Here is a 57,671-nt window from a genome sequence, read left to right on the forward strand (position 1 = left end):
AAACTTCGCCCGTCCTGCAAAAAAGTTTTTGTACGCTTGACACACATCTTTTATGGCTTGTTTTGTGATGTTGTTGGAATAATTGTTGAGCCAACGATACTCCTTTGTCTGTTTGAGCTTCGTTAGCCTTTTTCTGATTTCTCCATCACTTAAAAATTTGCCACCGTTCTTATAGTTTTCTTGTTGTTGCGCCAATGCAAAATTGTACGCCCATCTGGCAACACCTGCACACTCAAATAATTTTGTTTTTTGTCTGTTATTCGGAAGCAGCATAACCTGATATGTTTTAATCACGTTCGGTCAGCTCCTTCATCATTTTCTTGGCTTTATTTGCTCTTTTGCTTTGTCATTTTATAAATTGTATATAGAGTTTTATGGATTTTTACAAAAATATTTTAACAGTTACTAACCTCCTTTTTATGCACGCGGATGGGAATGTAAATAAACATAGCGCAAATGATCTTTCGTTACATGTGTATACACTTGCGTTGATGAAAGATGCGCATGACCTAACAATTCTTGCACGGAACGTAAATCAGCCCCTTCATTCAACAAGTGTGTCGCAAACGTATGGCGAAACACATGAGGGCTTACTTTCAAAGAAAGGGCAGCTTGTTCGACGACCTCGTTTAAAATATGGCGTACACCCCTTGGTGTCAGCGCTCCGCCACGCGCATTTAAAAAAAGTATATCAGTCGGTGTCTTCGCTTTACTTGCTAGTTGCTGACGTCCGTCTTGTATATATCGTTCAAGCGCTTCTTTTGCATACGTACCAAACGGGACATATCGCTGTTTATTTCCTTTTCCATAAATTAAAATCGTACATACAGAAAAATCAATGTGCGACAGGCGAATGTTACAACATTCACTTACCCGAATACCGGTTGCGTATAATAGTTCGATGAGCGCTTGGTTTCGTTGGCCGATCGCTGTATTTAAATCATTGACAACAAACAGCTGTTCTAATTCATCTGGATACAAAAAATGCGGAATTCTCTGTTCTTTTTTCGGCAACGATGCAAGCGCAAATGGATTTTCTAAAACGATTTTTTCGCGTAACAAAAATTTGTAAAAACTGCGCAAGCTCGACATTTTTCGGGCAATCGAACGGCTTGATTGCTTTCGTTGATGGAGTTCTGTTAAAAACAAACGGACGTCGCTATAAGATACTTGTTGCAATCCTTCAATTTGTTCGCGCTCCATAAATTCGAAAAATTCACCAATATCATGCTTATAACACGCAATTGTATATTCTGAATAATTTTTTTCTATTTGTAAATATTCAATGAACAAATTTAACGTAAAATTCACATTTTCCATTCGATCACCCCATAAGAGCTACTAAATAGTAGCACAATTTAGTAGCTCTTGCAACGAATTTCACAACTTTTTTAAAAAATTCTGAATCGTTTCTAACGCCCGTTGTGCATACCGTTCATTTTTTATCTTTTTATCTTTAATCATCTCATCAAGCGGGGCAAAAAGACCGAAGTTTGCATTCATCGGTTGAAAATGTTTTGGGTTCGCTGATGTAATATAGTGCGCCATGCTACCGATCGCTGTTTCTTGCGGAAACACCACAAGTTCTTTTCCGAGTACGTAATGTGCCGCATTAATCCCCGCCACAAGTCCTGATGCCGCTGACTCAACATATCCTTCGACACCGGTCATTTGTCCTGCAAAAAATAAATCGTCTCTTTCTTTATATTGGTATGTCGGTTTTAGTAACTTCGGCGAATTAATAAACGTATTGCGATGCATGACGCCGTAACGCACAATTTCTGCTTGTTCAAGCCCTGGAATGAGCCGGATGACTTCTTTTTGTGCGCCCCATTTCAAATGGGTCTGGAAACCGACAATGTTATATAACGTTCCAGCGGCATCATCTTGACGAAGTTGGACAACAGCAAAAGGACGCTTGCCTGTACGCGGATCTTCTAAGCCGACAGGTTTCATCGGTCCAAACAGCAACGTCTTTTTCCCACGCCGTGCCATCACTTCAATCGGCATGCACCCTTCAAAATAAATTTCTTTTTCAAACTCTTTTAAAGGAACGGTTTCAGCAGAAATGAGCGCATCGTAAAACCGCTCAAATTCCTCTTCTGTCATCGGACAGTTAATATACGCCGCTTCGCCTTTGTCATAGCGAGATTTTATATACACTTTTTCCATATCGATACTTTCTTTTTCAACAATTGGTGCTGCGGCATCGTAAAAATATAAATATTCTTCGCCTGTTAACGCTTGAAGTTGCTCGGAAAGGGGCTGCGATGTTAACGGACCTGTCGCAATAATTGTCGGACCTGTTGGGATCGTTGTCACCTCTTCGCGCACAACAGTCACATTCGGATGATTCGCTACCATTTCTGTTACTTTTGCGGCAAATTCATGACGGTCAACAGCTAAAGCGCCACCAGCTGGTACAGAACAAGAGTCCGCTGCTTTCATAATAACAGAATCTAATCGGCGCATTTCTTCTTTCAACACACCGACCGCATTCGTTAACGTATTTGCTCGCAGGGAGTTGCTACATACAAGCTCAGCAAATTTATCCGTATGATGAGCTGGCGTTTGTTTGACCGGACGCATTTCATACAATTTTACACGAATGCCACGCTTCGCGAGTTGCCATGCAGCTTCACTTCCTGCCAATCCTGCTCCAATCACTGTTACTTCCATTGATATTCCCTCCTCGATAAAATGGGTGAGGGTATGCGCCTCACCTTACTGTTGTTCGTGATATTCACATTGTGTACATTGAATGAGTACGCTTTTCTTTCCCTTTTTCTCAACAAGCATGCCACCGCACTTTGGACACGGTCGACTGATCGGTTTATCCCACGAAACGAAATCGCATGTTGGAAAACGATCGCACCCATAAAACATGCGTTTCTTTTTACTTTTTCGTTCTACAATGTTTCCTTCGTGGCAGCGTGGACATTTCACACCGATGTCTTTGACGATCGCTTTTGTATGGCGACATTGTGGGAAGTTCGAACAAGCAATAAACTTTCCGAACCGCCCCATTTTATATACCATCGGGCTTCCGCATACTTCGCAATCGATATGAGCTGATTCATCGGCTATTTCAACTTTTTCCATTTCAACTTCAGCAATTTTTAATCGTTTTTCAAACTCGCGATAAAATTCATCAATAATGCGCACCCATTCAACTTTTCCTTCTTCGATATCGTCTAAATTTTTTTCCATTTTAGCTGTAAATTCGACATCTAAAATCTCTGGGAAAAATTGCATAATTAAATCGAGCACAATTTCACCGAGTTCGGTTGGAACGAATCGCTTATTTTCAAGCGTCACGTAATTGCGCTTTTGAATCGTATCGAGCGTCGGGGCATACGTCGATGGGCGACCGATGCCGAGCTCTTCTAATGTTTTCACAAGGCGAGCTTCCGTATAACGTGGTGGGGGCTGCGTAAAATGTTGTTTTCCTTCGATATCTTTACTAAATACGCGCTCTCCTTCCACAAAATCCGGCAATAGTCGCTGTTGTTCATCTTTCGGATCGTCCGTTCCTTCGACATACACTTTCATAAAGCCCGGAAACTTGACTGTCGAACCTGTCGCACGAAAGACGACTGAGCCGTTTGAAAGCTCAACCGCTACCGTATCGAGCACAGCTGGCGCCATTTGGCTCGCGATAAAGCGCTCCCAAATGAGTTTATATAGCTGATATTGATCGCGCGTGACATACGGTTTAATCGCGCTAGGATGACGCCAAACGGACGTTGGACGAATGGCTTCGTGCGCATCTTGCGCGTTCGCTTTTTGTTTTTCTTTTCTTTTTTCTGTTGCTACATATGATGTGCCGAACGTCTGTTCAATATACTGTATCGCTTCTTGTTGAGCGCTTTCTGATATGCGCGTCGAGTCTGTACGCATATATGTAATTAAACCGACCGTTCCTTCGCTTCCAAGGTCAATTCCCTCATATAGTTGTTGGGCAACCATCATCGTTTTTTTCGTGCGGAAATTTAACTTACGCGCAGCTTCTTGTTGTAACGACGATGTAATAAACGGGGCAACGGGATTGCGCTTGCGCTCTTTTTTCGTTACCGCTGTAACAACAAATTCATTGCCTTGAATATGGCTTAATACATGTTGGACATCTTGTTCTGTTTTTAAATCGAACGTTTCACTATCAAGGCGATAAAATTGCGCTTCAAATACATCATTGCCTTTAACAAACGTTCCTTGAATCGTCCAATATTCTTCAGGCTGGAACGATTGAATTTCTTTTTCTCGATCAATAATTAAGCGAAGGGCAACAGATTGCACGCGTCCTGCACTTAATCCTTTTTTTACTTTTTTCCAAAGCAGTGGGCTAATGTTGTAGCCGACAAGACGATCGAGCACGCGTCGCGCTTGTTGAGCGTGAACTAAATGCATATTAATGGCGCGCGGCTGTTCGAATGATTGTTTAATGGCATCTTTCGTAATTTCGTTAAATACGACACGACATGGCGAGTCCGTATTTAAGTCAAGTAAATGTGCTAAATGCCATGCAATCGCTTCTCCTTCACGATCCGGGTCGGCGGCAAGAAATACTTTTTTTGCCTTTTTTGCTGCCGCCTTCAGCTCTTTAATCACGGAGCCTTTTCCACGAATCGTAATATACTTCGGTTCATAATCATTTTGTATATCAACGCCCATTTGGCTTTTCGGCAAATCGCGCACGTGACCCATCGATGCTTTTACTTTATACTTTTTTCCTAAATATCTTTCAATCGTTTTCGCCTTTGCTGGCGACTCTACAATGACTAAGTAGTCTGACATCATTTTGTCCTCCCTCAAGAGGTAATTCGTAAAGTAAAATCTTCATTATTATTAATGATGATTCGTTCATTTGTCAAACATCATTTTTCGATTTTTTCTTTCGTTCATGTAAAAAGGTGTCGAAATTCTTCCGAAATATCCTCACTTGACAGTATTAATTTCGCTCCTTGCTGAATTAATCGATTCGTCCCAAGCGCCTCTTTTGTTGTGATGTCGCCAGGAATCGCAAACACTTCTCTCCCTTGTTGGAGCGCAAAATGAGCAGTAATAAGAGAACCGCTTCGCTCTTTCGCTTGTACGACAAGCGTACCGAGCGATAAACCGCTAATGATGCGATTGCGCATCGGAAAATGCCACGTTTGTGGGCGAACAAACGGTGGGCATTCTGAAATAATTAATTGCGTTGTCGCTAATTGTCGAAATAATGATTCATTTTCAGGTGGGTACATATAATGTAGTCCACCAGCAATGACACCAATCGTCTCACCACAGTATTTCAAACATAACCGATGGGCTTCCGCATCGATGCCTTTGGCTAACCCGCTCACAACGACCCAACCGTTTTGAATCAGTGGCGGGAGTACGATGTGCATCGCTGTAATTCCTTGCCGAGTTGGTGTTCTTGTTCCAACGACGCTAATCATTTTTTTTCGCTTAAGCAATGCCACATTGCCTTTCGCATATAGTACCCACGGTGGATCATATATATGTTTTAGCCACTCCGGGTAGCTATCGTCCTTTATTGTTACAATATGAATGTTTTGTTCCTCATATGTTTTTATCATACGTTTCAACTTGTGACAATGCAAATCATGGAAAAAAGCAGTGAAATGTTTTTGAGAAATCGGCAGTAATTGTTGGAGTTGATGAGAAGGAAGTTGAAAAATGGAGGCAAGCGATGGGTCAACATAGAGCAGTCGTGCGATACTTTTCCATCCAATACCACGACAATGATGTAGATGAATGAGCCGTTCGCGAACGGTATCGTACATCCGTACCCCTCCTTTTTTATAAAAATCGTCCTAAGGCTTGTTCCTTAGGACGATTGGACGATTAATGTGTTTTACATTTTTCGTATAAGCCGCGCTCTTTTAGTACAGAAATGAGCGTTTCGCCGATCACAGACGGCGTTTCAGCCACTTTAATGCCACATGCAGTCATCGTTTGAATTTTTTCTGCGGCTGTCCCTTTGCCGCCAGAAATGATCGCACCAGCGTGTCCCATACGCTTTCCTGGAGGCGCTGTTTGTCCACCGATAAAGCCGACAACCGGTTTTGTCATGTTCGCTTTCACCCATTCTGCTGCTTCTTCTTCTGCTGTTCCACCAATTTCACCGATCATAATGACCGCATACGTGTCTTCATCTTCGTTAAACGCTTTTAATACGTCAATGAAGTTTGTTCCGTTGACTGGGTCACCGCCGATACCAACTGCTGTCGATTGACCGATGCCCGCTTGTGTTAATTGATGTACCGCTTCATACGTTAACGTACCAGAACGCGAAACGATGCCGACATGACCTTTTTTATGAATGTAACCTGGCATAATGCCGATTTTGCATTCTTCTGGAGTGATGACACCAGGGCAGTTTGGACCAATTAAGCGCGTTTTCTTGCCTTCCATGTAGCGCTTCACTTTAACCATATCTAACACAGGAATGCCTTCTGTAATACAAACAACTAAGTCGATTTCTGCATCGACAGCTTCCATAATCGCATCTGCTGCAAATGCCGGTGGAACGTAAATAACTGAGGCGTTCGCTCCCGTTTTTTCAACCGCTTCTGAAACCGTATCAAACACAGGCACACCTTCTACTTCTGTACCGCCTTTTCCAGGTGTCACCCCGCCGACGATGTTTGTGCCGTACTCGATCATTTGTTTTGTATGGAACAATCCTTGTGAACCTGTAATTCCTTGTACGATTACTTTCGTCTCTTTATTAACAAAAACGCTCACGTTTCTCCCATCCCTTCTATTAGCTTACTAGCGAAACGATTTTTTGCGCGCCGTCTGCCATCGATTCAGCCGCTGTAATGTTTAGCCCAGACTGTTCTAAAATCTTTTTCCCTAATTCGACGTTCGTTCCTTCTAAACGAACGACAAGCGGAAGATTTAAGCCGACTTGTTTTGTCGCTTCAACGATGCCGTTTGCAATGACGTCACATTTCATAATGCCCCCGAAAATGTTAACGAAAATGCCTTTTACTTTCGGGTCAGATAAAATGATTTTAAACGCTTCTGTTACTTTTTCTGTCGTCGCACCGCCACCAACGTCTAAAAAGTTTGCTGGCTCCCCACCGTAATATTTAATAATATCCATTGTTGCCATCGCTAAGCCCGCACCGTTTACCATGCAGCCGATGTTTCCGTCAAGAGAAATATAGTTTAAATCGTATTTGGACGCTTCAATTTCTTTTGGATCTTCTTCATCTAAATCGCGGTATTCTAAAATGTCTTTATGACGATATAGCGCGTTAGAATCAAAGTTGAGCTTTGCATCAAGCGCCATCACTTTTCCGTCGCCTGTCACAACGAGCGGGTTAATTTCAGCAATGGAGCAGTCTTTTTCAACGAACACTTGATATAAACCTAACATAAATTTGACCGCTTGATTGACAAGCTCTTTTGGAATGTTGATGTTAAACGCCATGCGACGCGCTTGAAACGCTTGTAAACCGACAGCTGGATCGATGTACTCTTTAAAAATTTTCTCTGGCGTTTTTGCTGCGACTTCTTCAATTTCTGTTCCGCCTTCTTCTGATCCCATTAAAACAACGCGAGACGTTGCACGATCGACAACAAGTCCGATGTAATATTCTTTTTTAATGTCGCATCCTTCTTCGATTAAAAGGCGCTTCACTTCTTTTCCTTCTGGACCTGTTTGGTGTGTGACAAGCACTTTTCCTAATAGCTCACTCGCGTATGTACGAACTTCTTCTAAACTTTTTGCGACTTTTACTCCCCCTGCTTTTCCGCGACCGCCGGCATGAATTTGTGCTTTGACGACACAAACGCTACTGCCGAGCTCTTTCGCTGCCTCGACCGCTTCTTCAACCGTAAATGCTACACGGCCGTTCGGCACGCTCACTCCGTAGCTTCTGAGGATCTCTTTTCCTTGATACTCATGAATATTCATACCCCATCCTCCTATGTATAAAAATAAAAGTACTAGCGCTTTCATTGTATAATGATACTTTGTCAGTTGTCTACCATTTAGACAGAAAATTCTTTAACAAAAGAAAAAGAAGCGATCATTCTAATCGCTCCTTCATCTTTTTTTCGACTTGATAAATAAATGCAAATACTTCAGCAACGACTTTGTACAGTTCCTCAGGAATCGTTTCATTTAACTGCAGTTGTCCGAGCATCGCAGCAAGTGTTTCATCTTCGTAAATCGGAATGTCATATTGTTTCGCCCGTTCAATGATGCGGTCGGCAACCACCCCTTCTCCTTTTGCGACAACGATCGGGGCAATATGTTGTTCGTTGTACGATAAAGCAACGGCACGCTTTCGTTTCATATGCGATAATCCACTCCTTTATACGAAAATGGTTCAACAGGTAATCGTTTGCTTCGCTTGTTCATCGGTGGTTTAACGGAAACAGCAGAAAGCGTGTATCCATGTTCAGCAAGCTTCTCCTTTAGTGACGGCTCAAGGGCAGATGCATACAATTCTACACGGGGCGTGTCGTTGATGATCGAAATATGAACGATGCGTTGTTGGATGTGAACATCTACAATCGTGTCCTTTAACATCTCAAGCGTTAAATAAAATAAAATACGACAGTAGTCTGGATCAATTTTTCCATTTTCTCGTTGTTTTCCACGCCATTGAATGGTCACATCAGTTGCATGCGTCCCGATGAGTAACGGAAATTGAGTAAATATATGTTGGAGAGAATGGTCATTTGTTGATAAAAACTGATATGCTTTCATCCGATCAAGTAATGAGGTGATCTCCGCTTTTAACTCACCTGTCGCTTCTTCTGCTGCTGTTTGCAATAAAACGAGCCACTCATCTTGTTGTTTCATCGTCTCTTCAAGCAGTTGTTGAATATGTTCAGGCGAAAAAGAAGAAAGCGTCGGCATATGGCGCAAATAAGAAGAAAGTTTTGCTAACGTTCCTTTTGGATGAGCGCGATCAATGAGCACCGCAAGCATAAGCCGTTGTTCATATAGCGGCTTATCATGCTGTAAAGTGACGAACGCACGAAACACATCATCACGAAGCGGCAAATTGTGCATAAATAGCCATTTGACTGCTTGAGCTTCCTTTTCGCCACCTGTTTGTAACCATTGTCGAATAAGGGCCATGTCATGCTTTTTAAACGAAAATGATTCATCCATCATCCAGCGAACGAGCGCCTTCGTTTGTTCATTCATCGGTAAACGAAAGTGACGGATGATGCTCTCTTCATCTTTCAGCTTTTCTGTATGTTGCAATATTTTTAGCTCAAGCGGAAATGTCTTTTGTACATGAAACGTATATGTGCCGCCTTCTTTGACAGGCGACTGCAGTTCAGCTGTAAGTGTATGACTTCCAACCCGAACGAGCGCTGTTCGGTCTTCGTTTATTTTTTCGATTTTTCCATAGATGATGTCGCCAACTTGAAACGTCGGTACTTTTGGTACACGTATCGTTTGTGCATCATCAAATAATGTGCGTAGCCATTGAACGTTCATTTCATTCTCCTCGCTTTAATCGCTCGCGAATCGGGGCGAACGAACGACGATGCTCTTCAATGACCCCATATCGTTCAATCGCTTGCAAATGCGCTTTCGTGCCATATCCCATATGTTGCTCAAATCCATATTGCGGATATGTTTCACCTAGTTGCTTCATCATGCGATCGCGCGTCACTTTTGCTATAATGGAGCTTGCTGCAATGGATATACTATGTGCATCCCCTTTCACAATGGATGTTTGCGGAATCGATAGCGGGAGGCTCATTGCATCAATAAGCAAATGTTCTGGAACGATGGAAAGCGATTGAACGGCTGCCACCATCGCTTTTTTCGTTGCCTCGTAAATGTTTAACTCGTCAATTTCGCGTGCGCTGACAACACCAATGCCGATGGCAAGAGCCGTTTGTTGAATGATAGAAAACAATTGTTCACGTTTTGTTTCCGATAGTTTTTTTGAATCGTCTACATAAGGAATATATACATCTTTTGGCAAAATAACGGCTGCAGCAACGACCGGACCAGCTAGCGGCCCTCGTCCTACTTCATCTACGCCAGCGATGTAGCGCACTCCTTTTTCATATAGCGCCTGCTCATATTGCAACATATGCAGACAACGTTCTCGTTCGCGTTTTTCTTCTTCTTTTTGCTTATACCATTGTTGAATGAGACGTTGAACGCCTTTTCGTTCATCGTGCAATAGTTGTTGAAACCATTCATCTGTTTCATCGTGAATCGTTTGTAGCCTTTTTTTTATTTCTTGTATATTCACCGTCATCACTCCTTACACCTTATATCGACAAATAAACAAAAAAATAAAGGCTCGCTTATGCGAACCTTACGGGCGGTCAAAACTAAGTCGGCCTAATTTTTCTGTACGAATATCGCGCAACACAAGCTCAGCTACTTTATCGTAATCGACGACGCCACCGGCAGCTAAACAGCCACGCTTTTTTCCGATTTCGTCAAATAGTTGAACGATGTCCTCTGGAATATGCGAAAGCACATATCGTTCTTTTAAACGATCGGGATAATAAATAGCTAAAAAACGTAACGCATATACAGCGACGTCTTGCAAATTTAAAATCGTATCTTTAATCGCTCCCGTCGTCGCAAGCTTTAATCCGACTTCTTCATCTTCAAATTTCGGCCATAAAATCCCTGGTGTATCGAGTAGCTCAAGCTCCTTGCCGACTTTAATCCATTGTTGCGCTTTCGTCACTCCCGGGGTATCGCCTGTTTTGGCGATATGTTTTCCTGCGAGTCGGTTAATAAGCGTTGATTTTCCGACGTTTGGAATGCCGACAATTAACGCACGCATCGCCCGAGGACGTTTAATTCCCTTTGCCATCATTTTTTCAAATTTTGGGCGTAACCGTTCTTTTGCTGCTGCTACAATTTGTTTGACGCCTGTTCCGCTTTGTGAGTCGATCGGAAGCGCTTCAATTTGTTGCGCAGCGAAAAAGTCAATCCATTGTTTTGTGACGTCTGGATCAGCCATATCCGCTTTATTTAACAGCATGATGCGTGGCTTGTTCGCCACAATTTCATCAATTAACGGATTGCGCGATGAAAGCGGAATGCGCGCATCAACAAGTTCGAATACGATATCAATGAGCTTTAGTTTTTCTGTTACTTCCCGCTTCGCTTTCGCCATATGGCCGGGAAACCATTGAATCGTCATCGTTGCCACCTACTTTTATTATGTTATTCAACAATGCGAGCATCAGAAAGAGGCCAATAGACGACCGACGTTTTGCCTACGACTTTTTCCATCGGAATAAATCCGATATGGCGACTATCTTTACTATACCGACGATTATCTCCGAGCACGAATAAATGACCTTCTGGAACCGTCTTTCGTCCCCATAGTTCTTCGAGTGTAAACGACTCTGTTAACGGGCCATCAAACAGTTGTTTTTTCTCCTCGTCTAAGTAAGGTTCTTTGTAAGGCTTTCCGTTGACGTATAACGTGTCGTTTTTATATTCGATCTGGTCGCCTGGCAACCCAATGACGCGCTTAATATAATCTTTTCCTTCTTCTGCGTGGAACACAATAATATCAAATCGTTCTGGTTCGCCAATTTTGTATGCCATTTTATTGACGATCATCCGGTCTTGGTTATGTAACGTCGGCATCATCGACTCCCCTTCAACGATAATCGGGGCAAAAATAAAATAGCGAATGCCTCCTGCTAACGCGACGGCAATCAAAATTGCTTTCAACCATTCAAACCATTCATTTTTTTGTTTTGCCATCCTTCTCCCACCTATATGATGAATGTTGAAAAAGGAGCTTGATGATCAAGCTCCTCGCAATCATTTCGTTTGTTAGATGATTTCTTTGATGCGTGCTGCTTTACCGCGGAGTTGACGCAAGTAGTACAATTTCGCGCGACGAACTTTACCGCGACGAACAACTTCTAATTTAGCAATCTTCGGCGTGTGTAATGGGAATGTACGCTCAACACCTACACCGTAAGATACTTTACGAACTGTAAATGTTTCGCTAATTCCACCACCACGACGCTTGATAACCACGCCCTCAAATACTTGGATACGTTCACGGTTTCCTTCAACAACTTTCACGTGAACGCGCACTGTGTCACCAGGGCGGAATTCAGGAAGATCGTTACGTAGTTGTTCTTTTGTAATTTCTTGAATTAAATGATGCATCATCTTCATCTCCTTCCAACAGATGCTCATGCCTATGTTTATCGTTCATAGCAGCGGAACATCGTTTTACGTGCGACGTAAGTCACAACGTTTATACTAGCATAAAGATGTATCGGATGCAAGAGTTACCGCTCATTTTTTTCCCATTGTTCAATCCATTTTTTTTGTTGTTCCGTTAGTTCATACGTCTCCAGCAAGTCTGGTCGACGCAGCCATGTGCGGCGCAACGATTCTTTTTGACGCCACTCTTCAATTAAACGGTGATTACCCGAAAGAAGAACATCTGGTACTTTCATGCCACGAAAATCGGCAGGGCGTGTATAATGTGGATGCTCAAGCAAGCCAGAGCTATACGAATCGTGTACGGGCGAATGTTCATTGCCGAGCACGCCTGGAAGCAGACGAACAACGCTGTCGATGACGACCATCGCTGCGAGTTCTCCGCCTGTTAAGACATAATCTCCAATGGAAATTTCGTCTGTGACAAGATGCTCACGAATGCGCTCGTCGTAGCCTTCATAATGTCCGCAAATAAAAATGATATGCTGTTCTTTAGCAAGTTCCTCTGCTTTTTTTTGCGTGTAACGTTCACCTTGTGGACAGAGTAAAATAATGCGCGGACGATGGTCGCTTTGTTTCGTTAAATGATCGACAGCATCGAAAATCGGTTGCGGTTTTAATACCATGCCTGCGCCCCCGCCGTAAGGGTAGTCATCCACCGTTTGATGTTTATTATCGGCAAATTCACGAAAGTTAACGAGTTGAAACGTGACTGCTCCTTTTTCTTGTGCGCGCTTTAAAATTGACTCGTTGAAAACACCAGTAAACATTGTTGGAAATAAGGTGAGCACATCCATTTTCATTCGTCAAGCAGTCCTTCCATCACATGAATCGTAATCGTTTTGTTTTCTACATCGACTTGTTTGACGACATCTGCAATGTATGGGATTAACACATCCCCACCTTTTTTTCGTTTGACGACCCATACGTCATTAGCGCCCGGTGTTAGGATTTCTTTTACTTCGCCAATCGTTTCACCATCTTCGGTCACGACTGTACAACCGATAATTTCGTGAAAATAATATTCTCCTTCGTTAAGCGGTTGTAATTGGGTTTCTGGTACTTTAATGATTGCCCCTTTAAACTGTTCGACTAAGTTAATGTTGTCGTATCCTTCAAACGTTAATAAATCAAACGTCTTATGAACCCGATGGCTCGCCACTTTGACTTCAATTGGCGGCTTGTTTTCCATAAAAATATATAGCACATTTCCGACTTTATACCGCTCTTCTGCAAAATCTGTGCGTGAAATAACGCGCACTTCACCGCGAATGCCATGCGTATTGACAATTTTTCCGACATGAAACCATTTCACAACGATCACTCCTCGCGTATATCAACAACGATTCCATCTTCAATAACAATCGTTTTTTGAGGCGTCCAACGCTCACCAATGTGAATGTCGATGATCGCCTCTACCTCTCGTTCTTTTATTTCGCTTCCTATCGGTAATATGCGCAATTGTTCGAGCAGGAAATCAAGTTCCGCTATTTTTCGACGGCGAACTTGCATTTCTCGTTCAAACTTTTCTTTAATTTGTTTCGGTGGAAACGATGTTTGCTTTTCCATTCGTTTCTGTTCAAAGATGAGCTGCTCACATTGTTGTTCAAGTTGCTGTTTTTGTTTTGTAAATTGTTGTATAAGTTGTTGCTTGCTTTTTTCTGTCAGTCGTTGCTTCACTTCAACCGTTTGAATGATTTTCATGGCGCACCGCCTTTCTGAACGAAAAAAGGGGAGGTGTCTCCCTCTCCCTTACTCTTCGATGCGTACGTCTATTCGCTTCTTCGACTCATTTGCTGCTTGAACAACGGTGCGAATGGCTTGAATCATTCGCCCGTTTTTTCCGATCACTTTTCCAACGTCTTCTTGATGAAGCGCGATCGCATATGTGATCGATTGTTGTTGTTCCGTTTCGCGAATGACGACGCATTCTGGATGATCGACAAGTGACCGAACAATTGTCTCAAGCAACGTCTTCATATATTACTTTCCGTACTTTAAGTTGTGGAATTTTTCTAAAATTCCTTGTTTTGAAAGCAAGTTGCGCACCGTGTCAGATGGTTTTGCACCGTTTTGCAACCATTTTAATGCAAGTTCTTCGTTAATTTTAATTTCTGCAGGCTCTGTTAAAGGATTGTATGTGCCGATTGTTTCGATGAAACGACCGTCACGTGGAGAACGAGAGTCTGCAACAACGATACGATAGAATGGTGATTTTTTTGCACCCATACGTTTTAAACGAATTTTTACTGCCATGATGATAGCACCTCCGAAAATATTTCACACAAGATAGTATATTAGCAATAAACGTTTTGTTTGTAAAGTGTTTTTTCTTAACACCGTTATTTTGTTTACATGAACGGGAAGCGGAATCCTTTCTTTTTCCCTTTTGGCATTGTTGTCATCATTTTCATCATTTTTTTCATTTCGTCAAACTGTTTTAACAACCGATTGACGTCTTGAACTGTCGTTCCGCTTCCTTTGGCAATTCGCTTTTTGCGACTTGAGTTAATGATGTCTGGATTCATTTTTTCTTCTTTTGTCATCGAACGAATGATCGCTTCAACGCGGCTAATTTGTTTTTCGTCAATTTGTAAGTTATTTAAGCCTTTTACTTTGTTTGCACCCGGAAGCATTTTTAAAATTTCATCGAGTGGGCCGAGTTTACGCACTTGCCCAAGCTGTTCTAAAAAGTCGTCAAGTGTAAATGATGCGGTGCGCATTTTTTGCTCGAGCTCTTTTGCTTTTTCTTCATCGACGGCCGCTTGCGCTTTCTCGATGAGCGTCAACACATCACCCATCCCTAAAATACGCGATGCCATCCGCTCCGGATGAAACGGCTCAAGCGCATCGAGTTTTTCGCCCATACCGACAAATTTAATTGGCGTGTTCGTGACTGCTTTAATCGATAATGCTGCCCCGCCGCGCGTATCGCCGTCGAGCTTCGTCAAAATGACGCCCGTTAGTCCAAGCTGTTCGTTAAAGCTTTGCGCGACGTTGACCGCATCTTGTCCTGTCATCGCATCGACAACGAGGAAAATTTCATCGGGTTTCGTCACTTCTTTAATTTGTTTTAATTCGTCCATGAGCGCTTCGTCAATGTGCAATCGCCCCGCGGTATCGATCAATACGTAATCATGATGTTCTTCTTTTGCTTTTGCGATCGCTTGCTTAGCAATTTCAACCGGGCTCACTTGATCGCCAAGCGAAAACACAGGGATGTTCAGCTGCTTTCCTAACGTCTCAAGCTGTTTGATCGCCGCTGGACGATAAATGTCAGCTGCGACAAGCAACGGTTTACGGTTATGTTTTTTACGTAATAAATTTGCTAATTTCCCCGTCGTTGTCGTTTTCCCTGCCCCTTGCAAACCGACCATCATAACGACTGTTGGTGGACGGCTCGCTACGGCAATTTTGCTGTTCTCTCCCCCCATCAGCTCCGTCAATTCTTCTTTCACGACTTTAATGACTTGCTGTCCTGGGGTTAAGCTTTTCATTACCTCTTGTCCGATAGCTCGCTCGCTTACCTTTTTCACAAAGTCCTTGACGACTTTGAAATTGACATCCGCTTCTAATAGCGCTAGCCGCACTTCGCGCATCATTTCTTTTACATCGGCTTCCGTGACTTTGCCTTTGCCACGAATTTTATTCATGACATGTTGCAGACGGTCGGCCAATCCTTCAAATGCCATCGTTACCGCCCCCTACTCTAATTTCTCCAACTCCTCAACGATCCTCATCAATTCTTCATCGTTCGGATAGCGTTCGGCTATATGCGCTTTTAATCGATGTAATAGCTTGTGCCGTTGCTGAAACTTTTGAAAGAGCAATAGCTTTTGCTCATAATCTTCTAGCATCGCTTCCGTTCGTTTAATGTTATCATATACAGCTTGACGACTCACTTCGTACTCTTCGGCAATTTCACCGAGGGAGTAATCGTCTAAGTAATAAAGGGACATATAGTTCCGTTGCTTCGGCGTCAACAACGATTGATAAAAATCGTATAAATAGTTCATTCTCGTTGTTTTTTCTAGCATGAAACTCCCCCCCTGTTAAGTGAAACGCCTTTACATGACTTTAGTGTATATGTTTTAGCCGATGCTGTCAAGTCATTCTCCTTGCGTCTCTTCTCGTTCCATAAACGTTGAAAATAATCCGTACACGAATTGTTCAGCGTTAAACGGCTCTAAGTCGTCCATTTTTTCTCCTAAACCAACAAACTTCACAGGAATGTTTAACTCATGGCGGATCGCTAACACAATGCCACCTTTTGCCGTTCCATCTAATTTCGTGAGCACAATGCCGGTAACGTTCGTTGCTTCTTTAAACGTTTTCGCCTGGCTCATCGCATTTTGTCCTGTCGTTGCATCTAACACAAGCAACACTTCATGCGGTGCGCCCGGCACTTCCCGTTCAATGACGCGCTTCACTTTTTCTAGCTCTTTCATTAAATTCACTTTATTTTGTAAGCGCCCAGCAGTGTCGCACAATAAAATGTCAACGTTTCGTGATTTTGCTGCTTGAATGGCATCGTACATGACCGCAGCAGGATCTGAGCCTGCCGATTGTTTAATCACTTCGACGCCAACGCGCTCGCCCCATACTTCAAGCTGTTCAATCGCACCGGCACGGAACGTATCGCCTGCAGCAAGCATCACCTTTTTTCCTTCGTTTTTTAATTTGTATGCCAACTTTCCAATTGTCGTTGTTTTTCCGACACCGTTGACACCGACGAATAAAATGACCGTTAAACCGTTTGGCTGAATGTTTAGTTCTGTCGTTTCGTCCCCGCTTGCTTGATATATGTCAATGAGTTTTTCGGAAATGACACTATACATTTCTTTTGGATCTTGAATGTTGCGGCGTTTTACTTCCATTTTCAACTCATCAATAAAATCCATCACCGTTGCAACACCGACGTCTGAAGCAATTAAAATTTCTTCTAGCTCTTCAAAAAACTCTTCGTCCACTTTTCGATAACGAGCGATTAAATCATTTACTTTTCCAGCGAATGAGTCGCGCGTTTTTTCTAAGCCGCGCTTAAACTTTTCCGTTACCGTATCCGCTTGTTTTGCAATTTTTTCTTTTAGTTTTTTAAAAAAGCTCATCGTTTTTCATCCTTTCTTTCCAGCTGCTTCTTCGAGTCGAACGGAAACAAGTTTCGATACACCTGATTGTTGCATCGTTACCCCATATAGTACATCCGCTTCTTCCATCGTTCCTTTTCGATGCGTAATAACGATAAATTGCGTTTCGTTGCTAAATTTTTTCAAATATTTCGCATATCGTTGTACGTTTGCTTCATCGAGTGCGGCTTCTACTTCATCGAGCACACAAAACGGAACAGGTCGAACGTTTAAAATAGCAAATAAAAGAGCAATCGCCGTCAACGCTCGCTCACCGCCTGATAATAAGCTTAAATGTTGCAATTTTTTTCCTGGCGGTTGGGCGACAATATCAACACCGGTATGAAGCAAGTCGCTCGGATCCGTCAGTTGCAAATCCGCCTTGCCTCCTCCAAACAATTCGACGAACACACGAGCAAATTGAGCGCGAATTTGTTCAAACGTCGTCGCAAATCTTCGTTTCATTTCATCGTCCATTTCGTCAATGACTTGATACAATGTATCTTTCGCTCGCTGTAAATCTTCTTTTTGTTCCGTTAAAAAGCGATGACGCTCTGACACTCGTTCATATTCCTCAATCGCTCCAAGGTTGACCGTTCCAAGCTCGTCGATGGCGAGTTGAATGAGTTTTACTTTTTTCCGCGCTTCTTGCGCTGGAATTGTTAGTGGAAACGCTTCTTTTGCAGCTTCAAATGACAATTTATATTCTTCGCGAAGTTTGTTTAGCAGGTGATCAAGCTCCATATCAAAGCGAGCGAGCTTCACTTCTTCGTCTTTTAACGTATCGGTTAGTTGTTTATGTTGACGTTTCAATTCTTTTATTTCTTTTTCGAACTGTTCAAGCTTCGTTTGATAGTCTAGTCGCTGTTCACGTCGACTTGCGATGAGCTGAATCGTTTCTTCTTTTTGCTTCATTTTTTCTTCGCATATTCGTTCGAGTTGTTGCTCATCTTCCGTTTGTTCATTCATATGATAGAGAAGTTGGTTGCGCTCATGCTCCATTTGTGCACGAGTTCGCTTTGTTTCTTCCCATTCTTCGATGAGTCGGCGCACGTGTTGCTCTTCGTTTCTCACATGTTCTTGCTTTTCGGCGAGCGCCACTTTCAAAGCGGTAAGCTGTTCTTGCATTTGTTCTTTTGATTGTTGCTCGAGTTGTTTTTTCTCTGTCCATTGCTTTACTTGTTCGTCAATGTCGGCAATTTTTTGCTCGAGCGTCTCAAGCAATTGCACAACATGATGAAGGCGAGCAGTAAGCTCTTGCTTTTCTTCTTCAAGCGTTTGTCGTTCATAACGATATACAGCGAGTCGCTCGTCCATATGCTTTTTGTGAAGATCGAGTTCCATCCATGCGCTTTTTTCTTCTTGTAGCGCCATGCGGCTCGCTTCTAGTTCGGTATAAAGCGCTGTTCGTTTTTGCTCAGCCTTTGCAATCGCTTCTTTTTCACGTTGCACGAGCTGTTCAAGCTCTAGCGTTTTTCGCTCAGCATCGCGCCAGTTTGCTATCACTTCTTCTAGCTCACGGGCACGACTTAATAACGAACTTGTCTGTTTATTTACCGTTCCCCCCGTCATCGCTCCACCAGGATTCACAACGTCTCCTTCAAGCGTGACGAGACGGTAACGATATTGCAATTGGCGTGCAAGCTCATTTGCCCCTTTTAAATCGCGTGTAATAATGACCGTTCCAAGAATGTTTGTCATAATTTGTTCGTACGTTGCGTCATACGAAATTAAATCGGAAGCGACACCCACGTAAGCTGGATGTTTGGCAATGTCCGCACGCACCGATGAAGGAAGCGCTTTTCGTTGAATGACGTTGAGCGGCAAAAATGTCGCCCGCCCATATTTATTTTGCTTTAAAAATTGAATGGCTGCGCGAGCGCTTTGTTCATTTTCCACAACAATATGTTGCGCAGCTCCTCCAAGCGCTACTTCGATCGCTGTCTCTAGCTCTGAAGGCACCGTCATCAGCTCAACGACTGCTCCATGAATGCCTAAGAGGCGATCTTTCGCTTTTAACACTTCTTTTACGCCTTGGAAAAATCCGGCGTACTCTTGTTGCATCGCTTCAAGCATTTCTTTTTTTGATTTTATTTTTTGTACATATTGATATGCTTCGTATAACGTTACTTCTTTTTTGCGATATTGTTCTTTTCGCACCGTTAATTGGTGTTCTTCTGCTTGAAGCGTTTGTTCTTGTTTATTGATGCGCTCTTGCAGTTTTTGAATGAGTTGTTGTTTTTGCTCCCATTGTTCGACGATGTGCTCGTATGCTTGAATATGTTCATCGTTTGCAGCAATGAGTTGCCGTTGTTTTTCTTCGTTTTTTTGTAGCTGTGTCTCGATATGCATCCGTTCATTTTTTAACGTCGCTTGCTCATGAACGAGATCAATATATTCGCTTTTTAATCGCTCAATTTCCGCCTCCGCTTTTGGACCGTAAGCGGAAAGGACGTTATTTTGTTCTTTTAATTGTGTTTGAAGCATCCGCACATCTGTTTGAAGCTGTTGAAGCAACTTCTTTTTTTCGGCAATCGTCGCTTCAAGTACACGTTCGCGCTCAGCAAGTTGCGCGATCGTCCGTTCGATTTGTTGTTGTTGCTTATGAGCATTGTTTTTTCGCTCTTTTAATAATTGTTTTTTTCCTTCCATTTTTTCGAGTTCTTCGCTCACAAGCAATAACACTTGTTGTAAGCCATCAATCGATTCATCAAGCGCTGTCAGTTCATGCCGCAACTGAGCGATATGCGCTTCTTCTTTTTGTATTGTCGTCGCTAGTTCCATCTCGTTTTGTTCATGTAAAGCGAGTTGCGCTTTGAGCGCTTCCCATTTTTCATGTAGCTGTTCAATTTCATAGACGATTAATCCGACTTCATACGTCTGTAATTGTTCTTTTTTCTCGATATATTCTTTTGCAATCGATGCTTGTTGTTTCAACGGTTCAAGCTGTTGATTTAATTCGTGTAAAATATCTTGCACCCGCTGCAAATGATCTTCTGTTTCGCTCAGCTTGTGTTCAGCCTTTTTTTTCCTCATTTTATATTTTAACACACCCGCTGCATCTTCAAAAATCATGCGCCGATCTTCTGCTTTACTACTTAAAATTTCTTCTACTTTTCCTTGGCTAATGATTGAGAAAGCTTCGCGTCCGACACCCGAATCCATAAACAAATCGACAATGTCTTTTAAGCGGCAAGGTTGCTTGTTAATAAAAAATTCGCTATCGCCTGAACGATAGACGCGTCTTGTGACGCTTACTTCTTCGTATTCGAGCGGCAAAAATTGATCGCTATTGTCGAGCGTTAGCGTCACTTCAGCGACATTTAAAGGTTTTCGCGATTCACTTCCTGAGAAGATGACGTCTTCCATTTTTGCTCCGCGAAGCGACTTCGCCGATTGTTCCCCGAGCACCCAACGAATCGCATCTGTAATGTTGCTTTTCCCGCTTCCGTTCGGACCGACGATTGCCGTCATACCCGGAACAAAGTCGATAGAAATGCGATCCGCAAAAGATTTAAATCCGATAGCTTCTAAACGTTTGAGGAACACATATATCCCCCTTTATCTAAAAGATGTGACAGTAAACAAGGCTGTCCTTTCGCACTGGATCAGCCTTGTTGTAATTGTTTTAGCTTAGCTAATGCCATCTGTGCGGCGCGTTGCTCTGCCTCTTTTTTCGAGCGTCCAACTCCAATGCCGAGCTCTTCGCCATTTAACGATACGCGCGATACGAATTCTTTATTATGGGCAGGACCTTTTTCTTGTAAAATTTTATATTCTAAAACTCCGCTACCATCACGTTGCACAAGTTCTTGTAGTTGACTTTTGTAATCCATCACATGAGAAAAAGCACCTTGGCGAATTTTCGGGAACATCGTTTTCTCTAAAAATTGTACGACTGCTTCAATCCCTTGATCTAAATAAAGCGCCCCGATAAACGCTTCAAACACGTCCGCTAACAACGACGGACGCATGCGCCCTCCTGTTAGCTCTTCTCCTTTTCCGAGCAAGACGAGATCGCCAAACGATAGCGCATGAGCGAACGTAACGAGCGACGGTTCGCAAACAATCGCTGCGCGCAGTTTCGTTAGTTCCCCTTCGCTCATTTGTGGAAACTGTTCAAATAAATATTGAGAAACGGTCAATTCAAGAACCGCGTCCCCTAAAAATTCAAGGCGCTCATTATCTTCATGTAGCCGCTTCCGATGCTCATTCACATATGATGAATGGGTAAATGCTTGAATAAGCAATTTTTCATTGCGAAAAAAAATGCCGATTTGCTCTTGAAACTGTTTAAATTTCACGTACGGTCGTTGCTTCGACATGCATATGAACCCCCAACTATAAACGTAAAAAGCATAGAAAGCCCCGCTTACAAAACGGGACTTTTCTTATTATGATAGACGGCTTTTTATGTAGTTTACTGCGTCACCGACAGTAACAATTTTCTCCGCCTCTTCATCTGAAATTTCCATATCAAATTCATCTTCTAATTCCATAACAAGCTCAACGACATCAAGCGAATCTGCTCCTAAATCTTCTTTGAATGAAGATTCAAGCGTTACTTGTGACTCCTCAACACCAAGGCGATCAACAATAATTTTCGTTACACGCTCTAACACATCTGCCATTTTATTCACCTCCCCTCAAGTCATTATACTGAATTATATCAGAAAATAAAACGAATTTTTACATGACCATGCCGCCATCAACATGAATCGTTTGCCCTGTCATATAGCTTGCCCCATCTGAGACGAGAAACGCTACAACATGCGCAATATCTTGTGGATTTCCAAAGCGAGCGAGCGGAATTTGTTGCAGCATCGCTTGGCGCACATCCTCGCTTAATTGATCGGTCATATCTGTCGTAATAAATCCAGGCGCAACAGCGTTGACCGTAATGTTTCGACTCGCTAGTTCTTTTGCTGCTGTTTTTGTTAGCCCGATGACACCTGCTTTTGCAGCAACATAGTTTGCTTGCCCTGGATTACCGCTTACGCCGACGATGGACGCTACGTTCACGATTCGACCGTATCGTTGTTTCATCATCGGACGTGTCACCGCCTTCGTGCATAAAAAGACACCTTTTAAGTTCGTATTGATGACCGCATCCCATTCTTCTTCTTTCATGCGCATAAGCAAGTTGTCGCGCGTAATGCCTGCATTGTTAACTAAAATATCGACGCGCCCCCAACGCTCAAGCACTTCTTTCACCATGCGCTCGACCGCTTCGCTGTTTGCGACATCCGCCTGTACAGCGAACGCTTCGCCACCATGCTCGACAATTTGAGCGACAACTTCATTTGCTTTCGTTTCACTTCCCGCATAATTGACAGCTACTTTTGCACCAAGACGAGCGAGATGCAAAGCAATTTCGCGCCCAATGCCACGTGACGCTCCTGTCACAATTGCTACTTTTCCTTCCATCTTTATTCCCCTTTCACCGCAGCCACCGTCGCTATAAACGAAGCTTCATCAAAAATCGAATAGACGTTGACATGACGGTTTATTTTTTTCACAAGACCGCTTAATACTTTTCCAGGACCGATTTCAATAAACGTATCTACACCTAAATCAATCATCGTTTGTATAGATTGCTCCCAACGAACAGGCGAATACAATTGTTCAACGAGACGATGTTTGATTTCCGTCGGATCTGTCATCGGCTCAGCCGTCACGTTCGAAATGACAGGCACTTTACTTAGTTGAAACGACAATGTGTTAAGCACCGCTGAAAACTGTTCTGCTGCTGGCTTCATTAAAACGGAATGAAACGGCCCGCTTACTTCAAGCGGAATGATCCGCTTCGCCCCTTTTTCTTTTGCAAGTTGTGATGCTCGCTCGACCGCTTCTTTTGCCCCTGAAATGACAATTTGTCCCGGACAGTTTAAGTTTGCTAATTGAACAGGTGATGATTCCGTTGATGCTTCATCGACAACTTGTTGCAATAACGCTTCATCCATACCAAGCACCGCAGCCATCGTTCCTTGTCCTGACGGCACTGCCTTTTCCATCAATTCTCCGCGCTTACGCACCGCATATACAGCGTCGGAAAACGACAGCACAGATGCCGCAACGAGCGCGCTATATTCTCCGAGACTATGTCCTGCAACATAATGCGGAACAATACCGACTTCTGTTACTTTTTGTAAAAATGCGATGCTTGTCGTCAATAATGCCGGTTGGGCATTTTCAGTTTTTGTTAATACGTCTTGTGGACCTTCAAAAATGAGCTGTGACAAAGAAATTTGCAATCGTTCATCCGCTTGGCGAAAAACAGCAGCTACTGCTTCATCTTTTTCCGCCCATTCTTTCCCCATGCCGACCGTTTGTGAACCTTGTCCCGGAAAAATAAATGCGATTTTCCCCATCATGCCACCTCTTATTGTTTTATTTCAGCTACGGATTGTTTCACCATTTGTACAACGTCATTGGCAACCATTTCGCGCGCTTGGCGCACCGCATGAAAAATAGCGTGAGCATCGGATGAGCCATGTGCTTTAATGACTGGTGCTCGTAAACCGAACAGTGCTGCACCACCATATTCTGCATAATCCATTTTTTTCTTCAATTGCATAAGCTGTGGCTTCAATGCAAGCGCCGCCATTTTGCTAACGACATTGCTTGTCAATGCTGATTTTAACATTGAGAAAACAGCGATTGCCGTTCCTTCGATCGTTTTTAGCGCGACGTTGCCGGTAAATCCGTCAATAACAACGACATCCGCTACTCCTTCTAATAAATCGCGCGCTTCCACGTTTCCGACAAAGTTTAACGACGTCTGTTGTATAAGTTGAAACGCCTTTTTTGCTAATTCATTTCCTTTTTGATCCTCTGTTCCGACATTTAATAAACCGATGCGTGGGCGACTAATGCCACGCACTTTTTCAGCGTATGCCGCACCCATGAGCGCATATTGCAATAAATGTTCTGGACGAGCATCAACGTTTGCTCCAACATCTAACAATACAAATCCTTTTCCATCAATCGTTGGCAACGTCGGCGCAAGCGCAGGACGATCAATGCCATCAATACGGCCGACGATAAACAGCCCTGCAGCCATTAAAGCGCCCGTATTTCCCGCAGAAATGCACGCATCTGCACGTCCTTCACTTACTTCGTTTGCCATTAATACCATGGACGCCTCTTTTTTACGGCGAACCGCACGGACAGGCTCATCTGTTGCTTCAATCACTTGTTCAGTATGAATAATGGATAATCGTTCATCATTTGTTATGTACGGGCGAATGAGGGTTTCATTTCCGACAAGCGTAATTTCGATATCTTGAAAATGCTCAATCGCCTTTTGTGCACCGATCACGACTTCTTTCGGTGCGTGATCGCCTCCCATGGCATCGATCGCGATTTTCATCTTTCTTCTCCGTCCTTTTTAACAACGTTTGAGCGATACATATGAAATTCTCCTTGAAAAACAAGTTCTTGTCCTACGTAACTATTTACTTCGACGACGGTGCGCCCGTTTTCGTTTAAATTTTTCACTTTTGCTTTGGCGACGACGCGCTCACCTTCTTTGACAGGGCGCATAAAACGAATGTTTGCCTTTGCCGTTAATGCGAGTTCATCGTTAATAACTGCTACAGCGAGCGAATTCGCTTGGGCAAATAAATGATGCCCTCGTGCAATTTGATTACGTTTAAACACATGTTCTTGTTTGACATCAAAAATCGAAATCGCACTTTCGTCCAATTGCATATCAATAATTTCTCCGATGACTTCTTCAATAGGCAACGACTTCACTTCGTCAGCGAATGTGCGCTCAGCAACATGTTTAATGCGCTCGCGCAACTCCGGAATCGATAGTTCTAGGCGATCGAGGCGGATCGTTTGAATGCTGACTGAAAATTTTTCGGCAAGCTGTTCGTCCGTAATAAAAGGATTTTCTTCAATCGTTGCTTGCAGTAATCGTTGCCGTTCTCGTTTATTTCTTCTCATGTTCGATCCACCATCCGAATTATTACTAGGTACTAATAGTAGTATATAACACCCAAAGTGACATTTCAACAACTTTTAATCTAATTTTTCGCCGTTTAAAACGCCCGATTGTTGTAGATGTTCACGAAGTAGCGCATATGTTTCATCGCGCCAAAACGAAGGCGAAGCAATGAGGCGCGCCGCATCTTGTCGCGCCACTTCTAAAATGCGATAGTCGTGAACAAGATCGCCAAGGCGAAACTCGGGCATACCGCTTTGCTTCGTTCCGAAAAAGTCGCCCGGTCCACGTAGCTCTAAATCTTTTTCAGACAATACAAAGCCATCGTTTGTTTCTGTCATAATGCGCATTCGCTCTTTTCCGGTTTCTGATTTTGGATCGGCAACTAAAATACAGTACGACTGCGCTTGTCCACGCCCAACGCGCCCACGCAACTGATGAAGTTGGGCAAGACCGAAACGATCCGCATCATAAATGACCATGACCGTTGCATTCGGAACGTTTACGCCGACCTCAACAACCGTTGTAGAAACTAAAATATGGATGTCGTTTGTGCTAAAAGCACGCATCACTTCTTCTTTTTCTTCTGAAGATAAACGACCGTGCATCAATCCAATGCGATATCGTCCTTTATAATAGTGCGTCAGCATCGCATGCACATCAATAGCATTTTGAACATCAAGCTTTTCTGATTCTTCAATGAGCGGGCAAATGACGTATGCTTGATGACCCGCATCGACTTGTTTGGCAATAAATTGAAATACACGTTCAAGCATATCGTGTTTTACCCAATATGTTTCAATTTTTTTTCTTCCTTTTGGCATTTCATCAATGACGGACACGTCCATTTCTCCAAAGGCCGTAATCGCAAGCGTGCGTGGAATAGGTGTCGCCGTCATAAATAATACATCGGGTGATTGGCCTTTTTCACGTAAAATACGTCGCTGTTCGACCCCGAAACGATGTTGTTCATCTGTGATAACAACACCAAGTTTCGCAAAATTGACATCGTCTTGAATGAGCGCGTGCGTACCGACAACAATGTGAACGTCGCCTGCTGCGAGCTGTTCGAGTAGCTGTTTACGCCTTTTTCCTTTTACCGAACTCGTCAACAGTTCAACACGAATGCCCATCGGTGCAAGTAGCGAACAAAGGGACTCAGCATGTTGCTCAGCTAAAATTTCTGTCGGTACCATTAACGCTCCTTGATACCCTGATAAATACACTGCGTATAATACAATAGCAGCAACGACTGTTTTTCCCGAACCGACATCGCCTTGTAATAGGCGATTCATGCGGTATGGTGATTTTAAATCTTGCACAATTTCACGCACAACGCGCTGTTGGGCGTTCGTTAACGGAAAAGGAAGCGACTGAATAAAAGTATGAAGCTGCTCATCAGAAAAGTGATGCGCAATGCCCGGTGACTGTTCGCGACGATATTTTTTCAACGCTTGCATTTTTAATTGAAAAAGTAAAAACTCTTCATAAACGAGACGACGCCGCGCTTGTTTCAGTTGCTCGTGCGAAAGCGGCATATGAATAGCTCGTATCGCATCACGTTTTGCTATGAGCCGATATGTTTGTAGCAACTCGTTCGGCAACGGGTCGACAATCGCATCACCGTATTGTTGCAAAGCGAGCGCAATAAAACGTCGCATACCTTTCACCGTTACATCGCCACGCGTCGAATAAACCGGTTCGATTTCCTTTTGCTGTTTCATTTCCCCGATGTGTAACTGTTGTACCGTAATCGTTTGACGATGTTTATCCCACTTTCCTGTGATCGTTACCGTTTCGTGTAAAGCAAGCTTCTTTTTCAAATACGGTTGGTTAAAACAAACGGCGGTTACTAAAAACCGGTCCACAAGTACACGAAACGTTAAGCGTGACTTTTTTCGGCTATAATATGTGAGGACAGGCTCGCTATATACTTTGCCAACGATCGTTATTTTTTCATCGTGCTTTGCCTCTTCTAATGAACATATGCGATAATCTTCATAACGAAAAGGGAAATGATATAACAGTTGTTCAATTGTATGAATTCCCATCTCATAAAGCGTAGCCGCCGTCTCTTCTCCAATTCCTTTAATCGCTGTGACTGTTTGTTGTAGTACGTCACTCACGTTTCTCATTCGGCTTGCCGAAAATGCTCGCTTCTAATTTACGAGCGGTCGGCGTCGCCGCTAACCCTCCTTGTGCTGTTTCTTTTAATGCAATAGGCATCGTTTGACCGATGCGGAACATCGCTTCAATGACTTCATCGCACGGAATGCGACTCTGTATCCCAGCAAGTGCCATATCAGCAGCAATCATCGCATTTGCTGCTCCGATCGCATTTCGTTTCACACATGGTACTTCCACTAACCCTGCAACAGGGTCACAGACGAGCCCAAGCATATTTTTTAAAGCGATCGCCATCGCTTCTGCCGCTTGTCTTGGTGTACCACCAGCCATTTCGACAAGCGCCGCCGCTGCCATGCCTGCTGCTGAACCGACTTCCGCTTGACAACCTCCTGCCGCCCCAGAAATCGATGCATTGTTTGCGACGACAAATCCGAACGCACCAGCTGTAAATAAAAACTCAACCATTTGTTCACGCGTCGGCTTCAGTTTTTCTTTCACTGCAAATAACGTACCTGGGACGACACCAGCCGATCCTGCTGTCGGGGTAGCACAAATCATTCCCATCGCCGCGTTCACTTCGTTCGTCGCCATCGCTTTGCTGACGGCATCTAAAATCGTTTCTCCCGATAAAAATTGGCCGCGTGCAATATATTGTTGCAAGAGTGGAGCATCGCCGCCCGTTAGCCCGGAATGCGAGCGAACGCCTGCTAATCCGCGTATGACGGCTTGTTCCATCACTTGTAAGTTTTTCTCCATTTGCGCAATGATATCCTCTCGACTGCGCTCAGTGACTTCCATTTCTTGACGAATCATCACTTCAGCAATTTTTATTTGTTCCCGTTCCGCTCGTTCCACAAGTTCTGCTACATTTCGAAACATCGTTATCTCCCCTTTGCGACGCGCTTACTCGACAATTTTTGTTACGTCAATAATATGTGGTAGCGCTTTTAATTGTTCGACAATCGCATCGTCAATATTTTGATCGACTTCAATCGTCATTAACGCTTGTTTTCCTTTTTCCTTCCGCGAGACTTCCATATGACCGATGTTGATAGCATATTTCGCTAACACGTTAGCGACCCCTGCGATCGCTCCATAACGATCGTTATGCATAATTAGAAGGGCAGGGTGATGACCAGAAAGCTTTAGTTCGAAACCGTTTAGCTCAATAATTTCAACTTTTCCACCGCCAATCGAAATGCCGACAAGCTCTAATTCGCCTTGTTCGTCGCCGAGACGAATTTTTGCGGTGTTTGGGTGAGGCGGAATCGCTTCTTCTTCATGAAACGTGATGCGAATACCTTCTTGTTTGGCGATGTGTAACGACGTTTTCATTCGTTCATCAAACGTATCAAAATTTAATAAACCGCCGACGATGGCAACATCTGTCCCGTGCCCTTTGTACGTCTCAGCGAATGAACCGTAAAAGAAAATATCGGCCCATGCTGGCTTTCTCCCAAATAAATTGCGCGCTACTTTGCCAATGCGTACCGCTCCTGCCGTATGCGAACTTGACGGACCGATCATAATCGGACCGATAATGTCAAATACACTGCGATATTTCACGTTTTGTTCTCCCCTTTGTCATCTTCATGAAAAAGAAGGGGAACACTCCCCTTCTTTCATCATATGTGAATGATAGCGATCTCGCTTTATTCAATCGCAAAAATAAATGGATATAGCGGTTGGCCACCTTGATGCGTTTCTACTTCGACATGCGGGAATTGTTGTTCGACAAATTGAACGACGTGTGCGAGTTGTTCTTCTGTCGCATCTTCTCCAAAGAGAATCGTTAAAATCTCATCTTCCTCGCTAACCATATGTGTAAGTAACGTTTCAACGACATACGTAAGCTCTTTGTCGGATACGACAATTTTTCCATCGGCAATTCCCATATAATCATCTTTTTCGATTTCGACACCATCAATATTTGTATCGCGTACAGCAAACGTCACTTGTCCTGTTTTTACGCGAGCAAGCGCCTCCGTCATCGCTTTCTCATTGTCTTCTTTTGTCGCAGAAGGGTTAAAGGAAAGCAGAGCAGTCATGCCTTGTGGTACTGTTTTTGATGGAATGACGACCACATCACATGAAGCGACAGAAGCAGCTTGTTGAGCTGCTAAAATAATATTTTTATTGTTTGGCAAAACAAATACCGTTTGGGCATTTACTTCCTCAATTGCCTTCACGATGTCTTCTGTGCTTGGATTCATCGTTTGTCCACCTTCGATGACCGCATGAGCACCGATGCTTGTAAATAATTCGGCAATGCCATCCCCCATCGCCACCGCAACGATGCCGTATGGGATGCGCTCTTGTTTTTTCGGCGGCTGCATCTCTTGGTGAACGATATTTGCATGCTGTTCACGCATGTTTTCGATTTTAATGTTAATTAAACTCCCGTAGCGTTGTGCGTATGTGAGCACTTCACCTGGTTGCTCCGCATGAATGTGCACTTTCACTAATTCGTCATCTGCAATGACAAGGAGCGAATCACCGAAGCGGCTTAAATCTTGACGAAATGCATCTTCATGGAACGGATGTTTCGCTACTTTATCTTGCTCAAATTTCACCATAAATTCTGTACAATATCCAAATTCGATGTCATCTGCACTCAGATGGCTTTGAACGTTGCGATGATGTTCTGTGCGGACGAGCTGTTCCATTGACAACGCTTCTGTTTCTGCAATCGTTTCACCTTTTAAAGCAGCTAAAAATCCTTCATATACAAATACGAGGCCTTGTCCACCGCTGTCAACGACACCTACTTCTTTTAAGACAGGAAGCAAATCAGGCGTCCGCTTCAGCGATGCTTTTGCTTCTTTCAGCACTTCCGTCATCACAACGACGATATCCGTTTCTTTTTTCGCCACAGCTACTGCGCGCTTTGCTGCGTCTTTTGCAACCGTTAAAATCGTTCCTTCAACCGGCTTCATCACCGCTTTATATGCCGTTTGTACGCCCGCTTCAAGCGCTGCCGCAAACTCTTTGCTGTTAATTTCGCTTTTTTGTTCAATTGCTTTCGCAAATCCACGGAATAATTGTGATAAAATGACGCCTGAATTTCCGCGCGCGCCCATTAACAACCCTTTCGCTAGTGCACTTGCCACTTTTCCGATATGGTCAGATACGTGATTTTTTACTTCTTTCGCACCAGATGTCATCGACAAATTCATATTCGTTCCTGTATCCCCATCTGGAACGGGAAACACGTTTAATGCATCTACTGTTTTTGCATTGTTCGCTAAATGTGTCGCGCCTTGCAACACCATTTGTGCAAAGCGTTTCCCATCTAATGTTGTCATTGTCACAGACTAGTTCCTCCTCACTACGGATTCGTGACACGAACCCCTTGAACATAGATGTTAATCGAATGAACAGATAAACCTAACGTTTGATCTAACGTATACTTCACTTTCGTTTGTACGTTATGGGCAACTTCAGAAATTTTCGTACCGTAGCTAACGATGACGTATAAATCGATGTGCACTTCATCGTTTTCTTGGCGAACAACAATACCTTTTGCGAAATTTTCACGACGTAAAATTTCAGCAATCCCATCTTTCAATTGATTTTTTGATGCCATGCCGACAATGCCGTAACAATCGACCGCGGCTCCTCCAGCAATTGCTGCAATGACATCGTTGCTAATTTCAACACGACCATATTTCGTTTGTAATTCAATGGACATCGCTCAAGTCCCCTTTCTTGTTAGGTAGCTAACGCCATTGTACTATACTCGGCTTATTTTTAAAAGTTCCTACCCATAGTATATTTACCCGAAATAGAAAACAGATGTCAAGGTTATTTTCTTGAAAGAGTATGTCGGAAGTATTGCAATCCGTTTTTATGTATGATAAATTATAGTAGTGTTTTGAGCACGTAGTTTGGCAAGTGAGGAGGGAAACAAAATGGCAAAATGCTTTGTGACTGGTAAGAAAAAATCATTCGGAAACGCTCGTTCTCACGCAATGAATGCGAGCCGCCGCACATGGAAAGCAAACCTTCAAAAAGTTCGCATTTTAGTTGACGGAAAGCCAAAGCGCGTTTGGGTTTCTGCTCGCGCATTAAAATCCGGAAAAGTAGAACGTGTGTAATAGAAAAAAGCACCAATCATTTGGTGCTTTTTATCCTTTTTTGAACGAATTTAACATTGCTCGCACAATTCCACCTAAAAATTTCGGCAACTTAATCGTATAAAATTTCACTATGATTCCCTCCCCTACAGTGCACACTCTTCTACTAATATATTCATCTCCGCACAAATCGTACCTCGAAGCGTTATTTTTCATCCTTGCTTCTTATCATCATTAATATGCCTTCAGTGAACGAAAAAGTACCAAAATGATGGATGAGTTCGTTGCTTACGCATAATGTTGATCCGAGCGGTATATCGTGCGCATCGAGCGAATATTTAAATCCCCGAAGCGTTAAAGCACGAATCGGGGTCATGGGGATAAAGGAAATATACGAATAGTCGCCTTCATTTTCAACGATATGTTCGCCGTTTCGATAAAGTGTAACGACATTTTGACGATCAATTAATTCAATTTGTCCATCTTTTCCTTTAAACAAAAGCTGGACGTTTCCGAATAAATGATCAAGTCGCCCACCTGTTCCTCCAAACACGCGAATTTTTGTCGCTTGTTGTTCAAGCGCCCAATCAAGTGCAATGTCTGTATCCGTTTGATCTTTTTCAGATGGCCATATGTCGATGTGAGGTAATTTTTTTTTCAATTGTTGTAACTCTCGTTCATCCATGGAGTCAAAATCGCCAAACGCTCGTTTTGGCATGATTCCCGCATCAAGTAGCGCTAAAACGCCACGATCTACTCCTATCCAACATACGTCTTCTCCGTCATAAGCTTGCAAATGAGGTAAGAAGCTTGTCGGCCCTCCTGCTACAAGATGAATAATCAATTGGCTCCCCTCCTAAGAAAGAAGGATGTGTCAAGATGACACACCCTCGCGAATAGCGCGAATTGCTTTGGCACGATCTTTTTGATTATAAATGGCTGATCCTGCAACGAGAACGTTCGCTCCGGCTTCGACACAAAGTTTTGCGGTTTCAGCGTGAATGCCGCCGTCGACTTCAATTTCAACAGAAATTCCACGCTCGCGAACGAGTGTTGAGAATGCTTGAATTTTTGGAAGTACTGCTGGAATAAACGATTGTCCGCCAAAGCCTGGGTTGACCGTCATAAATAAAACGAGGTCAAGGTCTTCAATCAAATGTTCAATCATCGAAATCGGCGTATGCGGATTTAACGCTACTCCTGCTTTCACACCATGTTCTTTAATAAGGTGGATCGTGCGATGTAAATGCGGACACGCTTCAACGTGTACGGTTAAATAGTCTGCTCCTGCTTTCGCAAACGTCGGGATATAACGGTCAGGTTGTTCGATCATTAAATGAACGTCAAGCGGCAATGTCGTCACAGGACGAATCGCCTCGACGATGAGCGGTCCGATGGTAATATTCGGGACGAAATGCCCGTCCATGACATCGACGTGAATATAATCCGCTCCCCCACGCTCTACATCGATAATTTCTTCGCCAAGTTTAGCAAAATTGGCAGATAAAATGGATGGTGCAATTTTAACCATGCTTAATACCTCGGCTTTCGTTCTTTTATTTCCTCGATAAAGCTCACGTAATGTTCGTAACGATAAGAAGGAATGTCTCCCGATGCTAACGCCTCTTTCACCGCACATTTTGGCTCGGCTGTATGCGTACAACCACGAAACTTACAATCAGCGCTTCTAGATACAAACTCTGGAAAACAAAGCGGCAATTGTTCGAGTTCGATCTCATCGAATTCTAGCGCACTAAATCCCGGCGTATCTGCAACAAAACCGCCCCCGATTTCAATTAACTCAACATGCCTTGTCGTATGTTTTCCTCGTCCAAGATGATGGGAAATGTCCCCTGTTTTTAACTGTAAGTCCGGACGTAACGCATTGAGTAAAGACGACTTCCCAACGCCCGACTGCCCCGCAAATACGGACACTTTTCCTGCAAAGTACGGCAATAACGCCTCAACGCCCGCAAGCGTTTTGACTGACACTTCTAACACATCATATCCAATTTGACGGTAATCGCGAATATATTGTTCGATGTGCGGCTTTGTTTCATCATCGACTAAATCCATTTTGCTTACAACAATAACGGGGCGAATGTGTTTTGCTTCAATGAATACGAGAAATCGATCAAGTAGTCCGGGGCTGAAATCTGGCTCGGCGGCTGAAAACACTAAGATCGCTTGATCGATATTTGCGATTGGCGGGCGAACAAGTTCATTTTTCCGCTCAAATACATCTAATATGTAGCCTTCTCGCTCATTTTCCGCCTGAAAAGAAACGTAGTCGCCGACAAGCGGCGTCACTTTCCGCTTCCGAAACACTCCACGACCACGACATTGATATACTTGACCGTCACTTAATACGTAATAAAAACCGCTTAGCGCTTTAATAATTTTTCCTTCTGCCATACCTTCCTCCTTTAAGGTGTTGTTGGATACGGGACGATACCTTCACGTACTGTCGTGCCATTGACAACGACGCGATATCTTCCTTGTTTCCCTTGTTGAATGACAAATTCAACACGTTCTTTTACATCATTTGTTAGGCGATAACGTTTGTACGGTTGAGCAAATGAATGGTTTTCATCTTCAATATATAATTCTGCCATGACTGGTTCATTCACATCAACAGGCGGTTCATACGGAATGTCAATTTCTTGAACGACTTTCTTTGTTTGCACCGGCTCTTTTCCAAGGGAAATAACGACCGTAACAGTCGCCCCTTTTTCCAATCTTGCATTCGCTTGTGGCGTTTGAGAAATAACGAGCCCTTTTTCGACTGTATCAGAATATTGCTGTTTGACGATGACGTACAATTGTTGGTCTGCTGCATAATCGCGCACACTTTTTTCCGTGTATCCTGTTAAGTCTTTTAAAATAATTTTTTCTTGCCCAAGGCTTACTGTGAAACGCACTTCTGTTTCTTCTGGCACCACTTTTTCACCTGGAAGCGGAAATTGCTCAATGATCGTTCCTGCAGGTTCGTCGCTATACACTTCCTTTTTATCAATAAGCAAATATTTTTCCGCTCGCAATTGTGGCTCGATATCAGCGATTTGCTCACCAACATAATTTTTGAACTCAACTTTTTTCTTTCCTATGCTCTTGTAAATTGTCACCGCCGTACCTACTTTTACGACTTTTCCAGCCTGTGGATTTGTACGAATGACGTAACCTTCTGCAATATCATCATGTTCTTCTTCAACCGTCTTTTCAATTTTCAAGCCTAACGACGTTAATTGTGTGATCGCCTCATCATAATTTTCATTCGTTACATCAGGCACAGTCACATCTTTTGGAAAAAATAAATCTGGAAGCCATGTGACCGCACTCACCCCAACACCGATGAACAACAAAAGAAACACCGTCCATGCAACAAGCCACTTTTTCGAGCGCTTCTTCTTTGGAGAAACGTCTTCTTGTCTTTCTTGTGGTGGAGAAGCGGCCGATTTGACAATTGGAATAATTTTCGTCTCTTCATCATCGTCTTCTATAGGTAACGTAAACTTCGCTTCGTTCATACGCTCCGGTGAAAGAGCGGTACGAATATGTTGTTGCATGTCTAATGCGCTATTGTAGCGATGCAACAAATTTTTTGCTGTTGCTTTTAACACAATGTTTTCTACACTTTGCGGAATATTCGGATTCCATCGTCGCACAGACGGTGTTTCTGTTTGCAAATGTTTCAATACAATCGCCACAGCAGATTCGCCAGAGAACGGCAATTGGCCTGTTAATAGTTCAAACATGACGATACCGAGCGAATAAATATCCGATTTTTCTGTCGCCATGCCACCTTTTGCTTGTTCAGGCGATAAATAATGAACAGAGCCTAAAACGGAATTTGTCTGGGTAATTGTCGTCGAACTTAAAGCAATCGCAATTCCAAAGTCTGTGATTTTTAATGTTCCGTCTTCTGCCACTAAAATATTTTGTGGCTTGATGTCACGATGAATGACCCCGTTTTGATGGGCGTGAGCCACTGCTCCTGTTAATTGATCCATCATGCGCAACACTTCTTGCACAGGGAGGGGAGCATGTTGCTGAATATATTGTTTTAACGTACATCCACGCACATATTCCATGACCATGTAATAAATACCGTCATCTTCTCCGACATCGTAAATCGTTACAATATTTTCATGGTTTAAACTTGTTGCGGCTTGTGCTTCGCGGCGAAAACGTTTAATAAATAATTCATCGTTTGCAAAATCTAAACGTAACACTTTTACAGCAACGTCGCGATCCAAAATGATATCTCTAGCTAAATAAACGTTCGCCATGCCACCGCCACCAATGAGTTGCAAAATTTTATAGCGACCGTTTAATCGTTTGCCGATGAGCACGAGCGATCACCTACTTTCATCCACATCTGCAAATTGTACGATCGCTAACGTAATATTATCTTCCCCACCGTGCTCATTTGCGACATCAATGAGCGCCTGCGCTTTTTCTTCAAGCGAGCGATCAGATGTCAATATGTCGACCATCGTCGATTCCGATACTTTATTAGAAAGTCCGTCAGAACAAAGCAATAACATATCTCCTTCTTCGACAGTCACTGTTTTCACGTCTAGCTGAATCGTCTGTTCTGTTCCGAGCGCACGCAATAGCACATGTTTACGCGGATGATATTCTGCATCTTCTTTCGATAGTTGCCCGCTTTTCACTAGCTCATTAACAAGAGAATGGTCTTCCGTCATTTGTTGAAAACCATTTGTATTTAACAAATAGCAACGACTATCACCAATGTGCCCGATCGTCGCAAACTGGTTTGTACAAATAGCAGCAACAACGGTCGTCCCCATTCCTTGACAATGATCGTTCGTTTGGGAGTGATGAAAGAGCGATTCGTTTACTTTCATGACATGTTCTTTTAGCCACGTTTCCGCTTGTTGTGGCGATGTCATTTCATCTGTTTCTTCCCAAAATTGTTTTAATTGTGTCATCGTCATTTCACTCGCCACATCGCCAGCCAGATGACCACCCATCCCGTCAGCGACAACGGCTAAATAGTTGCCTGCTTTATTGATAAAAACACCGCCGTTATCTTCATTATGCGACCTAATTTTACCGACATCCGTTTGAAACACCGCCTTCATACATGCACGATACTCACGCGAGTATCGCTTCCTCCCTTCTGCTGTCCCGTTTACGCTTTCGTTTCTTCTTTTCTTTCTTTTGCACGCAGTTGTCCGCATGCTGCATCAATATCATGCCCTTGTTCACGACGAATCGTGACGTTAATGCCGTGTTTTTTTAACGTTTTTTCAAACGCAAAAATTTGTTCACGCGGCGTACGAACATAGTTGCGTTCAGGTACGTAGTTGACTGGAATTAAATTGACATGGCATTTTAATCCTTTAATCAGTTCCGCAAGCTCTTCTGCATGTTCAATTTGATCGTTCACACCGCCAAATAAACCATATTCAAATGTGACGCGTCTCCCGGTTTTTTCAATGTAATAGCGCACCGCTTCCATTAATTCCGGCAATTTATAAGCGCGGTTAATCGGCATCAGTTTCGAGCGCAATTCCGTATTCGGTGCATGAAGCGAAATCGCAAAATTAATTTGCATATTTTCATCAGCGAATTGGTAAATTTTCGGGATAATACCGCTTGTCGATACGGTAATATGACGCGCGCCAATATGCAGCCCTTTCGGATGATTAACAATTTTTAAAAACTTGAGCAGCTCGTCATAGTTATCGAACGGTTCACCTATTCCCATCACGACGATGCTACTTACGCGTTCGTTCGTTTCATCGAGCGCTTTTTGCACTTTGACGACTTGAGCAACAATTTCACCTGCTTGTAAATTGCGCTTTAATCCGCCTAATGTCGAAGCGCAAAACGTACAGCCAATTCGGCAACCGACTTGAGTCGTGACACAAATCGAATTGCCGTAATCATGGCGCATAAGCACCGTTTCAATGGAATAGCCGTCATGAAGCTCAAATAAAAACTTCATTGTTCCGTCTTTTGATGTTTGCTGCACGAGCGTTTTTAATGTCGTGATGACAAAATGTTCATCTAACCGCTCGCGTAGCGCTTTTGGAATATTCGTCATGTCTTCAAACGATGTCACCCGTTTTTTATATAGCCATTCAAAAATTTGTGTGGCGCGAAACGGCTTTTCTCCTTGCTGTTCCACCCAACTTTGTAAGTCTTCTAAACGCAGGGAGTAAATGGATGGTTTCATATTATGTCACCTTTCTTTTTCAATGTTGCGATAAAAAATCCATCGCTAAATACGTAATGTGGAAGCAATTGCAACATACCGTCATGAACATACGATGCAACTGAAGATGGCAGGCGTGAAGCAAGCGTTTCGTCGCAATCATATTCGGGATGTTCATCTAAAAACTGAGCGATGACTTGCTCATTTTCTTCGCGATCAACGGTACATGTGCTATATACAAGCGTTCCGCCACGTTTTAAAAGCGGGGCAACGGCTCGTAAAATATTTAGTTGAACGTTTGCAAGTTGTGCAATATCTGTTTCGCTTTTCGCATATTTAATTTCCGGCTTCCGACGAATGACGCCAAGTCCTGAACAAGGGGCATCAACTAATATGCGATCAAACGTTTCAGCGACAAATTGCGTATGCGCTTGACGGCTATCGAGCTGTTTCGCTTCTATATTCGACAAGCCTAAACGCTTTGCCTGCTGTTCAATGAGTTTTACTTTATGATCGTGAATATCTAATGCAACGACACGACCTTTATTGTTCATTCGTTCTGCCATATGTGTCGTCTTTCCGCCTGGAGCCGCGCAACAGTCTAACACGACGTCTGTTTCCGTCGGAGAAAGGGCGTAAGCAACAAGCATTGAGCTTTCATCTTGAATCGTAATGAGCCCTTCTTGAAACACGCTCGTTTTCGCTGCATTTCCTTTTATGATTTTGATTCCAATCGGCACAACCGAAGAAGGAACGGCTTCAACTCCTTCTTCTTTTAGGCGAGCGATCACTTCTTCAACGGTTGTGCGCATGACGTTCACTCGTGCCGTTTGTTCAGGCGGTAAGTTGTTCACTTCACACATCCGTTTCGTCTCATCGAAGCCGAACTGTTCAATCCAACGCCGCACAAGCCAAAGCGGATGGCTCGTTGCGATTGCTAAACGTTCACTCTCGTCTTTCATTTCATCGAACGATCGCAACCCTTGGCGCTGAACGGAACGTAATATGCCGTTTACGAGCGAAGCAATACCGCGATGGCCACGACGTTTCGCAATTTCCACCGCTTCAAATAATACCGCACGATCAGGGATGCGGTCTAAATATACCATTTGATAAAGCGACAAGCGAAGCAATATGCGCACCCACGGTTCGATTTTTCCTTTGATAAACGGCTGTAAATAGTAATCGAGCGTATCGCGACGCTGAATCGTTCCGTATACTAATTCTGTTAACAGTGCCACGTCTTGAGCGGATAATTCGTTCGTTTCAATGACGTGATGTAACGACAAGTTGCTATATGCTCGTTTTTTTTCAATGTCCTCTAACACATGTAGCGCCAATTGGCGCACGTTTTGTTTACTCATTCGCCCCTCCTAATACTATCCCAATTGAAATCGTCGTGCCACGCAAAAAGTCGGTGGCGCTCATCTTTCGTTTTCCGGCTGGCTGCAGTTCCGTAATTTTTATCGCTGTCTCATTGCCGGTTGCAACGATGATGCCATCTTGCTCAACGGCGACAATCGTACCCGGCTTCGCTTGTGAAGAAGATTGTACTTTTTCTCCCCACCAAATTTTCCAACGCTCATCGCCATATGTCGTATAGGCAACAGGCCACGGATTCATGCCGCGAATATGGTTGTAAATGTCTTCACCTGTTTTCGTCCAATCGATTCGTTCTTGTTCAGGCTTAATGTTGTACGCAAATGTCGCATGTTCATCATCTTGCTTGATCGGCGTGATGTCGCCTCGAAACAGTTTCGGAAGCGTCTCAGAAAGTAGAGTTGCACCTGCTTGACTAAGTTTATCATGCAACGTTCCGACTGTATCGCGCTCATCAATTGGCACTTCTACTTGCGTTAATATATCACCTGCATCTAGCTTTTCAACCATGTACATAATTGTAATACCCGTTTTCTTTTTTCCTTGTAAAATGGCGTAATGAATTGGAGCACCTCCTCGCAATTCCGGCAAAAGTGACGCGTGAACATTTATACAGCCATACTTTGGTGCTTCTAAGAGCGGTTTCGGTAAAATTTGTCCGAATGCAGCGGTCACAATCAAATCAGGCTGTAGAGCGATTACTTCCTCGTATTGTTCTTTCTCACGAATTTTCGTCGGTTGTAGTACCGGAATGCCGTACGATTCAGCTGTCACTTTGACAGGTGGTGGGGTTAATTGTTGTTTTCGTCCTTTCGGTTTATCTGGTTGCGTCACGACGCCGACGACGTTATAGCCGTCTTTTATTAGTTGTTCTAAAATTGGAACGGCAAAATCAGGTGTTCCCATAAACACAATGTTCATTGTTCGAACTCTCCTTCTTCATAATAACGAATCACTTTTGACGTAAACAATATGCCACGTAAATGGTCGATCTCATGTTGTAACGCACGCGCTAAAAAGCCAGTCGCTTCGATTTCGAACGGGCGACCGCGGCGATTTTGCGCACGTACTTTCACGTATTGGAAGCGTTTCACTTCCCCAAATAATCCCGGAAAACTTAAACATCCTTCTGGTCCGATTTGTTCGCCGCCCTGTTCGACGATGACTGGATTAATGAATTCAATGCGCCCATGGCGGTCGCCAATGTCAACAATCGCAATTTGTTGAGCGATGCCGATTTGTGGGGCGGCTAAACCGACCCCATCGGCCGCAAGCATCGTATCGTACATGTCGTTTAATAGCTTCGTCAATTTTCGGTCAAATACGGTGACTGGCTGACAAGCGGTTTCTAAAATTGGTGCAGGATATGTTACAATCGGTAAAATGGCCAAATCGTCTCCTCCCTTATTTACATCATCATATATGGATTTAAATCAATGGTAATCGTCACATCGCCGCGCGCCATGTCACGCTGATAATGTTCAACAATCGTGCGGAGCGCTGTCGTTAAGTTCGCTTCTCGCTTGTATTTTATCATGCATTGGTAACGATATCTATCGTTCATGCGCGCAATCGGGGAAGCGACAGGTCCTAGCACAATGGCTTCAGGAGAAAGATGTTTTTTCACGTGTGTAGCAATTTTTTCGGCTACGCTTACTCCTTTGAGCGGATCGACATGGGATACGGTAATGAGCGTTAAATAGTAAAACGGCGGATACCCGTGTTTTTTTCGGGTAATCATTTCGCGCTCATAAAACGCTTCAAAATGATGATCGGCTGCTAGTTGAATGCTGTAATGTTCAGGCGTGTATGTTTGGATGACGACTTCCCCCGGTAAATGATGTCGCCCTGCACGGCCGCTCACTTGTGTTAGTAGCTGAAACGTTTTTTCTGCCGCCCGAAAGTCAGGCACATGAAGCATCGTGTCAGCTGCTAATACGCCAACTAATGTGACGTTTGGAAAATCAAGTCCTTTCGCAATCATTTGCGTGCCAAGTAAAATGTCAGCATTCCCTTCCCCAAATTCATTCAGCAATCGTTCGTGTGCTCCTTTACGGCTCGTTGTATCGACATCCATGCGAATGACGCGTGCATGAGGTAAAAGCTTTGTTAATTCTTCTTCCACTTTTTGTGTTCCTGTTCCGAAAAAACGAATATGTTCGCTTTGACAAGCAGGACAATGTGAAGACATACGCTGTTCGTATCCACAATAATGACATTTCAGTTGTTGTTGAACGCGATGGTATGTAAGCGAAATATCGCAATGCGGGCATTGAATCACATGACCGCAGTCCCGACACATGACAAAAGATGAATAGCCACGACGATTTAAAAATAAAACGGATTGTTCTCCTTTTTGTAAACGCTCCGTTAGTTTTTCAAATAAGAGCCGAGAAAACATCGAACGGTTTCCTGCCCGCAATTCTTCGCGCATATCGACAATCTCAACAGGTGGAAGCGCATGATCGTTCATTCGTCTCGTTAACGTAACTTGTTTATATACTCCTTTTTTTGCGCGCGCAAATGATTCAAGCGATGGGGTAGCGCTGCCGAGCACAATCGGACAGCGATGGTAACGGCCGCGAAAAATGGCAACATCGCGAGCGTGATAGCGCGGTGATTCTTCTTGTTTGTAGCTCGTTTCATGCTCTTCATCGATAATAATGATGCCAATGTTTTCAAACGGAGCGAAAATGGCAGAGCGCGCCCCGACGACAAGTTGCACTTCTTTTCGTTGAATTTTCCGCCATTCGTCATACTTTTCTCCGAGCGATAGACCACTATGGAGAACGGCTACTTTGGAGCCGAATCGTTCTTTAAACCGCCTCACCATTTGTGGTGTCAGTGAGATTTCTGGTACGAGCACAATCGCTTCTTTTCCTTTTTTTAAGACGAGATCAATCGCTTGCATATATACTTCTGTTTTCCCACTTCCAGTGACACCGTACATTAAAAAGACGTCGTGTACGTTTTGCTCAATCGCTTGTCCGATCGTATGTAGCGCTTTGCGTTGTTCATCTGTTAAAGCGAGTGGTTTTGTTTTTGGAAATGGGCGATTCGCATATGGATCACGATATATTTCTTTTTCTTTCACAGCGACAAGTTGTTTTTTGATGAGTGTTTGAACGGTTGCCCATGTGCTATTTGTTTCACTCAGCAACTGTTTTAACGGTAAAGCGCGCGCCACAAGCAATCGCTCGAGTATTTGTTTTTGTTTCATTGCGCGCGTTGAGAGCGATGTGAGTATATGGGTGACATGTTCATCGCTTGCACATAATTCGACCCATTTTTCTGTTTTTATTTTTCCTTTTTCTTCAACACGATAAACGACTTCAATATGGCCATTTGCAATTTCTTTTTGCAACAGGCGGACGTATGGTGTTTTTTCGACATCGCTCCATGGAATGATGAGACGGTCACGAAATAGCGCGCGTACGTTTTCATGGACGAGTGGCATATATTGTTCGATGAGCCGAATATCCTTTTCATATTTCGCTTTCATCGCGGCAGGTAACATCGCTTGAAAGGCAGATACCATGAAGCATAGTGTCGTTTCTGTTAGCCATTTCCCTAATTGAAGTAATTCCTCGTTTAATACAGGAACAACATCAAAAAGGGAATGAATCGGCTTTAATTGTTCTATTGGCATATCGGTCGTTTCTTTCACTTCAATGACAAACCCTTGTAAGAGTCTAGTTCCAAATGGTACGACAACGCGCATCCCAGCTTGTACGATGCCAACAAGTTCAGGCGGGATGATGTAATCAAACGGGCGATCCGTTTGACTCGCTGGAATATCAACGATGACAGAAGCAATCGTCATAAGCGTCCCTCAATTTCACGATGAACTTCACGTAAAATTTCTTTTGCCACTTCCGACTTTGGTAAAAGCGGAAGTTGTTTTTCGGTGCCGTCTCGTTTAAATAGCGTTACAATATTTGTATCCGTTCCGAATCCCGCCCCTTCTTGCACGACGTTATTTGCGACAATCATATCGGCGTTTTTGCGGGCAAGCTTGTCTTTGGCATATCGTTCGACATCGTTCGTCTCTGCCGCAAAACCGACTAAAAATTGATGCGTTTTTTGTTTACCGAGCGTTTGTAAAATATCGACGGTTCGTTCTAAAACGACAGTATAGTCCTCTTGTTGTTTTTTTATTTTATTGTCCGCAACATATTTTGGACGATAATCTGCTACTGCCGCTGTTTTAATGACGATGTCGCTATCGTGAAAATGGTTCATCACGTTTTCATACATGTCTTGCGCGCTTTCCACACGAATCGTCTGTACGCCTGCAGGACTAGGAAGCGATGTCGGACCAGAAATGAGGACGACATCGGCTCCAAAATCGCGCGCCGCTTCGGCGAGTGCATATCCCATTTTCCCAGTCGAATGATTGCTGAAAAAACGGACAGGGTCAAGTTTTTCACGGGTCGGACCAGCGGTCACTAACACTTTTTTTCCTTTTAATATCTCGTTTGTTGCGAAATGTTGTTCAAGCAAAGCGACGATCGTTTCTGGCTCTTCTAATCGTCCTTTTCCAACGTAACCGCACGCAAGCATCCCTTCCGCCGGTTCAATGAAGCGATAACCGAATGACTGCAATGTACGCATATTTTGTTGCACAGCTGGGTGTTCATACATATGAACGTTCATCGCTGGGGCAATCCACACCGGCGCTTTTGTCGCAAGTAAAATGGTTGTCACCATATTATCGGCTAGTCCGTGTGCAAGCTTTGCGATCGAGTTTGCGGTCGCAGGGGCAACGAGTACGACATGTGCCCAATCAGCTAAATCAATATGCGCAATGACGTTCGGCTTTTTTTCATCAAATGTATCGACGTACACCTCGTTTTTTGATAACGCTTGGAACGTAAGCGGTGTAACAAATTGACAAGCCGCTTCCGTCATGACGACTTTCACATTCGCTCCCGCTTGCACAAGTTTGCTTGTGAGCGCTGCTGCTTTATATACTGCAATTCCACCTGTCACACATAATAAAATGTTTTTTTGCTGAAGCATCAACGTTGCCCCTTTCATTTGGTATTTGTAAAAAAATAACAACCTAAAACTAGGTTGTCGTAAGTAGTTTATTGCGTTGCTTCTTCTTCGCTAACGACTTCAATATGACCCGCCGCAATTTCTTCTAACGCTTTGCCGACAAATTTTTTCGACACAGGTTTTTCGATCGTTAAATCGTTTTTTACTTGTAATTGGCGTGCGCGCTTCGCCGCCACTGTCACAAGCGTATATTTTGAATCTAATTTTGTCATAAGTAAGTCAATCGAAGGATATAACATATTACTCAACCTCCAACATCTTTTTATATCGTTGTGCAACGCGTTCACGACGACAATGTTCAGCCGTCACAATCGCTTTAATGCGTTCACACGCAAGCTCAACTTGATCGTTTTCAACGACGTAATCGTACGCATCCATCATTTCTAGCTCTTCTTTCGCTGCCTTTAATCGATCGCGAATGAGCTCTTCTGATTCTGTTCCGCGCATTTCAATTCGTTTACGCAATTCGCTTAAACTTGGCGGAGCGAGGAAAATAAAGAGCGCCTCTGGAAACACTTTGCGAACTTGCATCGCCCCTTGCACTTCAATTTCTAAAAAGACGTCTTTTCCTTCTTGCAACGTTTTTTCCACGTACTCAATTGGCGTACCATAGTAATTCCCAACATATTCCGCCCATTCTAACAATTCATTCTGGCGAATCATTTGCTCAAACTGCTCGCGCGTTTTGAAAAAGTAGTCGACACCATCAACTTCTCCTTCACGCGGTTTGCGCGTTGTGACAGAAATCGAATATTGCAATTGAATGTCTGGCTGTGAAAATAATGCTTTTCGCACCGTCCCTTTTCCAACGCCGGACGGTCCTGATAAAACGATTAATAACCCTCGTTCTTTCACGTTCATCCCTACCCTTCTATAATAAACAAACTACTCCACATTTTGCACTTGTTCTTTAATTTTTTCAAGGGCGCTTTTCATGTTAACGACTTCAGAGGCGATGTGGCCATCGTTTGCTTTGGAGCCGATCGTATTCATTTCGCGGTTGAGCTCTTGGACGAGAAAGTCGAGCTTTCGTCCGACTGCTCCCCCTTCAGAAACGATGCGACGAAACTGTTCAATATGGCTATATATACGTTTTAATTCCTCATGAATATCGACTTTTTCTGCAAATAAAGCGACTTCCGTTAGTAGCCGTTGTTCATCCACGATACCTTGCACAAATTCATGCACTCGTTTATGTATGCGATCGCGATAAGAAGCGACGACCGTTGGGGCAAGCTGTTCAATGCGATGCACACTTTTTTCGATCGTCTCAAGTTGCGCAAGCATATCTGCTAATAACGCTTTTCCTTCTTGTTCACGCATATATTTTAACTGTTCAACCGCTTCTTTTGTCGCTTCTAACAGCAAAGAAAGAAGTGCATCGTTTTGTAGCGGTTGTTCTGTCATTTCCACCGCATCCGATAGCATGTGTACCATATCTCGAAGCGATATATCATCTGTGAAATGAAACCGACTGCGTACATCCGTCAACATACGATAATACGCATCAACAAGTTGCCAATCGACATGAAGCGTTCGTTCAACGAGCTGTTCTCCTTCAATCGTGACAAACACCTCGACACGTCCACGTGCAATATGTTCGGTAATGACTCTTTTTATTTTATCTTCAAACATCATCCACTGTCTAGGCATGCGGATCGAAATTTCACAAAAACGGTGATTGACTGATTTCATTTCCACCGTAATGCGTACGTTTTCATCTTCTCTTTTTCCTCGACCAAATCCTGTCATACTCACGATCATATTCTCACATCCATTGTACATATGAAATATCGACAACAAAAGAAGGTAATAGATTGGCTCCATTACCTTCTCTCATTATAGCACAGATCACTATATAGCGAAAACATTTCATGAACGACGACGCGTGAATAGCGAACCTGCCAGTAAAAATGTCGGAATGGACGATAAACCAACAATCAACAACCAATCCGTGAGCGGAAGCGACATCGTATGGAAAATTGGTTGTAACGGCGGATAATAAATGACGACAAGCAGCAATAAAAGCGACGACAAGACAGCAAGCACTAAATACATATTTTCAAACGGATTGCGGTCAAACACCGAGCGCTCGCTTCGACAATCAAAGACGTGAATGAGCTGTGCGAGCACGAGCGTCGCGAACGCGACCGTCTGCGCATACGTTAAATTTTCTGGATGACGCGCATGCACAACGAGAAAGGCAATAAGCGTCACCATGCCAATTAAAAAACCGCGGCTAACAATTTTCCATCCGAGCCCGCGCGCAAACACCCCTTCTTTCGGATGGCGTGGCGGTCGTTTCATGACGTTTTCTTCTGCAGGATCTAATCCGAGCGCCATCGCAGGTAACCCGTCTGTCACAAGATTGACCCATAAAATTTGAATCGGTACAAGCGGAAGCGGAAGCGCTAAAATCATTGCAAACAACATGACTAAAATTTCTCCAACGTTTGAGGCAAGCAAGTAACGAATAAATTTGCGAATGTTTTCGTAAATGTTTCGTCCTTCTTCAATCGCCGCTTTAATGGTCGCAAAGTTATCGTCTAACAAAACGAGCGACGCCGCTTCTTTTGATACGTCCGTTCCTGTGATTCCCATCGCAATGCCGATGTTGGCTGTTTTAATCGCAGGAGCATCATTGACGCCATCACCTGTCATCGCGACAATATGTCCTCTTTTTTGTAACGCTTGTACGATTTTTAATTTATGTTCTGGCGATACACGTGCAAAAACATACACATCTTCAACAATATCTTCCAATTCTTCGACAGAAAGCGTTGATAACATTTTTCCGTCCATCACTTTTCCGTTCGGCGGCAACATGTGTAGTTGTTGGGCGATGGCTTTAGCTGTTAAAATATGATCCCCTGTAATCATGATTGTTTTGATGCCCGCTTTTTTACATTCGGCAATCGCTTGTTTCACTTCTTTTCGGGGCGGATCGATCATTCCTTGCAAACCGATGAACGTTAAATCGCTTTCCGCTTTCGTTTCATCATTGACCGTTTCGGTGAGCGAAAGTGGGCGATACGCGATCGCAATTGTGCGCAGCGCTTGTGAGGCGAGCATATTGACCGTTTGTTGCACTGTTTTTCGTTCTTGGTCACGAAGCGGTTTTGCTTGACCGTCCACATATATAAAGCGGCAACGTTCAAGCAACATATCTGGCGCTCCTTTTGTAACAATCCAACGTTGATTCGAGCGGTCCTTGACGATGACGGTCATCATTTTGCGCGTTGAATCAAATGGAAATTCATGTTCAATCGTAAATTCGGCCGCGATTTTTTCTTTCGTCCATCCAGCTTTCGCTGCCGCCACAACGAGCGCTCCCTCAGTCGGATCGCCAGCAATCATATACGTTTTTCCTTTTTTCTTCAGTTCCGCATGATTGCATAGCGCACCGAACAATAACATTTGTTGCAACGATGTGTCTATTTTTTCTTGTTTCCCGTTTAACAAAAACGTTCCTTTTGGTTCATAGCCCGTCCCGCTGACCGTCCATAACCGATTATTCACCCATACGTGTGTGACCGTCATTTGATTTTCTGTCATCGTTCCTGTTTTATCAGAACAAATGACCGACGCACATCCAAGCGTCTCAACCGCCGGCAGTTTGCGCACGATGGCGTTTCGCTTCATCATTCGCTGGACGCCAAGCGCCAACACGACAGTAACGATGGCAGGCAAGCCTTCCGGAATCGCGGCAACCGCAAGCGATACTCCAGCTAAAAACATGTCATATAAAGCATGTCCTTGCCATACACCGAGCACGACAACGAGCGCTGTGAGCGCTAAAGCGATGACAATTAAAATTTTGCCGAGCTGTTCAAGCTTCCGCTGCAACGGTGTCGTCATCGTTGGCGCAGACTGTAATAAATGGGCAATTTGCCCCATCGCTGTATTCATTCCTGTCGCCACAACGATCCCGATCCCGCTTCCTTTCGTCACGAGCGTCCCCATAAACGCCATATTTGTCCGATCGCCTAACGAAACGTCTGGCGCAAGTGGTGCGGTTTGTTTTTCGACAGGAAGCGATTCACCCGTCAACGATGATTCTTCAATATATAACCCTTTCGCTTCCACGATGCGAACATCAGCCCCGATGCGATCACCGCTTGTAAATTTAACAATATCGCCAACGACAAGTTCAGCAGACGGCACTTTCATCCATTCGCCATCACGCAAAACGAGCGATTCTGGGGCAGATAGTTTTTTTAACGCTTCAAGCGACTTTTCCGCACGCCGCTCTTGTATAAATCCTAAGCACGCGTTAATGATGACGATCGCCACGATCGCGACCGCATCAATGTATTCGCCGAGTACGGCGGAAATCGCTGTTGCTGCCAATAAGACGAGCACCATAAAATCTTGAAACTGTCCAAAAAATTGTTTGAATGCAGACGGTTTTTTTTCTTCTGATAACTCATTTTTCCCAAATTGTTTTAACCGTTTTTTCACTTCTTTTTCCGTTAATCCGAAACCGATCGTTGTATTTACTTGTTGTTCGACTTGTTCAACACGCAATTTGTGCCAGCTCATTTCTTTCCCCCTTCCGCTTGTCTTATCTATGACAGCTTATTCAGGCATGTACAAAAAAATGATATGGTATAATGAAAAGAAAAAAAGAGAAAGGTGTTTTCGATGTCGTTTGACGGAGTATTTACATATGCTATGACAAAAGAATTACAGCGAACGCTTGTCGGCGGACGCATTTCAAAAATTTATCAGCCGTTTCCATCCGAATTAGTGCTTCACGTTCGCTCGCACGGAAGCAATTATAAGTTGTTGTTATGTGCGCACCCGACTTACGCCCGCGTTCATTTAACAAATGAAACGTACGATAACCCGCCCGAACCACCGATGTTTTGTATGCTTTTGCGCAAACATATTGAAGGCGGCGTCATTGAAGCAATTACGCAAGTCGATTTCGATCGCATGATCATCATTCACGTGAAAACAAGAAATGAGCTCGGTGATATATGTACAAAACAGCTGATCATCGAAATTATGGGTCGCCACAGCAACATCATTCTCGTCGATGAACAGACGAACACAATTATCGATAGCATCAAACATCTTTCACCTGCTGTGAATCGCTACCGAACGGTGCTACCTGGGGCGCCTTACATTGCGCCGCCATCGCACGACAAACTGAATCCGCTTGAAGCGACAGAAGAAACGGTGTTAAAAAAAATCGATTTTCTCGCCGGAAAATTAGCTGATCAACTCGTCGCGACATTTATGGGCATCTCCCCACTATTTGCGCGCGAAGCTGTTCATCGGGCAGGGCTTGCCAATCGCACGACATTGCCGAAAAGTTTTATATCGCTAATCGAAAATGTGCGAAACGAAAATTTTACTCCGTGTACGTACACAAACGGACAAAAAGAAATATTTTACGCCTTGCCGCTTATGCATATCGGAGGAGAAGTGAAACATTTTCCGACGTTAAGCGACATGCTCGATCGTTTTTATTTCGGCAAAGCGGAACGCGACCGGGTCAAACAACAGGCGCACGATTTAGAACGATTTGTCGCGAATGAAAAAGAGAAAAACGAGAAAAAGCTCGCGAAGTTAAAACAAACGTTAGAAGAAGCAAAACAAGCGGAGCAATATCGACTATATGGGGAACTGCTCACGGCAAACCTTTATGCAATGAAGCGCGGAATGAAAGAAATGGAAGTAATCAATTACTACGACGAAAACGGTGCAACGATCATCATCCCGCTTGATGAACAAAAAACGCCGTCCGAAAACGCGCAAAACTATTTTCAAAAATACCAAAAAGCGAAAAATTCGCTTGCGATTGTCCAAGAACAAATCGAACGAACGAAAGAAGAAATCGTATATTTCGATACGCTATTGCAACAGCTCGAAACCGCCTCGCCGAAAGACATTGACGACATTCGCGACGAATTAATCGAACAAGGATATTTGCGCGCTAAGGCGACAAAACAAAAAAAACAAAAGCCGCGCACGATCGAACTCGAGCGCTACATATCAAGCGACGGAACGGAGATCTTTGTCGGCAAAAACAATAAACAAAACGACTATTTAACAAACAAATTCGCCAGCAAAGACGACATTTGGCTGCACACGAAAGACATCCCTGGCTCCCACGTCGTCATTCGCAGCAAACAACCGTCACAACAGACGATTATAGAAGCTGCTCACTTAGCCGCTTACTTCAGCAAAGCGCGCCACTCGAGCTCCGTCCCAGTCGACTACACGCGCGTCCGCTACGTCAAAAAACCGAGCGGCGCCAAACCGGGCTTTGTCATTTACGAAAACCAACAAACGATCTACGTCACACCCGATGAGGAGTTGGTCGTGAGGATGAAAAAACCCGTCTAGATAAGGCGGGTTTTTAATTTAATCAAAATTTTTTGTCATTTTTTCGTCCTCTCTTTTTGTCGAATGATGATATAATGGAAAAGGAAAAAAGGGGGTGAACATGGTGGAACAGTTGTTGCAACGCATTTTTGATGAGCTGGCATTTTTACGTGCAAACATGGCAACAAAAGAAGACGTCGCTATGTTGAAAGATGACATTCGCGCATTAGAAAGCCGCGTCAGTCATATTGAGCAGACGATGGCCACGAAAGATGATATCGCAAGCATTGAACAGCGCATGGCAACAAAAGACGATATCGTTGTTATGGACAAACGCATCGAACACATCGAACAAACGATGGCTACAAAAGACGATATCGCTGCGTTACAAAACAGCATGCATGCGCTCGAACATCGAGTAGATCGGATTGAGCAAACAATGGCAACAAAAGAAGATGTAGCACTTGTGCCAGCTATTCGTGAAATGGTTGGACAATTAATGGAACGAATGACGGTTGTTGAGTTACACGTGCAAGAAATTCCAGCTATCAAACAGCAAATCGAACAGTTGTCGCAACAAATGGAAGAAGGGTTTGAGAAAATAGCGCATCAAGAAACGATCCTACAAGCATTATCACTCCGTTCGATTCAACAAGCAAACGATATCCACTATTTAAAAACAAACGTCATTTCCACGAAGTAAGAAAAGGGTGTCGCTCGTTGGACACCCTTTTCTTTATGCTTCTAATTGCTCACGCCAATGATGTAACGTCGCTCGCTCTTCTTCGGTAATGATGCCGAGTTCCATCGCTGTTTCCATTAGCACATCGTAATCAGTCACTGTATAGACCGGAACGTGTTCATGTTGAAACGCTCGTTTGCCTTTTTCTAATCCGTATGTAAAAATCGCAACGACGCCAAGTACGTGACATTCCGCTTCACGCAAAGCGCGTACGGCATTGAGTGAGCTGCCGCCTGTTGAAATTAAATCTTCAATGACGACGACATGTTGACCTGCTTCGACTTTCCCTTCAATTTGTTTTCCTTTTCCGTGTCCTTTCGCTTGACTGCGCACGTAGCACATCGGCATATTCAATCGCTCGCTCACCCATGCGGCATGAGGAATGCCTGCGGTAGCTGTGCCAGCGACGACGTCGACGGTTGGAAAATGCGTGCGAATAAGCGCGGTTAGTTCATCAGCAATCATTCGTCTCGTCGTCGGGTACGCTAACGTCAACCGATTGTCGCAATAAATGGGGGCTTGTATGCCGGAAGACCAAGTAAACGGTTCGTTTGGGCTTAACGACACCGCACCGATGGAAAGTAATTGTTTTGCGATTTCTTTTTTCATCATTGTCCACCATCCCATTCTTGTTTTAACCGCTCATATGCCGCATACGGATCATGCGCTTTTGTGATGCTTCGTCCGATGACGATATAATTTGTTCCGCGCTGTTTCGCCTGATTAGGTGTGACGATGCGCACTTGATCGTCCGCTTGATCGTCCGCAAAGCGAATGCCTGGGGTGACAGTGATAAACGATGACCCGAAAGTTGCGCGAAGAAGCGGCACTTCTTTTGCGGAACAAACGACGCCGTCAAGTCCGCTATCATATGCAAGCTTAGCGTAATGAAGTACCGTTTCATTCATCGTCCGGTCAATTAACAATTCATCGTGAAGCATGCGTTCGTTTGTGCTCGTTAGTTGCGTCACCGCAATGCAACGCGGACGCTTCATTCCAGAAGGCGTCCCTTCTTCTAATCCTTCGACCGCTGCGCGCATCATCGCGCTTCCTCCGGATGCATGAACGTTTACTAAATCGACACCTAATTTCGCCAAGCCTTTCATTGCTCGTTTTACTGTATGCGGAATATCATGAAGCTTTAAATCTAAAAAAATATGATGTCCGCGCTGTTTTAACTCGTCGATGATCGTTGGACCTTCTTGAAAGTATAGCTCCATGCCGACTTTTAAAAAGAGCGACGTATCGGAAAATAGCTGTAAAAACGACCGCACTTCTTCCTTGGATGAAAAATCAAGCGCCACAATAAACGGTTTGTCCATTGTTCCAGCTCCTTCCCGTACATTCCGAAATATGTTGAATGCCAAGTTCATCTAAAAGCGGTGGCAAATCGCGAATCACATTTGGACAAACGTACGGGTCGATAAAATGCGCTGTTCCGATCGCGACCGCGCTCGCACCAGCGTAAAAAAACTCAATCACATCTTCCGCACTTTGAATGCCACCCATGCCGATAATCGGAAGCGATACCGCCTGGCTTACTTCATAAATCATTCGCAGTGCAATCGGTTTAATGGCTGGACCGGATAACCCACCGGTTACGTTCGCTAAAATCGGCTTCGCTGTTTTGACGTCAATGCGCATACCTAATAACGTATTAATCATCGTCAATCCGTCTGCTCCCGCTTGTTCAATCGCTTTTGCCATCGCGACGATGTTGGTCACATTGGGTGATAGTTTCACATACACAGGCACAGCAGACACTTCTTTTACCGCCCGCGTCAGCTCCGCAGCGACTTCTGGAACTGTTCCAAATGCGATGCCGCCCTTTTTCACGTTTGGGCATGAAATATTTAGCTCAAGCGCATGAACGTTTGGCGCTTTTGATATGCGCTTGGCGACTTCTACATATTCCTCTACCGTTGAGCCAGCAATGTTAGCGATAATCGGTACGTCGTATTGCGCTAACCACGGAAGTTCTTCAGCTAGCACTTTGTCTATACCGGGGTTTTGCAGTCCGATCGCATTTAACATGCCGCTTGGCGTCTCGGCGACGCGCGGCGTCGGATTGCCGAAGCGCGCTTCAAGCGTCGTCGCTTTAATCATGATTGCTCCGAGGACGCTTAAGTCATAAAATTTCGCGTATTCTCGGCCGAATCCGAAACAACCTGAGGCAGGCATAATCGGGTTTTTTAATGAAAGCCCGGGCAATTCAACGGCTAATCGGTTCATAACACGACCTCCCCCGCTCGAAATACCGGCCCGTCGCTACATACTTTTTTATATGCTGTTTCGCTATGTGGCACGCGACATACGCAGGCAAAACAAGCACCAATTCCGCAACCCATCCGTTCTTCTAATGACAAATATAGTTCTTTATGCGGAAATTGTTGTTGTAATGCTTTTAACATCGGCTTCGGTCCGCACGCATATAGCACATCAAATGAAAGAGCGTGATGTTCAATGACGTCGGTAACAAACCCTTTCATGCCGTACGAGCCGTCTGCAGTCGCCACATACGTCTTGCCGAACGAGGCGAAGCGTTCCTCGTAAAAGACGACGTCTTTCGTTTGAAAGCCGAGCACGATCGTCACACATACACCGTTTTTCACTAGTTGTTTCGCTAGTTCATATAACGGCGGCACCCCGATGCCGCCGCCGACAAGAAGGGCGCGCTGTCCGCTAGAAAGGGCGGAAAGCGGAAAGCCGTTTCCGAGCGGACCGAGCACATCGAGCGTCTCCCCAGGCTGTTTTTGCGAAAGGAGCGTTGTGCCTGTCCCTTCCGCACGGTAAACGATCGTGCATTCGCCTGCTTCGTGATTAATGTCGCAAAGGCTGAGCGGCCGGCGAAGTAGCGGAGCGAAAGTTGCCACTTTCACATGCACAAATTGCCCGGGCGTGTGCATGCGCTGAACGAGTGAACTAGCGAGCGTCAATTCATAAATGCCTTTCGCTATTTGGCGATTGGAGATGATTGTCATATGTTCCTTCATACGCCCACCTTCTTTTCTGCCATCGCTGTTGTCGAAAACGTCATCGCTTCTAAAACGAGAAGCATCGCTTTCGCTGTATCGAGCGACGTTAAACAAGGGATGCCGTTTTCTACCGCTTCGCGGCGAATGCGGAAGCCGTCGCTTTCCGTTTCTTTTCCTTTTGTTAACGTGTTAATGACAACTTGCGCTTCGCCTTGGCGAATGACGTCAAGAATGTTCGGTGTGCCGGTATGAATTTTCGCGACGACAGTCACAGGAATGTTCGCTTCGCGCAACGTTTGCGCGGTGCCATTTGTCGCAAGCAACTGATATCCAATATTGTAAAAGCGACGGGCGATGTCGATCGCTTCTTCTTTATCTTTATCGGCAATCGTTAATAAAACTGCCCCGTACGGACGAATGTGAATGCCTGACGCAATGAGCCCTTTATAAAGCGCCTTCGCAAACGTGCCGTCTTTTCCGATCACTTCACCCGTTGATTTCATCTCTGGACCGAGCGAAATATCGACGTTGCGCAATTTCGCAAATGAAAAGACCGGTGCTTTCACATATACGCCTTCGCTTTCTTCTTTTAATCCGGTGTAGTAGCCAAGCTCTTTTAGCTTCGCCCCTAAGATAACTTTTGTCGCGAGATTGGCCATCGGAACGTTCGTAATTTTACTTAAAAACGGAACGGTGCGGCTTGAACGCGGATTCACTTCTAACACGTACACCTCGCCGTCATATAGCACGAACTGAATGTTCAACAAGCCGACGATGCGCAACCCTTTCGCTAGCGCAATCGTATAGTCGACAATTTTTTGTTGAACGTCTTTTGTTAACGTTTGCGGCGGATAGACGGCGATCGAATCGCCCGAATGGACACCGGCGCGCTCAATATGTTCCATAATGCCCGGAATAAATACGTCTTCCCCGTCAGAAATCGCATCGACTTCGATTTCTTTTCCGATTAAATAACGGTCAATTAATACCGGATGTTGCGGATTCACTTTCACCGCGTGCTCCATGTAATGTAGCAGCTCTTCTTTTTTATAGACGATTTCCATCGCCCGACCGCCGAGCACATACGACGGGCGCACGAGGACAGGATAGCCGATGTCTTCAGCGATGCGTACCGCTTCTTCAACGGAAAACGCTGTTTTTCCTTTCGGTTGTGGAATGCCGAGTTGCGCAAGCGTCCGCTCAAATTTGTCGCGGTTTTCGGCGCGATCTAAATCCTCAAGCGACGTGCCGAGAATGCGAACACCGCGCGCGGCTAATTCCGCTGCTAAGTTGATCGCTGTTTGTCCGCCAAATTGAACGATGACGCCAATTGGCTGTTCTAAATCGATGACGTGCATCACATCTTCAATCGTTAACGGTTCAAAGTATAGCTTATCGGAAATGCTAAAGTCGGTCGATACCGTCTCCGGATTGTTGTTAATAATGATCGCTTCATACCCCGCTTCTTTAATCGCCCATACGGAATGAACGGTCGCGTAGTCAAACTCGATTCCTTGCCCGATACGAATCGGACCAGAGCCAAGAACGACGACACTTTCGCGCGATGTAACGAGCGATTCGTTTTCTTCTTCATATGTGCTGTAATAATACGGCGTTTCCGATTCAAATTCCGCCGCACACGTATCGACCATTTTATATACAGGCGTTATGCGAGCGCGTTTCCGCAGCTCATAGACGTCGCGTTCAGTCATTTGCCATAGTTTAGCGATCGCCACATCGGAAAAGCCGATTTCTTTCGCTTTTTTTAGTACGTCTAGATCGCCAACACGTTCACGTAAAACCGCTTCGTACTGTACGATGCCTGCAATTTTCGTTAAAAAGAACGGATCGATTTGGCTCCATGCATGTACTTGTTCGACCGTTACGCCGCGACGAAACGCTTCTGCAATGTAAAATAGCCGTTCATCGCCCGCTTTTTGAATGCGTTTTTGTAGTAGTGCATCATCGACTTGTTCTTTGAGTTCTAAATGATAGACGTTCGTTTCAAGCGAGCGTACCGCTTTTAATAGCGACTGTTCAAACGTGCGCCCGATCGCCATTACTTCTCCTGTCGCTTTCATTTGCGTACCGAGATGGCGATTCGCTGATTCAAATTTATCAAACGGAAAGCGCGGAATTTTTGTGACGACGTAATCAAGCGTCGGTTCAAAGCAAGCGTACGTTTTTCCTGTCACAGGATTCATCATTTCATCAAGCGTTAAACCGACGGCAATTTTTGCGGCGAGTTTCGCAATTGGATACCCAGTCGCTTTCGAGGCAAGCGCCGATGAGCGACTGACGCGCGGGTTCACTTCAATGACGTAATATTGAAAACTGTGCGGATCAAGGGCAAGTTGTACGTTGCAACCTCCTTCAATGCCGAGCGCACGAATAATGCGAAGCGAGGCGTTTCGCAACAGTTGATATTCGCGATCGCTTAACGTTTGGCTTGGGGCGACGACGATCGAATCGCCCGTATGAATGCCGACCGGATCGATATTTTCCATATTGCAGACGACGATCGCATTGTCTTTCGCATCGCGCATCACTTCGTATTCAATTTCTTTATAGCCGGCGATGCTTTTTTCTAGTAAACATTGATGCACAGGGCTCATTTTTAAGCCGCTTGAAACGATGTCGACAAGCTCTTCTTCGTTCGTACAAATGCCTCCGCCTGTTCCGCCGAGTGTAAACGCCGGACGAACGATGACCGGATAGCCAATTTGGTCAACGAACGCATACGCTTCTTGTAAACTATGCACGATCGCGCTTTCTGGCACCGGCTCACCGAGTTCGTTCATCAACGCGCGAAATTGTTCGCGGTCTTCTGCTTTTTCAATCGCTTCTAATTTCGTGCCGAGAATTTCAACGCCACATTCTTCAAGTACTCCCGCTTTCGCTAATTCGACGGCTAAGTTTAACCCCGTCTGTCCGCCAAGCGTCGGCAAAATCGCATCAGGTCGTTCTTTCCGAATGACGCGGGCGACAAATTCAAGCGTTAACGGCTCCATGTATACTTTGTCAGCAATTTGTGTATCGGTCATAATCGTCGCTGGATTGGAGTTGACGAGAATGACTTTATACCCTTCTTCTTTTAACGCTAAACATGCTTGCGTCCCAGCATAATCAAACTCCGCTGCCTGCCCGATGACGATCGGTCCAGAGCCGATGACGAGAATCGTTTCAATATCTTGACGTTTAGGCATGAACGACACCTCTTTCTTTTTTAAACTGTTCAATCATCGCGATAAAATCATCGAATAAATGATTGGCATCTTCTGGACCAGGCGACGCTTCCGGATGATATTGCACCGTAAACGCAGGAACATCTTTATGACGAAGCCCTTCAATCGTTCCGTCGTTTAATGCGATATGCGTCACTTCTAATCGCGTATGAACGAGTGACTGTTCTGTAACTGTGTAACCGTGATTTTGTGAAGTGATCGCTACTTTTCCTGTTTTAATATGTTTCACCGGATGATTGGAACCGCGATGA

The 57,671-nt window shown here is 44.1% G+C and carries 58 protein-coding genes (1 of these 58 running past the window's edge); 3 read left to right on the forward strand and 55 right to left on the reverse strand.

Translation table 11 applies throughout. The annotated features are described in order from the left end of the window. The 33 genes from HNQ84_RS00005 to HNQ84_RS00165 all read right to left on the reverse strand — a co-directional run. Positions 1 to 294 (reverse strand): helix-turn-helix domain-containing protein (locus HNQ84_RS00005; protein WP_435620745.1); only part of this gene is annotated, 294 nt, incomplete at its 3' end. Between the two features lie 123 nt (positions 295 to 417). After that, the gene (gene xerC, locus HNQ84_RS00010) at positions 418 to 1,320 is read right to left on the reverse strand and encodes a tyrosine recombinase XerC (protein WP_183241576.1); all 903 of its coding nucleotides are present in this window, start codon (positions 1,318 to 1,320) and stop codon (positions 418 to 420) included. A 60-nt stretch (positions 1,321 to 1,380) separates the two neighbouring features. Continuing rightward, on the reverse strand, positions 1,381 to 2,679 hold the full coding sequence (gene trmFO, locus HNQ84_RS00015; RefSeq protein ID WP_435620746.1) for an FADH(2)-oxidizing methylenetetrahydrofolate--tRNA-(uracil(54)-C(5))-methyltransferase TrmFO: 1,299 nt from the start codon (positions 2,677 to 2,679) through the stop codon (positions 1,381 to 1,383). A 45-nt stretch (positions 2,680 to 2,724) separates the two neighbouring features. Next, positions 2,725 to 4,794 carry a type I DNA topoisomerase gene (gene topA, locus HNQ84_RS00020; RefSeq protein ID WP_435620747.1) on the reverse strand — a complete coding sequence of 690 codons (2,070 nt, stop codon included), beginning with the start codon at positions 4,792 to 4,794 and terminating at the stop codon, positions 2,725 to 2,727. Positions 4,795 to 4,898: 104 nt separating this feature from the next. Further along, on the reverse strand, positions 4,899 to 5,786 hold the full coding sequence (gene dprA / locus HNQ84_RS00025; RefSeq protein WP_183247062.1) for a DNA-processing protein DprA: 888 nt from the start codon (positions 5,784 to 5,786) through the stop codon (positions 4,899 to 4,901). A gap of 61 nt (positions 5,787 to 5,847) precedes the next feature. Continuing rightward, on the reverse strand, positions 5,848 to 6,750 hold the full coding sequence (sucD, locus tag HNQ84_RS00030; protein WP_183241584.1) for a succinate--CoA ligase subunit alpha: 903 nt from the start codon (positions 6,748 to 6,750) through the stop codon (positions 5,848 to 5,850). A gap of 19 nt (positions 6,751 to 6,769) precedes the next feature. Next, positions 6,770 to 7,930, reverse strand: a complete 1,161-nt coding sequence (sucC, locus tag HNQ84_RS00035; RefSeq protein WP_009732872.1) for an ADP-forming succinate--CoA ligase subunit beta — start codon at positions 7,928 to 7,930, stop codon at positions 6,770 to 6,772. A 115-nt stretch (positions 7,931 to 8,045) separates the two neighbouring features. Beyond that, complete coding sequence (locus HNQ84_RS00040; RefSeq protein WP_435620748.1) at positions 8,046 to 8,315, reverse strand: EscU/YscU/HrcU family type III secretion system export apparatus switch protein; 270 nt, start codon at positions 8,313 to 8,315, stop codon at positions 8,046 to 8,048. Beyond that, positions 8,312 to 9,478: a hypothetical protein gene (locus HNQ84_RS00045; RefSeq protein ID WP_435620749.1), complete on the reverse strand. Its 1,167-nt coding sequence runs from the start codon at positions 9,476 to 9,478 to the stop codon at positions 8,312 to 8,314. The genes HNQ84_RS00040 and HNQ84_RS00045 overlap by 4 nt, the downstream gene beginning before the upstream one ends. 1 nt (position 9,479) lies before the next feature. Then, on the reverse strand, positions 9,480 to 10,259 hold the full coding sequence (gene rnhB / locus HNQ84_RS00050) for a ribonuclease HII (protein ID WP_183247068.1): 780 nt from the start codon (positions 10,257 to 10,259) through the stop codon (positions 9,480 to 9,482). 57 nt (positions 10,260 to 10,316) lie between these two features. Further along, positions 10,317 to 11,171 carry a ribosome biogenesis GTPase YlqF gene (gene ylqF / locus HNQ84_RS00055; RefSeq protein ID WP_435620750.1) on the reverse strand — a complete coding sequence of 285 codons (855 nt, stop codon included), beginning with the start codon at positions 11,169 to 11,171 and terminating at the stop codon, positions 10,317 to 10,319. Positions 11,172 to 11,185: 14 nt separating this feature from the next. Then, positions 11,186 to 11,737 carry a signal peptidase I gene (gene lepB, locus HNQ84_RS00060; protein ID WP_435620751.1) on the reverse strand — a complete coding sequence of 184 codons (552 nt, stop codon included), beginning with the start codon at positions 11,735 to 11,737 and terminating at the stop codon, positions 11,186 to 11,188. 72 nt (positions 11,738 to 11,809) lie between these two features. Continuing rightward, the gene (gene rplS / locus HNQ84_RS00065; RefSeq protein ID WP_003394943.1) at positions 11,810 to 12,154 is read right to left on the reverse strand and encodes a 50S ribosomal protein L19; all 345 of its coding nucleotides are present in this window, start codon (positions 12,152 to 12,154) and stop codon (positions 11,810 to 11,812) included. A 125-nt stretch (positions 12,155 to 12,279) separates the two neighbouring features. Beyond that, entirely contained in the window at positions 12,280 to 13,017 is a 738-nt protein-coding gene (gene trmD / locus HNQ84_RS00070) for a tRNA (guanosine(37)-N1)-methyltransferase TrmD (RefSeq protein WP_435620752.1), read from the reverse strand. Continuing rightward, complete coding sequence (gene rimM, locus HNQ84_RS00075) at positions 13,014 to 13,535, reverse strand: ribosome maturation factor RimM (protein WP_280790527.1); 522 nt, start codon at positions 13,533 to 13,535, stop codon at positions 13,014 to 13,016. The genes trmD and rimM overlap by 4 nt, the downstream gene beginning before the upstream one ends. After that, the gene (locus HNQ84_RS00080; RefSeq protein WP_032099743.1) at positions 13,535 to 13,918 is read right to left on the reverse strand and encodes a YlqD family protein; all 384 of its coding nucleotides are present in this window, start codon (positions 13,916 to 13,918) and stop codon (positions 13,535 to 13,537) included. Before HNQ84_RS00080 ends, rimM begins: the two co-directional genes overlap by 1 nt. 48 nt (positions 13,919 to 13,966) lie before the next feature. Continuing rightward, positions 13,967 to 14,194 (reverse strand): KH domain-containing protein, encoded by a 228-nt coding sequence (locus tag HNQ84_RS00085; protein WP_032099744.1) that lies wholly within the window; start codon positions 14,192 to 14,194, stop codon positions 13,967 to 13,969. A 3-nt stretch (positions 14,195 to 14,197) separates the two neighbouring features. Continuing rightward, complete coding sequence (rpsP, locus tag HNQ84_RS00090) at positions 14,198 to 14,470, reverse strand: 30S ribosomal protein S16 (RefSeq protein ID WP_004891099.1); 273 nt, start codon at positions 14,468 to 14,470, stop codon at positions 14,198 to 14,200. A gap of 95 nt (positions 14,471 to 14,565) precedes the next feature. Further along, positions 14,566 to 15,906, reverse strand: a complete 1,341-nt coding sequence (gene ffh, locus HNQ84_RS00095; protein WP_032099745.1) for a signal recognition particle protein — start codon at positions 15,904 to 15,906, stop codon at positions 14,566 to 14,568. A gap of 12 nt (positions 15,907 to 15,918) precedes the next feature. Next, complete coding sequence (locus HNQ84_RS00100) at positions 15,919 to 16,251, reverse strand: putative DNA-binding protein (protein WP_032099746.1); 333 nt, start codon at positions 16,249 to 16,251, stop codon at positions 15,919 to 15,921. A 72-nt stretch (positions 16,252 to 16,323) separates the two neighbouring features. Then, positions 16,324 to 17,322 (reverse strand): signal recognition particle-docking protein FtsY, encoded by a 999-nt coding sequence (gene ftsY / locus HNQ84_RS00105; RefSeq protein WP_183247074.1) that lies wholly within the window; start codon positions 17,320 to 17,322, stop codon positions 16,324 to 16,326. 6 nt (positions 17,323 to 17,328) lie between these two features. Further along, on the reverse strand, positions 17,329 to 20,889 hold the full coding sequence (smc, locus tag HNQ84_RS00110; protein WP_435620753.1) for a chromosome segregation protein SMC: 3,561 nt from the start codon (positions 20,887 to 20,889) through the stop codon (positions 17,329 to 17,331). 59 nt (positions 20,890 to 20,948) lie between these two features. Further along, positions 20,949 to 21,665 carry a ribonuclease III gene (gene rnc, locus HNQ84_RS00115; RefSeq protein ID WP_032099748.1) on the reverse strand — a complete coding sequence of 239 codons (717 nt, stop codon included), beginning with the start codon at positions 21,663 to 21,665 and terminating at the stop codon, positions 20,949 to 20,951. Positions 21,666 to 21,734: 69 nt separating this feature from the next. Continuing rightward, the gene (gene acpP, locus HNQ84_RS00120; RefSeq protein WP_003394967.1) at positions 21,735 to 21,971 is read right to left on the reverse strand and encodes an acyl carrier protein; all 237 of its coding nucleotides are present in this window, start codon (positions 21,969 to 21,971) and stop codon (positions 21,735 to 21,737) included. A gap of 58 nt (positions 21,972 to 22,029) precedes the next feature. Beyond that, positions 22,030 to 22,767, reverse strand: coding sequence for a 3-oxoacyl-[acyl-carrier-protein] reductase (gene fabG / locus HNQ84_RS00125; RefSeq protein WP_032099749.1), 738 nt, complete (start codon positions 22,765 to 22,767; stop codon positions 22,030 to 22,032). A gap of 2 nt (positions 22,768 to 22,769) precedes the next feature. Beyond that, entirely contained in the window at positions 22,770 to 23,711 is a 942-nt protein-coding gene (gene fabD / locus HNQ84_RS00130) for an ACP S-malonyltransferase (RefSeq protein ID WP_435620754.1), read from the reverse strand. Between the two features lie 11 nt (positions 23,712 to 23,722). Continuing rightward, positions 23,723 to 24,712, reverse strand: a complete 990-nt coding sequence (gene plsX, locus HNQ84_RS00135; RefSeq protein ID WP_435620755.1) for a phosphate acyltransferase PlsX — start codon at positions 24,710 to 24,712, stop codon at positions 23,723 to 23,725. Next, positions 24,709 to 25,293: a transcription factor FapR gene (gene fapR / locus HNQ84_RS00140; protein WP_183241609.1), complete on the reverse strand. Its 585-nt coding sequence runs from the start codon at positions 25,291 to 25,293 to the stop codon at positions 24,709 to 24,711. The genes plsX and fapR overlap by 4 nt, the downstream gene beginning before the upstream one ends. A 75-nt stretch (positions 25,294 to 25,368) precedes the next feature. Then, the gene (gene recG / locus HNQ84_RS00145) at positions 25,369 to 27,417 is read right to left on the reverse strand and encodes an ATP-dependent DNA helicase RecG (RefSeq protein WP_435620756.1); all 2,049 of its coding nucleotides are present in this window, start codon (positions 27,415 to 27,417) and stop codon (positions 25,369 to 25,371) included. After that, positions 27,410 to 28,297 carry an L-serine ammonia-lyase, iron-sulfur-dependent, subunit alpha gene (gene sdaAA / locus HNQ84_RS00150; protein WP_435620757.1) on the reverse strand — a complete coding sequence of 296 codons (888 nt, stop codon included), beginning with the start codon at positions 28,295 to 28,297 and terminating at the stop codon, positions 27,410 to 27,412. The genes recG and sdaAA overlap by 8 nt, the downstream gene beginning before the upstream one ends. A gap of 24 nt (positions 28,298 to 28,321) precedes the next feature. Then, positions 28,322 to 28,984 carry an L-serine ammonia-lyase, iron-sulfur-dependent subunit beta gene (sdaAB, locus tag HNQ84_RS00155; RefSeq protein ID WP_435620758.1) on the reverse strand — a complete coding sequence of 221 codons (663 nt, stop codon included), beginning with the start codon at positions 28,982 to 28,984 and terminating at the stop codon, positions 28,322 to 28,324. Between the two features lie 86 nt (positions 28,985 to 29,070). Beyond that, entirely contained in the window at positions 29,071 to 30,729 is a 1,659-nt protein-coding gene (locus HNQ84_RS00160) for a DAK2 domain-containing protein (protein ID WP_435620759.1), read from the reverse strand. A gap of 17 nt (positions 30,730 to 30,746) precedes the next feature. Then, entirely contained in the window at positions 30,747 to 31,109 is a 363-nt protein-coding gene (locus HNQ84_RS00165) for an Asp23/Gls24 family envelope stress response protein (protein ID WP_032099757.1), read from the reverse strand. 220 nt (positions 31,110 to 31,329) lie between these two features. On the opposite strand from HNQ84_RS00165, the gene rpmB reads away from it, so the two are divergent. After that, the gene (gene rpmB, locus HNQ84_RS00170) at positions 31,330 to 31,515 is read left to right on the forward strand and encodes a 50S ribosomal protein L28 (protein ID WP_003394988.1); all 186 of its coding nucleotides are present in this window, start codon (positions 31,330 to 31,332) and stop codon (positions 31,513 to 31,515) included. A 30-nt stretch (positions 31,516 to 31,545) separates the two neighbouring features. On the opposite strand, the gene spoVM is transcribed toward rpmB, so the two are convergent. From spoVM to HNQ84_RS00250, 16 genes are all read right to left on the reverse strand, one after another. After that, the gene (spoVM, locus tag HNQ84_RS00175) at positions 31,546 to 31,626 is read right to left on the reverse strand and encodes a stage V sporulation protein SpoVM (RefSeq protein WP_003394991.1); all 81 of its coding nucleotides are present in this window, start codon (positions 31,624 to 31,626) and stop codon (positions 31,546 to 31,548) included. A gap of 73 nt (positions 31,627 to 31,699) precedes the next feature. Then, positions 31,700 to 32,338 carry a thiamine diphosphokinase gene (locus HNQ84_RS00180; RefSeq protein ID WP_183247097.1) on the reverse strand — a complete coding sequence of 213 codons (639 nt, stop codon included), beginning with the start codon at positions 32,336 to 32,338 and terminating at the stop codon, positions 31,700 to 31,702. Positions 32,339 to 32,368: 30 nt separating this feature from the next. Beyond that, positions 32,369 to 33,025, reverse strand: coding sequence for a ribulose-phosphate 3-epimerase (rpe, locus tag HNQ84_RS00185; RefSeq protein ID WP_435620760.1), 657 nt, complete (start codon positions 33,023 to 33,025; stop codon positions 32,369 to 32,371). 2 nt (positions 33,026 to 33,027) lie between these two features. After that, on the reverse strand, positions 33,028 to 33,909 hold the full coding sequence (rsgA, locus tag HNQ84_RS00190) for a ribosome small subunit-dependent GTPase A (protein ID WP_435620761.1): 882 nt from the start codon (positions 33,907 to 33,909) through the stop codon (positions 33,028 to 33,030). A gap of 11 nt (positions 33,910 to 33,920) precedes the next feature. Then, the gene (pknB, locus tag HNQ84_RS00195) at positions 33,921 to 35,846 is read right to left on the reverse strand and encodes a Stk1 family PASTA domain-containing Ser/Thr kinase (protein ID WP_435620762.1); all 1,926 of its coding nucleotides are present in this window, start codon (positions 35,844 to 35,846) and stop codon (positions 33,921 to 33,923) included. 6 nt (positions 35,847 to 35,852) lie between these two features. Next, on the reverse strand, positions 35,853 to 36,602 hold the full coding sequence (locus HNQ84_RS00200) for a Stp1/IreP family PP2C-type Ser/Thr phosphatase (protein WP_435620763.1): 750 nt from the start codon (positions 36,600 to 36,602) through the stop codon (positions 35,853 to 35,855). Positions 36,603 to 36,652: 50 nt separating this feature from the next. After that, a complete protein-coding gene (gene rlmN / locus HNQ84_RS00205; protein WP_055441181.1) occupies positions 36,653 to 37,702 on the reverse strand; it encodes a dual-specificity RNA methyltransferase RlmN in 1,050 nt (349 codons plus the stop codon). Further along, positions 37,699 to 39,045 carry a 16S rRNA (cytosine(967)-C(5))-methyltransferase RsmB gene (gene rsmB, locus HNQ84_RS00210; RefSeq protein WP_435620764.1) on the reverse strand — a complete coding sequence of 449 codons (1,347 nt, stop codon included), beginning with the start codon at positions 39,043 to 39,045 and terminating at the stop codon, positions 37,699 to 37,701. The genes rlmN and rsmB overlap by 4 nt, the downstream gene beginning before the upstream one ends. Then, positions 39,038 to 39,982, reverse strand: coding sequence for a methionyl-tRNA formyltransferase (gene fmt / locus HNQ84_RS00215; RefSeq protein WP_435620765.1), 945 nt, complete (start codon positions 39,980 to 39,982; stop codon positions 39,038 to 39,040). The genes rsmB and fmt overlap by 8 nt, the downstream gene beginning before the upstream one ends. After that, positions 39,979 to 40,452: a peptide deformylase gene (def, locus tag HNQ84_RS00220; RefSeq protein WP_435620766.1), complete on the reverse strand. Its 474-nt coding sequence runs from the start codon at positions 40,450 to 40,452 to the stop codon at positions 39,979 to 39,981. Before def ends, fmt begins: the two co-directional genes overlap by 4 nt. A 17-nt stretch (positions 40,453 to 40,469) precedes the next feature. Continuing rightward, complete coding sequence (priA, locus tag HNQ84_RS00225; RefSeq protein WP_435620767.1) at positions 40,470 to 42,884, reverse strand: primosomal protein N'; 2,415 nt, start codon at positions 42,882 to 42,884, stop codon at positions 40,470 to 40,472. Continuing rightward, positions 42,881 to 44,083, reverse strand: coding sequence for a bifunctional phosphopantothenoylcysteine decarboxylase/phosphopantothenate--cysteine ligase CoaBC (coaBC, locus tag HNQ84_RS00230; protein WP_055441186.1), 1,203 nt, complete (start codon positions 44,081 to 44,083; stop codon positions 42,881 to 42,883). The genes priA and coaBC overlap by 4 nt, the downstream gene beginning before the upstream one ends. Before the next feature lie 68 nt (positions 44,084 to 44,151). Continuing rightward, the gene (gene rpoZ / locus HNQ84_RS00235) at positions 44,152 to 44,361 is read right to left on the reverse strand and encodes a DNA-directed RNA polymerase subunit omega (RefSeq protein ID WP_003395016.1); all 210 of its coding nucleotides are present in this window, start codon (positions 44,359 to 44,361) and stop codon (positions 44,152 to 44,154) included. A gap of 1 nt (position 44,362) precedes the next feature. Next, positions 44,363 to 44,983, reverse strand: coding sequence for a guanylate kinase (gene gmk / locus HNQ84_RS00240; protein ID WP_183241642.1), 621 nt, complete (start codon positions 44,981 to 44,983; stop codon positions 44,363 to 44,365). A 24-nt stretch (positions 44,984 to 45,007) separates the two neighbouring features. Beyond that, positions 45,008 to 45,886: a YicC/YloC family endoribonuclease gene (locus HNQ84_RS00245; protein WP_435620768.1), complete on the reverse strand. Its 879-nt coding sequence runs from the start codon at positions 45,884 to 45,886 to the stop codon at positions 45,008 to 45,010. Positions 45,887 to 45,994: 108 nt separating this feature from the next. Continuing rightward, the gene (locus HNQ84_RS00250; RefSeq protein ID WP_435620769.1) at positions 45,995 to 48,664 is read right to left on the reverse strand and encodes a calcium-transporting P-type ATPase, PMR1-type; all 2,670 of its coding nucleotides are present in this window, start codon (positions 48,662 to 48,664) and stop codon (positions 45,995 to 45,997) included. 102 nt (positions 48,665 to 48,766) lie between these two features. Between HNQ84_RS00250 and HNQ84_RS00255 the strand changes: the two genes are divergently transcribed. Next, positions 48,767 to 50,479 (forward strand): Rqc2 family fibronectin-binding protein, encoded by a 1,713-nt coding sequence (locus HNQ84_RS00255; protein ID WP_435620770.1) that lies wholly within the window; start codon positions 48,767 to 48,769, stop codon positions 50,477 to 50,479. 103 nt (positions 50,480 to 50,582) lie between these two features. Beyond that, complete coding sequence (locus HNQ84_RS00260) at positions 50,583 to 51,161, forward strand: hypothetical protein (RefSeq protein ID WP_183247324.1); 579 nt, start codon at positions 50,583 to 50,585, stop codon at positions 51,159 to 51,161. A 33-nt stretch (positions 51,162 to 51,194) separates the two neighbouring features. On the opposite strand, the gene pyrE is transcribed toward HNQ84_RS00260, so the two are convergent. The 6 genes in view from pyrE to HNQ84_RS00290 are tightly spaced (each overlapping or abutting the next) and all read right to left on the reverse strand, a layout consistent with a single transcriptional unit that may run on beyond the window. Then, on the reverse strand, positions 51,195 to 51,809 hold the full coding sequence (gene pyrE, locus HNQ84_RS00265; protein ID WP_435621014.1) for an orotate phosphoribosyltransferase: 615 nt from the start codon (positions 51,807 to 51,809) through the stop codon (positions 51,195 to 51,197). Next, on the reverse strand, positions 51,809 to 52,522 hold the full coding sequence (pyrF, locus tag HNQ84_RS00270) for an orotidine-5'-phosphate decarboxylase (protein ID WP_032101511.1): 714 nt from the start codon (positions 52,520 to 52,522) through the stop codon (positions 51,809 to 51,811). The genes pyrE and pyrF overlap by 1 nt, the downstream gene beginning before the upstream one ends. Continuing rightward, entirely contained in the window at positions 52,494 to 53,432 is a 939-nt protein-coding gene (locus tag HNQ84_RS00275) for a dihydroorotate dehydrogenase (protein WP_183247125.1), read from the reverse strand. The genes pyrF and HNQ84_RS00275 overlap by 29 nt, the downstream gene beginning before the upstream one ends. Next, the gene (locus tag HNQ84_RS00280; RefSeq protein ID WP_435620771.1) at positions 53,429 to 54,193 is read right to left on the reverse strand and encodes a dihydroorotate dehydrogenase electron transfer subunit; all 765 of its coding nucleotides are present in this window, start codon (positions 54,191 to 54,193) and stop codon (positions 53,429 to 53,431) included. Before HNQ84_RS00280 ends, HNQ84_RS00275 begins: the two co-directional genes overlap by 4 nt. Beyond that, a complete protein-coding gene (gene carB, locus HNQ84_RS00285) occupies positions 54,190 to 57,381 on the reverse strand; it encodes a carbamoyl-phosphate synthase large subunit (protein ID WP_435620772.1) in 3,192 nt (1,063 codons plus the stop codon). Before carB ends, HNQ84_RS00280 begins: the two co-directional genes overlap by 4 nt. After that, positions 57,374 to 57,671, reverse strand: the end of a protein-coding gene (locus tag HNQ84_RS00290) for a carbamoyl phosphate synthase small subunit (RefSeq protein ID WP_183247131.1). 797 nt of this gene lie beyond the right edge of the window; the window shows 298 of its 1,095 coding nt (coding positions 798–1,095); its start codon lies beyond the right edge, outside the window — the gene reads right to left on this strand; its stop codon occupies positions 57,374 to 57,376. The genes carB and HNQ84_RS00290 overlap by 8 nt, the downstream gene beginning before the upstream one ends.

The organism is Anoxybacillus eryuanensis (genome assembly GCF_051200995.1).
GTDB classification, from domain to species: domain Bacteria; phylum Bacillota; class Bacilli; order Bacillales; family Anoxybacillaceae; genus Anoxybacillus; species Anoxybacillus tengchongensis.

Coding starts and splice junctions, on each gene's coding strand:
- HNQ84_RS00165 (WP_032099757.1), bottom strand. CDS start 31,109: ATGTCCATTGAATTACAAACGAAATATGGTCGTGTTGAAATTAGCAAC.
- fabD (WP_435620754.1), bottom strand. CDS start 23,711: ATGGGGAAAATCGCATTTATTTTTCCGGGACAAGGTTCACAAACGGTC.
- lepB (WP_435620751.1), bottom strand. CDS start 11,737: ATGGCAAAACAAAAAAATGAATGGTTTGAATGGTTGAAAGCAATTTTG.
- HNQ84_RS00045 (WP_435620749.1), bottom strand. CDS start 9,478: ATGAACGTTCAATGGCTACGCACATTATTTGATGATGCACAAACGATA.
- HNQ84_RS00250 (WP_435620769.1), bottom strand. CDS start 48,664: ATGAGCTGGCACAAATTGCGTGTTGAACAAGTCGAACAACAAGTAAAT.
- HNQ84_RS00245 (WP_435620768.1), bottom strand. CDS start 45,886: ATGATCGTGAGTATGACAGGATTTGGTCGAGGAAAAAGAGAAGATGAA.
- rsgA (WP_435620761.1), bottom strand. CDS start 33,909: ATGGCAGAAGGAAAAATTATTAAAGCGCTAAGCGGTTTTTATTACGTA.
- ffh (WP_032099745.1), bottom strand. CDS start 15,906: ATGGCATTTGAAGGATTGGCCGACCGTCTGCAACATGTCATGAATAAA.
- fabG (WP_032099749.1), bottom strand. CDS start 22,767: ATGGAAGGAAAAGTAGCAATTGTGACAGGAGCGTCACGTGGCATTGGG.
- HNQ84_RS00080 (WP_032099743.1), bottom strand. CDS start 13,918: ATGAAAATCATTCAAACGGTTGAAGTGAAGCAACGACTGACAGAAAAA.
- carB (WP_435620772.1), bottom strand. CDS start 57,381: ATGCCTAAACGTCAAGATATTGAAACGATTCTCGTCATCGGCTCTGGA.
- HNQ84_RS00255 (WP_435620770.1), top strand. CDS start 48,767: ATGTCGTTTGACGGAGTATTTACATATGCTATGACAAAAGAATTACAG.
- HNQ84_RS00200 (WP_435620763.1), bottom strand. CDS start 36,602: ATGAAGGCGGTGTTTCAAACGGATGTCGGTAAAATTAGGTCGCATAAT.
- rplS (WP_003394943.1), bottom strand. CDS start 12,154: ATGCATCATTTAATTCAAGAAATTACAAAAGAACAACTACGTAACGAT.
- priA (WP_435620767.1), bottom strand. CDS start 42,884: ATGACGATTGCTTCTGTCATCGTTGATATTCCAGCGAGTCAAACGGAT.
- HNQ84_RS00085 (WP_032099744.1), bottom strand. CDS start 14,194: ATGAAGACGTTGCTTGAGACAATTGTTCGGTCACTTGTCGATCATCCA.
- trmFO (WP_435620746.1), bottom strand. CDS start 2,679: ATGGAAGTAACAGTGATTGGAGCAGGATTGGCAGGAAGTGAAGCTGCA.
- rlmN (WP_055441181.1), bottom strand. CDS start 37,702: ATGAAACCATCCATTTACTCCCTGCGTTTAGAAGACTTACAAAGTTGG.
- HNQ84_RS00100 (WP_032099746.1), bottom strand. CDS start 16,251: ATGCTAGAAAAAACAACGAGAATGAACTATTTATACGATTTTTATCAA.
- rpmB (WP_003394988.1), top strand. CDS start 31,330: ATGGCAAAATGCTTTGTGACTGGTAAGAAAAAATCATTCGGAAACGCT.
- plsX (WP_435620755.1), bottom strand. CDS start 24,712: ATGAAAATCGCGATCGATGCCATGGGAGGCGATCACGCACCGAAAGAA.
- fmt (WP_435620765.1), bottom strand. CDS start 39,982: ATGAACATTGTGTTTATGGGAACACCTGATTTTGCCGTTCCAATTTTA.
- ftsY (WP_183247074.1), bottom strand. CDS start 17,322: ATGAGCTTTTTTAAAAAACTAAAAGAAAAAATTGCAAAACAAGCGGAT.
- rpsP (WP_004891099.1), bottom strand. CDS start 14,470: ATGGCAGTAAAAATTCGTTTAAAACGTATGGGTGCAAAAAAATCACCA.
- dprA (WP_183247062.1), bottom strand. CDS start 5,786: ATGTACGATACCGTTCGCGAACGGCTCATTCATCTACATCATTGTCGT.
- gmk (WP_183241642.1), bottom strand. CDS start 44,983: ATGAACGTGAAAGAACGAGGGTTATTAATCGTTTTATCAGGACCGTCC.
- sucC (WP_009732872.1), bottom strand. CDS start 7,930: ATGAATATTCATGAGTATCAAGGAAAAGAGATCCTCAGAAGCTACGGA.
- HNQ84_RS00275 (WP_183247125.1), bottom strand. CDS start 53,432: ATGAACCGATTAGCCGTTGAATTGCCCGGGCTTTCATTAAAAAACCCG.
- HNQ84_RS00040 (WP_435620748.1), bottom strand. CDS start 8,315: ATGAAACGAAAGCGTGCCGTTGCTTTATCGTACAACGAACAACATATT.
- rpe (WP_435620760.1), bottom strand. CDS start 33,025: ATGGTTAAAATTGCACCATCCATTTTATCTGCCAATTTTGCTAAACTT.
- fapR (WP_183241609.1), bottom strand. CDS start 25,293: ATGAGAAGAAATAAACGAGAACGGCAACGATTACTGCAAGCAACGATT.
- HNQ84_RS00280 (WP_435620771.1), bottom strand. CDS start 54,193: ATGAAGGAACATATGACAATCATCTCCAATCGCCAAATAGCGAAAGGC.
- pyrE (WP_435621014.1), bottom strand. CDS start 51,809: ATGAAAAAAGAAATCGCAAAACAATTACTTTCCATCGGTGCGGTGTCG.
- xerC (WP_183241576.1), bottom strand. CDS start 1,320: ATGGAAAATGTGAATTTTACGTTAAATTTGTTCATTGAATATTTACAA.
- topA (WP_435620747.1), bottom strand. CDS start 4,794: ATGTCAGACTACTTAGTCATTGTAGAGTCGCCAGCAAAGGCGAAAACG.
- acpP (WP_003394967.1), bottom strand. CDS start 21,971: ATGGCAGATGTGTTAGAGCGTGTAACGAAAATTATTGTTGATCGCCTT.
- coaBC (WP_055441186.1), bottom strand. CDS start 44,083: ATGCTTCAGCAAAAAAACATTTTATTATGTGTGACAGGTGGAATTGCA.
- pyrF (WP_032101511.1), bottom strand. CDS start 52,522: ATGGACAAACCGTTTATTGTGGCGCTTGATTTTTCATCCAAGGAAGAA.
- trmD (WP_435620752.1), bottom strand. CDS start 13,017: ATGAAAATGGATGTGCTCACCTTATTTCCAACAATGTTTACTGGTGTT.
- rnc (WP_032099748.1), bottom strand. CDS start 21,665: ATGTCGAAGCAACGACCGTACGTGAAATTTAAACAGTTTCAAGAGCAA.
- rpoZ (WP_003395016.1), bottom strand. CDS start 44,361: ATGTTATATCCTTCGATTGACTTACTTATGACAAAATTAGATTCAAAA.
- sdaAA (WP_435620757.1), bottom strand. CDS start 28,297: ATGTTTCGAAATGTAGCAGAACTTGTGGAACGAGCGGAACGGGAACAA.
- rsmB (WP_435620764.1), bottom strand. CDS start 39,045: ATGAGTAAACAAAACGTGCGCCAATTGGCGCTACATGTGTTAGAGGAC.